Here is a 53,590-nt window from a genome sequence, read left to right as displayed (position 1 = left end):
TCGACGATATTCTAACCTTGGTCGAGCGCCTGCGCGCGACACCTGCGGAGAGTGCCGCCACCGCTTTGGCCAACATTCCTGCGGCCCTTGCCCCTATCGCGCCCAAGGCGCAGGGCGTTCCCGCCGCCCCCGGCGAACAGCCGATGACCGATGACACGATCTTTTGCCTGTGCTGTGGCAAAGGGTTCAAGATGCTCAAACGTCACCTTGGTGCCGAGCATGGGCTGACCGAAGCGGAATACCGTGTGATGTTCAATCTGGCCGCCGACACGCCGCTGGTCGCGCCGAGCTACTCCAAGCGCAAAGCCGAATACGCCAAGCGCGCCGGTCTGGGCAAATATAGCCGGGACAAGTCAGACAATAACGCAGAGCTTTCCTGATCTGGCCTTCGGCTCGATCTCGAGCAGTCGGGAGGCCCTGTGATGGCTGACAAAAAGAACGCAATGATCATCATCAAGCGCTACGACGCGGAGGGCGGCCACGCCCACCACGGCGGCGGTTGGAAGGTGGCCTACGCGGACTTCATGACCGCGATGATGGCGTTTTTCTTGTTGCTGTGGATCCTTGCGGCTTCGGACGAAGAAAAGCTGCGTGGTTTGGCGAATTACTTTACCCCGACAGTATCCGACGGGGGGTCATCCTCGGATGCGGCGGCGGACCTGCGCCCGCTGATGGCCGCAGGGGTCATGACCGGCGCGGTCGACAATACCGGCAATGTGCAAAAGCCGACCTTTGGCCGCGACAACCCGATGATGGTCTTTGACAGCCGCCTGCGCGACAAGCCGGCAGAGGTGGTCGTAGAATACGCCGAGGCACCCGAGCCTGCCGCAGCCGCAGATCCCGCCACGCTGGCCGCAATCGAAGAGGCAGAGCACCGCAAGTCCGAGATTGATCGCATGGCCGAAGACATCGCCGAGCGGATCACCTCGGATGAGGAACTGAGCGGTCTGGCTCGCAATGTTCGGCTGGAGAAGTCGAGCGGCGCGTTGACGGTGCAGGTGCTGGATCAAGACGAACGCTCGCTCTTTACCCGCGGCAGTGCCGAAGTGTCCCCAAAGACCCGCGAATTGCTCTTGGCCATCGGTGATGTGATCGCCGAACAGAACCAGCCGGTTGAGATCGTGGGCCATACTGACGCCGCTGCCTTTGGTGCAAACAACGGCTACACGAATTGGGAACTGTCGGCAGATCGCGCCAACGCCACGCGCCGCACATTGATGGCCGCCGGCATCGCCAGCGCACGGTTCATGCGCGTCTCAGGCGTGGCAGACACCCAGCCGATCAACACAATCGACCCCTTGGCCCCGGAAAATCGTCGCATCTCAATTCGCTTGGTGTACCAGGCCGAGTAGGCCTTGTTTTACTGGCGATATAGGCGGTTTTGCGCCGATCATCTGCGATTTCAAAAGTGCGACATCCCTGCCGCTGATTCCCAAAAATAATGTCCTGCCCTGTAAAATTGTTGACGGTCAAGGTCTTGCGATCTAGACCTAATGCAATAAACGAGCACCCGGGCACCTAAAAAACTTAAAAAATAGCCTGGATAAACCATGGACAGAATGTCCTGAACGAGGCGGAAATGCAGGTAAACTCACTTATCGGTGGCATCTGGAAGGGTGCCTGCCACATGGATTCATCGGCCGACGGCCGCCATTTCAACATGCTGATCCGGGCGCTGATTCCGGTTCAAGCTTCGGTCTTCGAGATGCAGGATTGGGCCGGTCATCCGGTGGCAATGCCAGATTGCATCGAACCAATCCCGGGCGTCTGCCTTGGCGATATTCTGGCCGAAGAACTCGACGCCGACGTGCCCTATGGCTCGCTCGTCGTTATTCGCAAAAGCGACAATTTCACAAACATCTCCCAAGCTGCCGGTGCGCTGGTGGGCGAAGTCCTGATCGGGATCATCGGGCGCGGTCTGTTCCCGATGATGGATGAGGACAGCGTTCTGCACGCTCTGGGTCAGGCTTACTATCATGCCGCTGAGGCGGATGAGCTGCTCAAACTGGGTCTTGAGCCTGCGGCCTTCCGCATGGGGCTGAGCGCGGTTCTGGGGCAGTACTGGGGCCGTCCGGTGGATAGCCAGTCGGTCTTTGCTGCTGAACAGGGCGACGGTGCACAGCTTTCGCTTCGGGCGCTCACAGGGACAGAAACGCCTGTGACCCTCAATCAATGGACTCTGCGGCTGAAAGCCCTCGTCGAGGGCCGCAGTGCGCGCCGCGCCCATGAAGACCAGCGTGGGAACGTGCGGATCTCTTGATCCAAAAGAGCCTTCGGAATCCCAAGGTGGAGGACGTCAGATGATCGCTCAACTTCAAACCGCCCCTGCGGCATCCAGTGCCGCAGGTCTAGGGCAGCCGCCCCAGAAAGGGGCTGCGAAAGGCTTTGCCGCTCTCATGCTGGGCATGGCGAGGCAGGAGGCAGCACCCCAGCCGCAGGTCAAAGACCCTAAAATCGCAACGGCGGAGACCAATGGGGCCGCCGATGCGCTGCCCGAGGGGATCGACCTTGAAACGGCAGAAGGGCTGATGGCTCTGATGGATCACACGATTGCCGGGTTGGAGGAGGTCAACGGTCAGGTCACTCCGAAGGCAGCGCTTACCGCCTTTGCCGATGCCTTGGGAGAGGATGTGCCTGACCAAGTCGGGACGTTGGAGGCCGTGGCCCGATTGGAAGACCCCACCTTAGAAGCCGCGCTTGAAGAAAAACTCGCCGGTGCCCTGCGCATTCCGACGCCAAGCAGCCAACTCAGCATTGCATCGGCAGTGGTTCCAGTTGTGGGGCGTTTGACGGTAGGGGCAGGACAGGCGCAACAGGGGCCGACCCCCCTGATGGCCGAAGGTGCAGCACCGGTTCTTCGGTTCGATGGGACCGCACCACAAACGACACCCCCCCCGAGCAATTTGGACGACACACCGATGATGCGGCTTAATACCGCAGCACGTGCCGATATCAGCGCTACCGCTGACGCCCCCGTGGACGCGAGTGCCGAGGTCGCAGGCCCTCGCATCACGGCTGCAGAGCCCCGCATTGCTGTTGAAGCTCCCCGCAACATGGTTGCAGAGCCCCGCATCGCTGCTGCAGACCCCCGCATCTCCGCCGCCGACCCGTTCAGCGCCGCCGTCGATGCCGCCAAGGCAGTCCAGCCCGGCGTGAACGCCCCGGCAGCCGAAGTCGCGCTACGCGAGGTGGCCACGCTGACCGCACCGCAGGCTCCTCAGTCCGAGGGGCTTCGTCTCAGCCCGCCGCAGCCGACACCCGCGCCTGCGCCGAATCCCGCCGCCGCGCCGGAAGAGCAGTTGCGCCAGCACGTTAGCCAGCAGATCCGTAGCCTCGACACAGTCGACAACAAGCTGCGCTTCTCGCTTTCGCCCTACGGCATGGGAGAGATTGAGATTGAGGTGATGCGGAGCGAGAATGGCCGCATGCAGATCGCCATGACCACCGAAAGCGCGTCGGTGCTGAACATGCTGCGCCAAGACCGTGATCAACTGCTGGACGCGCTGCAATCGCGCGGCATCAGCGCCGATAACGCCGACCTCGACTTCCAGACCTTTGGCGACCGAGGGCGCAATGGCGGGCAGCAGGATGGCCCAGAGTTTGAAACAAATTTGTCGCAGGCCGATGATCCGCAGGGCAGCGATGCTCTTCCTTTGGCCCAGACACCCAGCCCGAGTTTGTTAGCCGGGCAGTTGGATATCCTCACCTGAAAGGCGAGATCATGATCGACGCGACCACAGCAAGCACCCTGAGCACCGCCAGCACCTCGGCGGCGGCGACGTCGTCGGCTGAGCTTCAAGAGAGCTACAACAGCTTCCTCACCCTGCTCACGGCGCAAATTTCGAACCAAGACCCACTGAACCCAGTGGATTCCACGCAGTTCGTCTCGCAATTGGCGCAGTTGACCCAAGTGGAGCAAAGTATCGCGACCAACGCGAGCCTTGAGCAGATCAGCACCATGCTCTCGACCGTTGGGGCGATGTCAGACCTGCAATTGATCGGGCGTGATGTCTTGGTCCCCTCGACCCAAGTGCGGATGACCGAGGATGACTTCCCGCTGAGCTATCAACTCAACGCCGGGGCGGAGGATGTGACGATCCGCATCTATTCCGAAGACGGAACGCTGGTCCGCGAGATGCCCGGCCCTTCGACCGCCGAAGGAGAGGTGATCGACGTGGAGTGGAACCGCCTTGATTCAGTGGGCCTGCCAGTGCCGCCCGATACCTTCCGGGTTGAGATCACGGCAACGGATGCAAGTGGTAACAACGTGGGGGTGACCCCACTGACCCGCGCCGAGGTGACGCGGGTGAATTTCACTGCACTGGGGCCGGAGTTGGAGCTTGATAACGGGGAATCCGTGCTGTCCAACGTGGTGCGCTCGGTCCTTTAAACCGCTGCGCGGCCCGGGGTCAGAGCCGGGCCACATCCTGCTTGTAGAGTGAGACGAACATCACATCATCGACGCCATTGTGCTCCTTGCTGATCAGATCGCGCAGAAGCTGCGACAGCGCTTCGCTGTCGATGGACACGCCGCGCAACACGGCGCTTTCGGCGGCAAGGTTCATCGCTTGCAGAAGTGAATCGCGCATACGTGTCGCATCTTCTACGCGGCGGTAGCGTTCAGCCAGTTCCAGCGATCCCATCTTGAGCGCGAAATCCGCAACCACGTAAGACACGCTGTTGGTCTTTTGCACCGGAATCGTCATCTGCCCGAGACGCACCACCGTGCGGTCTTTGGCCAGTTCATAGCTGTCCATCGGCTCTTGGTTTTCGCCTTTGGCCGATTTTTCGCCGTCTTGGCCATGTGCGTCAGTTTCAGGCGCGTGGGCTGCGTCCTTTAGCGTCTCCTCCGCCCCGTGGGCGGCTTTCTCATCAACTTCCGTTCCCGCCGCTTCGGCCGGGGTAGGGGCAAGGGCCAGACCGGCGCCATAGCCTGCGCCCAAGCAAAGCAAGGGGAGCGCTACGAATGCGATTGCTGCCTTTTTCATGTTCGACCTTTCCTGAGTTGCCCTCAGGTTTAAAGGTCGATTGCGACGGCAATGGTCTCAGATTGTGACCAAGTCAGGAATTAGTAGGGCAGGATCACATCCATCGCGTCTTCGCCATAGCTGCGCTCTTGGGCGCGTGAAAGCGTGCCGCGACCGCCATAGGCGATGCGGGCCTCGGCGATCTTGTCATAAGAGATGGTGTTATCATCCCGGATGTCGGCAGGGCGCACGATCCCGGCCATGCGCAGCTCACGCAACTCCTGATTAACCAGTATTTCTTGACGTCCCGCGACGACGAGCGTGCCGTTGGGAAGCTTGTCGATGACCAGCGCGGCGACCTTCAACTCGATCCTCTCGTTGCGCGTGATGGCACCAGAACCGCTTGCCTCAGAGGCCGAGCCGACCTCGACAATATCGCCGCTTGGCAAATCGGAGGCGCTGATTCCGGGCAGAATTGCGGCAATTTTCGCGCCATAGCCAAAGAATGTCGGGAATCCGACCGAGCTTGCCCCTTCGCGCTCCCGGTCCGTCGAATTGCGCAGTTGCGCCCGGTCGTCGATGGAGATCACGACGGTGACGATATCGCCGATGTCATCGGCACGTTGATCTGAAAACAGCGGTTGGCTACGGGCTGAAAAGAGCGAGGCCTTGGCGCTGCCACGGCGCGGCGGCTCCATCGCCACGGCGGGCATCGGCACCTGCACGCGGGCCACTTCGGGGATGGTTTGGCCATCCACCACGATCGGCGAGGGCTGCGGATCACGGTCGAAGTGATCTGCGGTATCACAGGCGGTCAGGGCAAAGGCCGCGCCGAACATCAAAAAAGTGGGGCGCGCGAAAGCGGTGGTCATCGAATGATCTCCACGGTCCCTTCGCCGGTGGCGATGCCGGTGACCGTTTTGTTGCTGACAAGGTTAACGATACGGATTTCCTGTCCCTCATGCGCGTCATCAAGCGCGCGCCCCGGAGAGGAAAGGGCCAGAAGCCCGTCGCTGAAATAGATCTCCACCCGCTCGCCCCGGTTGATAACCAGTGGCTGGATGATGGATTGGGTTTGGATCGGGCGGCCCGGCGTCAAGACGCGGCGCACCTGCTTGCCAATGACCTCTTCCAAGTCGGTCATCACGTAGGCACCAATCCGGCCCACCGGCAGGCGCATGACGGTCAGGTCGTCTTCCATGATGATGTCATCCGGCAGCAGGCGGCTGACAGGCACGGGGACGGGCATGGTAACAAGGGCATAGCCCGCGATCCGCTGCACTTCGCCCGTCTCCAGCACGGCATTGGCCAGAAACTTGCCGCTGCGCGGGTCCATCCAGAACTCGGCGAGGGTGAGTACCTCGTCGGCGGGGGCGTCCTTGACCGTGATCTCGAATTCGCCATCCTGCGGCAGGCTGTCGGCGTAATCTGCGCGTGCGCGTTCTTCGACCAGCACGCCGACAGGGGCCGACAGGGCAGGGCCCGTCAGCGCCATCAGGCCAAGGAAGAGAGCGGCGAGCCGTTGCATTAGCGGATTTGGTTCGCAGCCGAGAGCATCTGGTCTGCGGTCTCAATGGATTTGGAGTTCATCTCATAAGCGCGCTGCGCCGAGATCAGATCGGTGATCTGCTGGATGACATTCACATTAGAGGCTTCCAGATAGCCTTGCCGGATCATCCCCGCACCCGGATCGCCGGGGTTCACCACCTGCGCTTCGCCGGAGGCTTCGGTCGCCAGCAAGAAGTTGTTGCCCACGGGGCGCATGCCCGGCTCGTTGACGAATGTGGTCAGGCTGAACTGGCCGAGCTCCACCGGAATGGGGTCATTTTCAACATAGGCCATGACGACGCCCTGTTCGTTGATCTCAACCGCTGTGGTGTTTTCCGGCACGACGAGCCCCGGCTCAACCCGGTAACCCTGCATGGTCACGATCTCACCTTCAGGGGACAGTTGGAACGACCCGTCGCGGGTGAATGCTTGGTTGCCATCGGGTAGCGTAACCGAGAAATAACCGCGTCCGTCGATGGCGACATTCAACTGGTTCTCGGTGGCCACCATGCCGCCTTGAGTGTTCAGCCGTACGGTGCCAGCGGTCTGCACGCCCATGCCGATGTCGATTCCCACGGGCCGGGTCGAGCCCGCCTCAGAGGTCAGCGCGCCTTCGCGTTGCATGGATTGATAGATCAGATCCTGAAAGGCGGCGCGGCTGGCCTTGAACCCGGTGGTGTTCGCGTTGGCGATGTTGTTCGAGATCACATCGACATTGGTCTGCTGCGCCATCATGCCGGTCGCGGCGATGCTAAGTGCCTTCATTGTCTCGTTCCTTCCGTTTCACGGATGTCGGGGTCAGACCGCCTGCGCGATCCGTTTGAGCGAGTCGCGGCGCAGGTCGTCCGCATTGCCCATCATTGTATTTGTCCGCTCATAGGCGCGCTGCACGTCGATCAGCCGGGTCATCTCGCGCACCGGATTGACGTTGCTCAGCTCAAGCGTGCCTTGGCGCACCTGCACGGTCTCAGCCACGCCCGGTTTGGCCATACCTTCAGGGGCGACCAACATGCCGCCGCCGAGGCGCTTATAGGCCTGAATTTCAGGGATATCGAAGACGCCGATGCGACCCAGCGGGCCGGTCGCGCTGCCTGAGATGGTGCCGTCTTCGGAAATGTTGATGTCACCCAATCCTTCCGTCGGCAGTTGGATCGGCGCACCGCCCGCGTCGAGAACCTTGGCCCCCGACAGCAGTGTCAGATTGCCCTGTGTGTCGATGGTAAAGCTACCATCGCGGCCATAGGCCTGCTGCCCTTCGGCGGTTTGATAGCTGAACCACCCCTCACCATGCAGGGCCACGTCCAGCGGGTTGCCGGTCTGTGACAGCGCGCCGGGACGGGTGTCGATGTAAGAGCCGGTGTCGCTGACGAAAGCTGCCTGATCGTCGCCCAGTGCTGTGTTGTCCTGCAACAGCGCCTCAAACACAACGTGCTCGCCCTTGTAGCCCGCGGTGCTGGCGTTGGCGATATTGTTGGCGGTGATGTCGAGCTGTCGCTGCAAAGAAGTCGCCAGCGACATGCTGATATGGCTGGTTTCCGTCATGGCGGGCCTCAGTTTTGGCAAGGATGGCGTGACTTTATTGAAGATCAGTGTGAAATAAAGAATGGATCTTTACAAGAATAAAGTGCAACTATCCATAGAATGAAGCATCTGCACAACATTGTTCTTGGTCTTTCTTTGATCTGGGCCGCGCCGGTGGCGGGGGAGGAAGGTTCTGTCTTTGCGCCTCTGTCCTTGGTAGAACATGGACAAGTGGATTTCCTTGCCGCCCGTGAAACGCTGATGATGCAGCTTCTGGCGGCGGCCGATCCGGAGGGCCCCACGCGGGCAGCGGTGCTGCTGGACCTTTCGGAACTGCACCTTGCATGGATGATGCGCCCCGAGGCGGCAGGCTTTCTGGCGGCGCTCGATAACGAAACCCTCACCGATGACGCCGCGCGGCGTCACCGAACATTGACCCTTGCGCTGGCCTTGCTGGAGGATGACGCGGGCGAGAGTGGTGATCTAGGGCAGGCGGTGTCGTGGTCCGTGGGATGGGCAGAGGGGCAGGCTCTCCGGGCGGCGGCTTTTGCCCGACTGGGGGCTGCAGATGAGGCGGCCCGGTTGATGCCGCGAACCGTTGAGGGCCTCGGCGCGCTATCGCCCGCCATCCAAGCCGCCGTTCTGCCAGACCTGCTTGAGGCTGCCTTGGCGGCGGAGGAGTGGGACGTGGCGCAGGCTCTGGCCGCGCAGTTTCCCAAACATGCTGAGCTGCGAGACGGCCCGGCCTATCGCTTCCTGCTCGCCCGCGCGTCAGAGGTTTCCGGCGATTTTTTAATGGCCTTTGAAGGGTATGTCCAAGCCGCACAGGGCCGCGACGCCTTTGCGCAGCGCGCGCGGCTGGCTTTGGTGCGGATGGGGCGTGAGACTGATACTTTGCCATCGGAGGATGCTTTGTCGCTGCTCAAAGCCGCGCGTTGGAGCTGGGGCGGGGATGCTTTGGCACGCGAGGGTGTGACACTGTTGGCGGACATCGCGGCAGAGCAGGGCGAAACGGATACCGCCTTATGGGCCTTACATAATCTGAAACGCGATGCCTCTGAGGAAGAGGTTGAAGCGCTGCTTACACGCGCTCGGGGCATCTATGGCGCATTCTACGCAGCAGGGGCGGCGGGTGAGATTGACCTTGGGTCTTTTCTTGAAGGGCATGCCCGCATCAGCGCCCGCTGGCGCTTCGATCCTGGCTTTGTCAGCCACGCCATGGCCGTTCCGCAGCGCCTGCTGGACACGGGTATGACAGCCCTTGCCGCGCGGGAATTTCGCGCTCTGCGTGAGATGGCTGAGACCTTGGAAGGGGTCGGGGCGAATGCCCCGGACGCGGCGCTTCTGGCTGATCTGCGACGCGGCGAGGCGCGCGCGCTCTTGGCGGGCGGTCAGGCGGATGCAGCCGTGGATTTGCTAAGCGGCTTTGCCGACGATCAGGGGGCCGAGGCCGAAGCGCTTTTGGTCGAGGCTTTGGCGCGGGCCGGGCGCTCGGATGAATTGGCCGCCCTGCGCCTGCGCGCCCAGGACATGGACCTGCGCCGCAGTCGGGCCGTGGCCCTTTATGAGACCGGAAAATGGGGCTCGGCCCGGCTGGCGTTCCTTGAGATGTGGGAGACGCACCCCCAGCAGTTCGCCTTTGCCGACGCCACACGCCTGACCCTCGCCGCCTATCAGGTGGGAGATAGTGAGACCGTTGCGCAGGCCGCGACGGCCTTCCCGTCGCTCGCCGAATTGCCCGGCTGGGCCGAGATCGCCACCGGGCTCGGCGCGCGCCCCGCCGAAGAGGGGCCGCTGGGATCAGACGTGATGCGGCTGAGTATGGAGAGCGCAGACCGTATCCTTGATGCCGTGACAAAAGTGACGGATGTCAAGGAAAGTCAGTGACATAAATATCAAATGCAAATTTTATTCTTGCGTTAAGCATGAAGAATCGGCTTTCTCATGTATAAGTCAAGAATAACAAGAACGAGCAGGATCACGTCATGAGCATTACAAGCGCCCTTCAAATCGGGGTCAGCGGGTTGCAGGCCAACTCCTCCCGCGTCCAGAACATCTCTAGCAACATCGCCAACGCCAATACGGTTGGCTATCGGCGGACCTTTGCGGAGTTTGTGACCCAGAATACCGGGTCGACCCAAGCGGGTGTGTTGACGGATGTACGGGCCGATATCTCGGCCAACGGCAATATCATGGGGACGGGCCGTTCCACTGATCTGGCAGTGCAGGGCGACGGCTTTTTCGTGGTGTCACGCAACCCTAACGACCCCGTCGAGTCGAATTACTACATGACCCGTGCTGGTTCCTTTACCCCGGATCAGGACGGCAACCTACGCAACTCTGCGGGCTATTTCCTGTCGGGCTTCCCCACCGATGCAACCGGGGCAACCGGGAGCGTCAGCAGCACCAGCTTTACTGACCTCAGCACCGTCAATGTGGCGAGCTATCAGGTGCAGGGCACGCCCAGCACGCGCGTCGGCGTGTCGGGCAATGTACCCGCGCAGGAGACCGGCCCCGGCACCACCGGCACAGCTTTTGCATCGACATTGCGCTACGTCAACCAACTGGGCGGCAGCGACGCGCTGAACCTGTCTTGGACCCCGGGGGCGACTGCCAATGAATGGACGGTCAGCATCACCGATGAGGCGGGCATCAACTATGGCGATGCGACGGTGAACTTTACCGACAGCGGCGTGAACGCAGGTAGCCCCGGCAGCTACACCCCCGGCACCCTGCCGATTGATCCCGCGACTGGCGTTGTGACCCTTTCGATCGCCAATGGCGGCACGCCGCAAATGCTCGAGATCGACTTTGGCGCGCCCGGCACCTTTGCGGGGATGACCCAGTTTTCCGGAGATTACACCCCCCCCGCTTTCGCCGATGACGGCACTGAGACCGGCAGCCTTGAACGGGCCGAGATGAGCGACAGCGGCATCCTCTACGGTGTCTTTGACAACGGTCAGCGCCGCGCGCTCTTCCAAGTGCCGCTTGCCAATGTTGCCAACCCCGATCAGATGCGCTCGATCGATGGGAACGCCTATATCGCCACCCGCGATTCCGGTGCGGTCAGCCTCGGCAATCCGATGTTGAACGGTCTGGGCAGCATTAACAGCGGCGCGCTCGAAGGTTCCAATGTGGATATCGCACAGGAGCTTACCGACCTGATCCAGACGCAGCGGGCCTATTCCTCAAGCGCCAAGATCATCACCACCAGTGACGAGATGCTGAGTGAAACGCTAAGTATCAAACGCTAATCCGGTATATGAATGAGCATCTCCTCTGCCTTTAACATTGCCCGCAGCGGTCTGAGCACGACGGAAGGTCGTGCCAGCCTTGTTGCGGGCAACATTGCCAACGCGCAGACCGAAGGCTACGCCCGCCGCGAAGCCGCGCAGGTAACGACCAGCGGGAAGGGCGGGGCGGTCGAGTTGCGTATCGCGCGACAGGTAGATGAGCGTCTTGCGGGCATGTCGCGCAACGCCTCGGCAGAACTGGGCCAAGCTTCGGTGACCGGAGAGATCCTCAGAAGCTATCTGATCACTCTGGGTGAGCCCGGCGATGAGGTTTCCCCCGCCGCCCGTCTGGCCGAGTTTCAGGCTGGCCTTGATCTCTTGGCTAACAACCCCTCCGATCCCGCCGCACAGAATGACCTGCTGTCGCGGACTGAGACCTTGGTAGGCAGCATCAATCAGGCCGCCATCGGGCTTGAGGCCAGCCGCGTGCAGGCCGGGGACAGTTTCACCACGAGCGTCGCCGAGGTGAACGCCGCGCTGGCCGATATTGCCGAGCTGAACGAACGCCTGCGCACTGCCGGCTCCGACGCGACCGGCACCGGCGGGCTGATGGATGAGATGAACCGCCGCCTTGATGCTTTGGGCTCGCAGATGGATTTCCAAAGCCGCTGGGAATCGGACGGATCGCTGACCCTGCACACCACTGGTGGCACCGAGTTGGTGCATGGCGATACCGCTGTGCGGCTGACTGCCAATCGTGAAACCGGCACGCTGATGGCTGGAAATGTCGACATCACACCGGGCCGCGTCACCGCACGCGGGTCTGACAGCGGACGTCTTGCCGGACTAAGTGGGTTGATCGCCAATGATCTGCCGCAGATGAAGCTGCAGCTGGACGAACTGGCGCGCGGGCTGGTGCAAAGTTTTGAGATCGCTGACGCCTCGGTCGGGGCAGGGCAACCGGGGCTTTTCACCGATGCGGGTGGCGCATTTGATGCGGCACAGTTGGACGGGCTGGCCGGGCGGCTTTCTATCAACAACAGTGTGCAGCCCGATAAGGGCGGCGCGCTTTGGCGTTTGCGCGACGGGGCCGGGGCCACCACCCCCGGAGAGCCGGGCGATACGACGCAGTTGAACGCTTTCGTGGATATTCTGGAAACGGGTTTCACCTTTGACGCGGCCACCGGCCTCAGCAGCAACGCACGTCTAGGCGACTTCGCGGCTGACATGGTCGGCCAGCAGAACACCCTGCGCGTCGGCGCAGATGCCCGGGCCGAGACCGCCCGCGTACGTCTTATCACATTTGAGGACAACCGCAGCAGTTTGGAGGGTGTCAACGTCGACACCGAGTTGCAAAAGCTTCTGGAGATCGAACAGGCTTATGGTGCCAACTCGCAAGTGCTGAGCAGCCTGAGCGATATGCTCGATACCCTGTTGGCCAGCGTGTGAGGATAACATGACTGAGATTTCCCGCACCGTTTCCACCGCCCTGCAAAGCCTGCGCCAGCGCGAGCAGACCAGCCGCCTCGCTGCCGAGATTTCGGACGTGTCCAAAGAGGTCACAACCGGGCTCAAGGCCAACCCTTATGACGATCTGGGCCATCGCTCTGCCGATGCCATTGCCATCCGGATGCAGATCACCCGCAATGACGGTTTCCTAACCTCCAACGCACTGCTGGATCGGCGCTTCCTCGCGGTGGAAACCTCGCTTGGCGCGATGCGCGATGTGGGGCAGAACGTGCTTGAGCAGGCCTTCACCTCGGATAACGCCGGAGGGCTCTCGGCGAGCTATCTGTCGCAGGCGGCCCGCTCGGCGCTGGACCGGGTTCTGGAGCGTGCGGCTGTCAGCGACAGTTCGGGCTTTCTCATGTCGGGCACGCGCAGCGATACGAACCCTTTGCAAGCTTGGGACGAGATCAACCCTAGAACTGGGCAAACCCCGGCAGCGGCGGTTGATCAGATGATCGGCGGAACGCCGACAAATTTGGCGGATGTGCAGCGCGCGATCGCTGATCTCAAAGCAGGTTTTAGTGACACCTCCGCCAATCCTAACCATAATTTTGAGACTACTTTCTACAACGGTGCGCCCACGGGCAATCCGCCGCTGACTTCGCGCACGTCTGAGACCCAGACCCTAACCCAAAGCGCGCAGGCCAATGATCCTGCGATCCGCGATCTGATGCGCGGGCTGGCTATGCTAAGCGCGTTTAACCCCAGTGATATCCCTGATGAGGCCGCTCGCGATGCTTGGCTGACCGAAGCCCGAAGCGCCATCGGCGCGGGGCTCGAAGGGCTGACTGATCTCGAAACCCAGACCGGCCTGAAGCGTGGGCAACTGGCTGATACGATCTCGGCCCAAGAAAGCCGGGCGCTCTTTCTCGACGGAGAGGTCATGAACCTAGAAGGCGTTGATCAATACGACGCGGCCACTCGGTTAACCCAATTGCAGAACCAACTCGATTCCAGCTTTGCCGTCACCGCCCGCCTCTCGCGTCTGTCTTTCTTGAACTACCTTTAACCGGAACCGCCCCCCATGAACGCCTTGTTTAAACTCCTGCTGATCGGCCTCACCTTCGCGCTTGCCGCGCCGGCGGCTGCACAGGTGCGGATCAAGGATATCGTTACCGTCGAAGGCGTGCGGTCGAACCAATTGGTCGGCTACGGTCTGGTCGTGGGGCTGAACGGCACGGGCGACAGCCTGCGCAATGCGCCTTTCACCGAACGCGCCATCGAAGGCATGCTAGAGCGGCTCGGCATCGGCAACCTGACCGAAGACCAGATGCGCACGGCCAACACCGCCGCCGTCATGGTCACCGCGTCCCTGCCGCCTTTCGCGCGGATGGGCAGCACCATTGACGTGGTCGTGTCCTCCCTGGGCGATGCCTCGTCCCTGCGCGGCGGCACCTTGATCGTGACCCCCCTGACCGCCGCCGATGGCGAGATCTACGCCGTCGCTCAAGGTCCGATTGCCGTCGCCGGTTTCGCGGCGCAAGGGCTGAACGCCTCCATCGTCGAAGGCGTGCCGACAGGCGCACGGATCGACAACGGTGCCATCGTCGAGCGTGAGGTCGACTTTGATTTCAGCGAGATGACCAGCATCAAACTGGCCCTGCGCAACGCCGATTTCGTCACCGCGCAGCGGGTCGAAGCGGCAATTAACCAAGCCATGGGCCCGGTCGCCACCGCCATCGATTCGCGCACCATCACCGTATCCGCCTATGGCAAGGGATCATTGATGGAGACCATGGCCCTGATCGAGCCGCTGCAAGTTCAGCCGGATCAGGTCGCCAAAGTGGTGATCGACGCACGCTCCGGCACCATCGTCATCGGCGCGAATGTCCGTATCGACCGCGTCGCGGTCAGCCAAGGCGGTCTGACGGTCACGGTCCGCGATGATTTCAACGTTAGCCAACCTGAATCACTGTCGATCGGCGGGACCACCGTGGTGGTGCCGAACTCCTCGGTCGGCGTCGAAAAGAAAGACGCGAAATTCGCCGTCATCGACGGGTCGGTCAGTCTGCAACGTCTGGTCGATGGGCTAAACGCCATCGGCGTTGGCGCAACCGAGACGATTTCCATCCTTCAAGCCATCAAGGCGGCGGGCGCTTTGCACGCTGACCTTGAGATTATTTAAGGGGCAGGTCATGGAATTTCCGTCTTTCCCAATCCCCGCGCCAACCCCGTCGGCCAAAGCTGCACCAACGCAGGCCGATGCAGTTACAGCCGAATCGGCGAAAGAGTTTGAGGCGATGTTCCTCGGCCAGATGGTCGATGAAATGCTCTCGACCGTGGACATCGGCAGCTTCGGTGGTGGCCATGCCGAGGAGACTTGGCGCAGCTTTCTGTCCAACGCGATCGGCGAAAGCATCGCCGAGCAGAACAGCACCGGAATTGCCCGCAGCATTGAAACCGCGATGCAGCGCTATCAAACGGGGGCCAACCGATGAGCGATCCGCGCAAAGCACTCGCCGCCGTGGATGCATTGGGCAATCTGCTGCGCCGCGAAATCGCCGCGGTCGAGGGGGGGGCGTTCAATCAATTGGTCGAGTTTGCCAGCGAAAAAGCCCGACTCACCGCCGTGTTGGAAGAGCAACTCAGCCACGACCCCGAAGCGGTCAGCAAAGATAAATTGCGCGATCTAAAAGTTCTGATTGCGCGCGATCATCACCACCTGCAATTGGCCCGCCAAGCCACGGCAGAGATGATCAATGAAGTTTCCGGAATCCGGGAAAAGCACAGCATTGCAGGTATTTACGGCCGAAGCGGTGCTAAACGTGACAACCGCGCAACACTGATGACAACGGTGGACAAAAGTTTCTGAATTGCCTCAATGTTGCCAGTTTTTCACGTAAAAACGTAATCAAGCGGGTTCGCCCCGCAGTTGTCAGAAAGACGACATAACGAACTAGAATAGTCTGGAATAAGAACATGTCTTCGATCAACACAAACGCCTCCGCAATGAACGCTCTCGCAACTTTGCGGAACGTCAATTCGAACCTTGGTACAACCCAAGACCGTATCTCGACTGGCCTTAAAGTTTCTTCCGGTAAGGACAATGCGGCATACTTTGCGATTTCCGAAACCCTGAAGGGCGACAGCGGCATGACCAAAGCCGTGAATGAGAGCCTGACGCTGACCAAGAACTCTGTCGCGACTGCGCGCCTTGGCGCTGAGCAGTTCTCCGAGCTTGCTTCGGAATTCCGTGACAAGGTTGCATTCGCCCAAGAAAACAAGGGGGGTCTGACCGAAATCGAAGCCGACCTGACCCGTCTTGTGGCCGATATGACAGCGATCATTTCGCAGTCGACATTTAACGGCGACGACTTGGTCAACGCAGAGGGCACAGCAACGGACGGGTCCGCGGCGGCCCCATCAACGATCGATGCTGCAACTGGTGTGATCACGGACGGCACCAGCGGCGCGAAAGCCCCGCGTCAAGTCGTAAGCGGCATCAGCCGTGATTCTGATGGCGCTTTGAGCACGACTAAGATCAGCGTCTCCCCGGTTGACCTGAACGGTCAGCGCGAGCAATTTGCCCTGATTGCGTCAGGTTTTGCGACGAACGCGGGCAACGCCACCACCGGTGAAGCTTTCCTTGCGCAAGTGCTGACGGAGGCCGATGAAGCCAAAACTGCTTCCGTTAGTGCCGCTACAACTCTGGGTCAGGCCGAAAAGTCGATCGAGCGTCAGCAGGAATTCCTGACTAAGCTCTCCGATAACCTCGACACCGGTGTTGGCGCGATGGTTGACGCCAATATGGAAGAAGAAGCCGCCCGTCTTCAGGCGCTTCAGGTTCAGCAGCAGCTGGCATCGCAGTCCCTGTCGATCGCCAACCAGGCACCGCAGAACATCCTGAGCCTGTTCCGTTAAGGATTAGGGTTTTCGGGGCCAGAGCCTAGCGCTTTGGCCCCGGTCCAACCGCCTCAGAATTTGCGGTTGGCAGGCAGCAATATATAAAAACAAGGAAGAATTCCTATGGGGCTGGCAGCATACAAACGAACCATTCGCGACAGCGAAACCCCGCGGCAGATCGAGCGCCGCATCCTAAGCCGCGTCACACATGACCTTGCCGAGAAGGGCCAAGGCTTTGATGCGACTGAGAGCAAGAGCGAGCGGTTGAACATCCTCGCCTCCGGTCTGCGCGACGCAATTTACGAAAATCAACGGTTCTGGTCAGCCCTGCGCCATGACCTGTCTGAGCCGGAAAACAAGATGCCCGACGGGCTGAAAGCTTCGCTCATTTCCATCGCACTTTGGGTGGACCGTCACAGTACCGCGCTGATGGCTGGCGAGGGGCGTCTGGCCGGTCTGGTTGAGATCAACGGCAATATCGCCGCCGGTCTGGCCGGGCAGGCCGCACCTCAGATGAAGGAGGTGTGAGATGCTGAAACTCACCCTTCGCCCCCGTGAACGCGTTGTCGTGAATGGCTGTGTCATCCGCAACGGTGACCGCCGCCAAGCGCTGACGGTCGAAAACCGCGCCGACATCGTGCGCGAATCCGATCTGTTGAAGCCGGATGCGGAATCCACGCCCGTCTCCAAGGTCTATTTCTTGGTGCAAACGGCGCTGATCCGTCCCGATACCCGCGATCAAATCTTGCCAATGATTCAGCAGGGCCTGGCCGATCTTGCCTGCTGCTTTGGCGCTGAGATGCGCAGCCGGATCATGGAAGCGGCAAACTTCGTCTCCATGGCCGACTTCTACAAAGCTATGAGCGAATTGCGCGCGGTTTTGAAATACGAAACCGAGTTGATGCAGCTGCGCCCCATCGCCCCGGCGCCAAGCCATGAGGCTGCGCACGCATGATCTCGCTGGGCGGCATGAGCACACAGGTGGCGGTCAAGCTGTTTGACGCAACGCGTGACAAACAGCTCGACCTCGTCGCCAACGATGCTTTGAACGCCCGGCAGATTGAAGCCTTTAAAGAACGGATCGGCGATATCAAATCCGCCAAGGAGTTTGTCGCCGATACCGAAGTCTATACATTCGTCATGCGCGCCTTTGATCTCGAAGATCAAATTTTTGGCAAGGCGATGATCCGTAAGGTGCTTGAAAGCAATTCCGATGAGCCTTCGGCCCTCGTGAACCGCCTTAGCAATCCTAAAATCAAAGAGATGTACGACACTTTGGGCTTTGCTCCCGGTGGCGGGCGGAGCTTCAACTTCAACAGAACCGGCTGGCAGGATGAGGTTATTGACCGTTTCAAAGAACGGATCGTGCTCAACTCTGCCGGTGAAGATAACGAGGGTGCCCGCATCGCTCTGGAGTTCAAGTCAAAGGCCGGAGAAATTAACAGCTGGCTCGACGTCTTAAAAGACGCCGATCTGGGCAAATTCATGCGCCGCGCACTTGGCCTCCCGAACGAGGCGATCAAGGTCGATCTTGACCGCCAGATTGCGCTTTTCGAGCAGAAATTCGACATCGAAAAGCTGAAAGACCCTGCTGAGGTCGACAAGCTCGTCTCCCGTTTCTCAGCTATTTACGACGCTGTCGAAGGGGTTTCATCCGCGTCCAGCACGGTTCTTTCCCTGATGCAGGGGGCCGTCTCTATCGGGCAGGGCAGCAGCTTTACCGCCATCACCATCAATATCCCCACGATCACCGGCGGCTACAGCGCCTCCAGCATTTACCGCTGATCCACCCTATTCGATGAATTCGTCGTCATCGGCTGCCGAGGGCAGTTCGATCACGCCTTCATCGGCGAGGCTCTTGGCATATTCCACCATCGCGGCCTGAGCGGCGCGCACATCGCGGCCCCGGACCGGGCCGGTGGCGGCCATTTCATCCATTAGCATCTGGCGCGAGCGTTGCGGTAGGCATTCCATCAGGTGATCGCGCTGCTCTTTCTTGGCCCCGCGCATTGCCATCGGCAGGGTCGCCCCATCCAGCCCGCGCATGACCTGCGCCAAGTCTTGCATGGGCAGTTTGAACAGATCGTCAAAGACGAACATGCGCTGTTTGATGGCTTGGAATGCATCCGGAATACGCGCGTCCAGCGCGCCGGAGAGTTCCTCAAAGGCCTGCACATCCAACTGGTTGAACAGATCCGCCATGCGCTGATGTGTCTCGACCGAGTTGGTGTGCATCGTGTTCGAAAGGATGTCCTGCTTCAGCGTCTCTTCGATCTGCTGCATCATATGCAGCGGCACGGCCTCCATGGCGATCATGCGTTCGGCGATGTCCTGCATCCGCTCCGGTCCCAGCAAGGGCAGCACTTTGGCCGCCACACTGGTCTCAACGTTGTTAAGGATCGCCGCTGCGGTCTGATCATGCTCGCCCTTGAGATAATTGGCGATCACCGTCTCATCCAGCGCACCAAAGCCGCGCCACATTGCGTTTTCGCGCTCGCTGTTCTTGAGCCCTTCCAGAATGCTGGTGACCTGCTCCTCGGGCATGAATTTACGCAGCATGGACTCTGCCGTTGAGATCGAGCCTACGACCGAACCGGTACCGCTGACGACCTTTTGGGTGAACTCGCGGAGCACATGTTCCACGACCTCCGACGGGATTGGGCCTAGGCGGGTCATGGCGCTGGTGATGCGCTCAATCTCGGCGGTGCCGAGTTTTTGCATAAGTTCCGAACCGGTCTGCTCTCCCAGGCACAGGAAGGTGATGGCGGCCTTGGTGGGACCGTTCAGATCCTCCACCGATATGGGCTTTCTGCGGGTTTTGGAAAGGGCATTGGTCGACATGGATAAATCCTTTCAGTGCAGGTCAGCCACCGGCAAGCGGCACATAGCTTTCGATCAGCGATCCGGCCAGCATGTACCAACCGTCGATCAGCACAAAGAAGATAACCTTGAACGGGAGGGAGATCAGGACAGGCGGCAGCATCATCATGCCCGCGCTCATCAAGACCGAGGCGATGATGAGGTCAATGGCGACAAAGGGCAGGTAGATCAGAAAGCCGATGGTAAAGGCACGGCGCAGTTCCGAGATCATGAAGGCAGGGACAAGATGGCGAAAGGTGGCTTCCTCAGCCGTTTCAGGCATGGGGGTCTCTTCGGCCTCTTCGTTTGCCGGGGCGATGCGCAAAAACAGCGCGTAGTCTTCGGGGCGGGTGTTGACGTACATAAAACTCTTGAACGGGGCTGCGATACGCTCCAGCGCCTGCTCTTCGGCAATGGCGTTCTCTAAAAGCGGTTGCACCCCGGCCTCATAGGCGTCCTCGAACACGGGCTGCATGACGAAGAAGGTCATGAACAGCGCCAGCGAGGTCAGCACGATATTGGGCGGGGTCTGGTTCAGGCCAAGGGCCGAGCGCAGCATCGACAGAACGATCACAAAGCGGGTGAAGCTGGTCATCACCACCAACAGCCCCGGCGCGATGCTGAGCACGGTGACCAGCGCGATGAATTGAACGATCCGGCCAGAGAGATTGGCGTTTTCATCACTGCCGGGGGCGGTATCCCCGATCACATCCGAAAGCGTGCTTAGAAAGCCCCCGTCTTGGGCCATAGCCATGCCGCTGCTGGCCAGAAGTACCAGCAGGGCAAGGCCCAGACGGCCCGGCGCATTGGGGCGCGGGGAGGGGAGGTCAGTCAGGGACATAATCCTTGACGATCTGGGTGAGCGAAACGCCCAGCCGGTCTTCGCCGACCTTCACAAGGTCACCGCGCGCGACCAGACGGTCAGAGACCATCAGGTCGACGGGCGCGCCGATTTTGCGGTTCAGTTCCACGATAGACCCGCGGGTCAGTTCCAGCAGTCGCGAGATCGGCATCCGGGCTTGGCCCAGTACAATCTGCACATCGAGACCGACGTTCAGCATCGCGTTGATCCCAGCCCCTCCGGCCTCAGGGCGAGGGGCGAGGGCGTTGCGCGAATCCTCGGTGTCAAGTTGCGGAAAGACCCCCGCGTCAGCGCTGCCCGCGCTGGCGGTATTGCCGAAGGCGTCAGCGCGCGGCTGGTCCTGCTGGCTGGTGCCGGGCGCGGCGTCGGGCGCTTTGCCCTCTGCGGCGTCGACGTCGTCTTTGGGCGATTGCAGGTCAGGCTTATCCATTTCCGTCCTTCTCCTTTTGTGCTTTCAGCGCCCGCTCATGTGTGTCGCGCAACTCGGCGAGCAGGCGGTCGCATATCTTTTTAAAGCCGTAGTCGAGACTCCCGTGGTCCCATTCCATCCGGGCATCACCATCGGGCAGGTCGGGATCGGCGCGCACGTCCAGCACGCTGTCGCATTTGTAATAGATCGCGCGTTGGCGCAGTTCGGGGCCGATCTGCTCCAGTGTAGCAGGCGATAGGCGCACTTTGATGTGGCTCGATCCGATGGCCATCTTGAGCGATTGGATTACCGTCTTTTTCACCCGCGCGGTGGATAGGCGTTCGATCACTTCGGGGAGGACGATCTCGCAGGTTTGCAGGGTAAATCCTACGATCTGCGCCACCAACGCCTCCTGATGGGCCTGCATGGCCTGCGAGAGCCGCGCCAGTTCCTGCGCCAGTTTCTCGGCCATGACGGCATGTTCGGCCTGCATGGTCTGGTGCATCTCGGCCCGGCCTGCGTCGGCCCCGGCCAGATAGCCTTCAATATGGCCTTGTTTGTGGGCCTTCTTGACCTTCGCCTCGATCTCTTCGGGCGTGGGCAGCGAAGGATCCTGCGGCTTGCTTTTGCCGTCTTCGTCGAAATTCTGAAGCTTCAGGGTGGTGATCACAGATCATCCCCTTCTGCCAGCCATTCGCCCAGTACGCGCAGGGCGTCATCGGCATTGTCCTCGGCCAGTTCGGCCACGGCGCGCAATTGACTGTGGTGGACCGCGCCTTCGACAGAGGCCAGTTGCACCATGTCGCGGGGCATCTCATCCATCGGGCCAAGGACCGCGCCGCTCTGGGCACCTACCGGGGTGGGCAGGCGGTTCTGCGGGGTCTCTTTCTGGGTGCCGCCGGTCAGCGCTTTGGGGGCGGTATCCTCCTCAGGGCCACCCAGCAGGGCTGCATCTGCGCCAGCGCCAGCCAGCGCGGGCTGGGGCAGGGTGGCGTCCAGCACCATGCGCAGGGGACGGGCACCAAGGACCATAATGATCGCCACCAACGCCAGGGCAAAGAGCGAGCGCAGGATGGTCATAGCGTTATCTGCCAGCACCGCGCCCAAGCCACGGCCCGTGGGGCTGCTGAACTCGGAGTCGAAATCAAGGAACTGAAGGCTGTCGACCTGCACCTGATCGCCACGGGCTTGGTCAAAGCCGATAGCGGTACTGACCAATTGGCTCAGGCGCTGCATTTCTTCTTCGCTGCGCTCGATATACCCTTCGGAGCCATCGGGCAGGGTGCCATAGCTGCCGTTCACCAGAACGGCGACCGAGATACGCTCGATATCGCCCGGCTCGCGCACCATCTCGCTTTGAACCGAGCCGATCTCATAGTTGATGATCTCGTCATTCTCAGAACGGGTGGATTGGCCCGCGCCGCCGCCAGCATCGTCGCGCAGCTCGTCGGGGATGTTGTTGGCCACATCCACCGTGGCCGCCGCCGGATCGGTTTCATTGGAGTTGCGCACGCGGGTTTCGATGGATCGGGCGACCTGCTGGCTGGGGTCAAAAGTGCGGGAAACGCGGACTTCTCGCTCGGTGGTCAGATCGACGCTGACGCGCACGCGGGCATTGCCGGGCCCGACGCGGGCGTTGAGAATGGATTCAACTTTCTGCGCCAGTTGCTCTTCGATCATGCTGCGCTGACCTTGGAGAGAGAAGTCAGAGCTGCCACCCTCATCCTTGGCCAAGATCGTCTCACCCGAGGCCGACAGGACGGTCACATTCTGCGCTTCCAAATCCGCCACGGCAGAGGCCACCAGCGCTTGGATCGCCTGCGCCTGTCGACGTGTCATGCTGGCATTGGCCTGCGATCGCACGATGACCGAGCCGCTGGCCTCGGCGCGGCTGCGCGAAAAGGCGGCGCGTTCGGGCAGCACCAGATGCACCCGTGCGGCCTTGATGCCGCTGATGGTTTGGATCGACCGGGCCAACTCGCCTTCGAGCGCGCGCAGCCGGTTCACCTTTTGCATGAAGGAGTTCATCCCCATGCCGGACATATTGTCGAAAATCTCCCAACCCGGCACGCCTTCGCCGGGCAGCCCCGCATCGGCCAGCGCCATACGGGCGCGGGCAATGTCGTTTTCCGCAACCGAGATCGTATCGCCGTTGCGTGACAGGTCGACCGTCAGACCTGCTTGCTCCAACGTCTGCATCATCTGCGACGCGGTGCCGGGGCTAAGCTGGCTGTAAACCGGAACATAGGTGGGGGCGAGGATGGTCCGCGCGCCGATAAAAATAGCCGCGGTGATCGCCAAGCCGATGCCGCCCAGAAGTGCCAGCCGCTTTGGACCTAAATCCTTAAGGTTTTCAACGATCTGATTCACGGGCCCTCACTCGGTTGGATAGGCCGAGCATTCCCCGCTCGGTCGTCACTATGCAAGCATATATCGATTTATACTTGTGAGAACTGATAAATAAACAGGTTTCTGTTGCAATAAAGCTTGTTTAGCGATGTATTTGTTCTTGCATATGGCGCATTGCGCGGGATCCGACTAAGAGTGAAAGAATGAAAAAGCTTCTTGCTATCCTTGCTGTCGTCTTGCTCTGCCTTCTTGCTGGCGTAGGTGGGGTGACGCTCGCCATTGGCCCTTCTGATCTGTTGAAAATGGCCGGGCTGGGCGGGGATGAGACCGAAGAAAAGATCGCCGACAGCGCCCATGCCGAAGAAGCGGCTGACGACGGGCACGGCGGCAAGCCCAAGACCGAAGTGAAGATGCCGGTCATGCCGTTCCCTGAGATCATCGTCAACGTCACCGACACCGGGCCGCAAGGCGGGCAGACCAGCCGGTTTCTCAAACTTAATATGCTGATGGTCTATGATGAGACCGTCGAAGGCGCTGACCGTCTGATCGCGCGTGAGATCTACCTGCGCGACAGTTTCCAAGATTTCCTGCGGCAGTTGCATGTCAGCGATCTGACTGGCAGCTATGGGCTGGCGATGCTGAAGACCGAACTGCTGCGTCGGGCGCGGGCGGTGGGCCACACCGACGCACCGCATGAAATCCTGATTGCCGATATGGTGGTGCAATGACGACAGCGGCCTCCCCCGATGCGATGAACCTCGAAGAGACGATGATCCGTCAGGCGCGGGAAAGCTTCCAGCGCCTGCCCACGCTTGAGATCATCATCGACCGCCTGTTGCTGGCACTGGTGCCTGACCTCAAATCCTACTGCACCGTCGCACCGGAGATCGAACTCACCTCACTGGAATATATGCCCTATGAGGACGCGATGGAGAAAATCCAACCGTCCTCGCTCATCGCCATTGCCAATGCGGAAGGCTGGGGCAGCCAGATTGCCTGCGTGGTTGAGCCGGACCTGTTGTTTTCGGTGTTGGAGATCATGCTCGGCGGGCGTCGTGCCACGAGCCAAGAATGGAAGCCGCGCGGGTTGACCGCGATTGAGCAGAAACTGGGCCGCAGGCTGGCGGAGCTCTCTCTCAAAGGTTTGGCGCATTGCTTGCATGATGTCAGCCCGGTGAAATTCGACATCCAATCGCTGGAATCCAATCCCCGGTCAGTCATGCTGGCCGCCCCGCGCACCGCGACGGTGTTGGTGCGGATGCATCTGCAATTCGAAGACCGCAGTGGACATATGGCCTTGGTGCTGCCCTATGGCACGCTGGACGAGGTCAGCGCGCAGCTGGCGCAGCCCTTCCTTGGCGGCCGTTCGCCCACCGACAGCAACGCGCGCAAGGATATGAACAGCCAGATTTCCAGCACCACGGTGACCATCACCGGGGTGCTTCAAGAGGTGACGATCCCGCTGCGCGAAGTGCTGGAATGGAAGCCCGGTCAGGTGATTGATCTGGGCATGACGGTCGATACCCCCGTGGTTGGCATGGTGAACGCGCAACCGATGTTTCAAGCCGCCTTTGGCCAGCGCAGCAACGGTGCCTTGGCGCTGCGCGTGATCCAATCCCTGCTCCCTAAGGAAAATCAGGAGGACAGCGACGATGATGCCGGCCTTGATTGATATCCTCATCATCGTGCTGCTGGTTGGCACGCTGGTCTATGCTTTTATCCTTGATCGCCGGGTCCGCGCCTTGATGGCGACCCTGAAAGAGATGGAGCCGATGGTTGGCGCCTTTTCCACTGCCGTCGATCAATCGGCCCGGTCGGTCGAAGACCTGCGCGACCTCAGCACCAAGGTTCAACGTGCCGAGCCGCCTGTGCAGCGTGACACCCCACAGCCCCGCCAAGCCGCGGCTGAGCCTGCCCCGGCAGGCCAAAGCCCGGCACAGATGCGTGCCGCGCGCCTGAAGGGGCGTTCCCAAGTGCGCGGGCAGGCGGCAGTTCAGGGCAAATCCGAATTGGTCCGCACCTTTTTCGACATCACCAAGGAGCGTAAGGAATGAGCCGTATCTCCCTGCCGAAGATCGCGCTGTTTGGCCTTGGCGTCGCTGGCGTGCTCAAGCTCACGGTTGAGTTCATGCCAATGATGGCCATCGCCGAGACGCCCGGCGACACCCCTCCGGTTCCGATTGAGCTGGCCGCCGCACCCGCGCCGCCCAGCTATGACGCCAGCGCCCCGGGCGAAAGCGGCATGTGCGAGCCGAGCCATCTGATCGCCGAGGCCATCGCCGAAGAGCGTGCGCTGTTGAAAGACCAACGCGATACGATTGCCGACCGTGAAGCCAAGCTCGCACTCGCCGAACAGAGCCTCAAGGCCGAGCAGACCCGGCTGGCCAGTCTGCGCGACGAGATCGGCGCGCAGCTTAAGGTGATCGAAGAGGCCAACAATCAGGACATGACCAAACTGGTTGAGCTTTACCGCAACATGAAGCCACAGGTGGCGGCGGGCATCATGGATGAAATCGACGTGGAAACCGCCGTGCAGGTGATCGGTGCCATGCCTGAACGCGATGCCGCGCAGATCATGGGCTCGTTCAGCCTTGTCCGCGCACGTTTGATCACCAAAATCCTGCTGGAACGCTCCAAACTCCCCGCCGACCGCAACCTCGAAGGGCTGCGCCTACGTTAAGCGGGCAGGGGTTAATCCTCGCGGATCGACGACCCTGCAGGCGGTTTGCGACGGACGTTCCGGCGCAGATCCATGACAAAGCCGATGATCTCGGCCACCGCCTGCCAATGTTCCATTGGGATACGGTCATCCACTTCCACCGCTGCATGTAGCGCACGGGCCAGCGGGCGGTTTTCGATCATCGGGATGTCGTGTTCCTTGGCCAGCTCGCGGATGCGATGCGCCATCACATCGGCGCCCTTGGCCACGCAGACCGGCACATCATCCACGCCCTGTTCATATTTCAGCGCCACGGCGTAATGGGTCGGGTTGGTCAGGACCACGCTGGCGCCCGGGATCGCCTGCGCGATGCGCTGGCGTGCGCGTGCGCGGCGCAATTCGGCCCGGCGGCCCTTGATCTGCGGATCGCCCTCGCTGTCCTTATGCTCGTCGCGGATTTCCTTGAGGCTCATCATCTGCTTCTTCTTCCACTGCGCGCGTTTCCAAATGATGTCGGCGATAGCAATGGGGATGAGGAAGGTGGTTGTCACAAGGAAAATCCAGCGCACCTTTTGCAAAGTGGCATCAAGTAAAGTCTCAGGCACAAAGGCCTGCGTCTGACCCAGAGACTGCGCAATATCCCGCACAGCCCAGACGGTGATAAAGCCGATCACCAGCACCTTGGCCGTGTTCTTGGCGAATTCGACAAAGGCTTCGGCTGAGAAGAGCCGTTTGAACCCCGACAGCGGGTTCAGTTTGGAAATCTTCGGCTTGATCCGCTCGGCTGCGACCACGGTCTCACCTTGGATCAATACGCCGAAGAGGGCCGCCAGCACCATGATCCCCACCACCGGCATCATCGCCAGGCCGAGCGTAAAGCCCAGCGATTTCAGCACCTGTCCCGCCTCGACCACCCCGGTGCCGCCGGTGCCGATGGCGGTGACACCCGCCTCCAGCAGCGGGCCCTGCAGCGCCTCGACAATGCCGCCAATCGAACTGGGTAGCACGAAGATCAGGATCAGCAGCAAGGCAAAAACCAGCATCGCCGTGCCGGTCTCACGCGATTGGGGCACGTCGCCTTTCTTGCGCGCGTCGCGGAGCTTTTTCTCCGTCGGCTCTTCGGTCTTACTGCTCTTGTCCTCTTCCGACATGGCCTAGAACCCGTAGGTGGTGAGCCATTCCGCGAATGGCTCCAAAAACCCCCGCATCATGGTCGGAACCGCCAGCACCATCAAGGCCAACCCGGCGGCGATCAGCAAGGGCTGGGCGATAAAGAAGACCTGAAGGCTCGCCATCATACGGTTCGCCAGACCCATGCCGACGTTGAGCACCAGCCCCGCCACATAGAAGGGCGCGGCGATCGACAGGCCGAGGTAGAGGCTGACCTGCGTGGCGCGGGCAAACTGATCGGTCAGATCGGCCAGCATGAAAGTGCCGGGGATAAAAACCTGATAGGACATCAGCAACGACTCGATGATCAGGTGGTGCAGGTCGGTGACAAAGATCAGCGCCGTCGCCCCGATCAGCAGCATCGCGGCCATGCTTGTTGCCCCCTCAAAGGCCCCAATGTTCGGTGCCAAGGCATTGGCCAGCCCCGACATCAGGGCCATCTGATAGCCCGCGAATTGCAGCGCCGAGAGCAGCGTGCGCGCCACCAGCCCGATCCACAGTCCCACGGTGATTTCCGAGCCAAAGATCAACAACAGAGCACCGGGGCGATCTTCGGCCACCGGGCCAAGGCCCGTAACCGGATAAAGCGCAGCACTCAGGATCAGACCAAAGAACAACCGATGCCGCGTTGGGACAGAGGTCTCAGCAAAGCCCGGCATGAACAAAAGCGCGCTCCCGATGCGGGCAAAGACGACGAAGTATCCCATCAGCGCGTCGGTCAGGAGGGCGGACAGGTCCATCCCTAGCCCCCGATGGTGGCGACGGTCCGCAGTGACACCTTGCGGTGGATTTCGGCGTTGGAAATGACCGGCGTCATCGGGCTGACCCGCTCTAACATGGAGCGCACATAGGACCGCGCCTCGGGGTTCACCATCAGCGCGGGCCAGCTGTCTTCAGAGGCGAAGCGCTGGATCTGCTGGCGGGCCTGCAAGACGAACTCCTGCACCCGTTTAGGCGACATGACGAATGTCCGATCATCGCCGACCATTTTGACCGCGTCGATGAACTCGGCCTCCCATGAGGGCGACAGGGTGATAACCGGCACGAAGCCCTGCCCATCGGACAGCCCTTGGCAAATCTGGCTCGACAGACGGCGGCGCACGTTTTCCAGCACCAGCGCGGGTTTGGAGGTTTGGCGCGTGGCTTCGGCCATCGCCTCGACGATCAGCGGCAGGTTGCGGATCGAGACGCGCTCAAGCAGCAGTTCCTGCAAGACCTGCTGCACCAGAATGGCGGGGGAGGGGACGGGCAGATCGTTGACCAGTTTTTGGTAATTCCGGTCCAGCCCCTCAATCGCCTCTTTCGCCGAGCCGTAGGTGAGCAGTTCGGACATGTTTTCTTTCACCACTTCGGTCAGATGCGTGGTGATGACACTTTCGGGGTCCACCACCGTATAGCCCTGGGCCTCGGCCTGATCGGCGACCTTGCTGTCGACCCAAAGCGCATCGAGCCCGAACGTCGGCTCGCGCGTGGCCTCACCCGGCAGTTGCAGCGGCGCGCCTTCGGGGTTGATCACCATCATCTGATTGGCGCGGATGTCGCCCTTGGCCACATCAACGCCGTGGATCTGGAAGGAGTAGCTGTTGATCGGCAGGCTTACATCGTCCTTGATCCGCACCGAGGGCATGGGGAAACCGAACTCTTCGGCGAAATGTTTGCGCAGGGATTTGATCTTGCTCGGCAACACCGCGTCGGGACGGTTGGCCAGCGCCACCAGCCCTTCACCCAGCACCAGCCGCAACTCGTCGAGGTGCATGGGGTTGCTGTCGACCTCCGGCATGTCCTGCTTTTTCTGGGCCTCTGCATCAGCCTGTGCCTTGGCCTCTGCCGCCTCCGCCGCGCCGCGTTGGATCACCACGCCCAAGCCCACCATGGCAGCGGCCAGCAAGGCAAAGACCAGCAGCGGAAAGCCCGGCAGAAGGCCGATACCGAACAACAGCATCGCTGCCATATAGAGCGCCTTGGGGAAGTTCGACAGCTGGTCAAAGACCGCCTCGTTTGCCGCGCCACGCGTGCCGCCCTTGGTCACGATCAGACCCGCAGCCAGCGACACCACCAGCGCCGGGATCTGGCTGACCAGCCCGTCCCCGATGGTCAGCGAGGTGAAGACGTTAAAGGCATCGCCCACGCCCATGCCGCGCTGCACGACACCGATCAGAATGCCACCGATGACGTTGATCAGCGTGATAATCAGCCCCGCTACCGCATCGCCGCGCACAAATTTCGAAGCACCGTCCATCGCCCCGAAAAACGCGCTTTCGTCTTCCAGTTCCTTGCGGCGGCGACGGGCCTCGTCTTCGTCGATCAGCCCTGCGCCCATATCGGCATCGATCGCCATCTGCTTGCCCGGCATCGCATCCAGCGAGAAGCGGGCGGCGACTTCGGCGATACGGGTCGACCCCTTTGTAATCACGACGAAGTTGATGATGACGAGGATGGCAAAGATCACCACACCGATGACGAAATTGCCCGCCACGATGAACTTGGAGAAGCCCTGGATCACATCGCCCGCGGCGTGCAGACCGGCATGGCCTTCGCTGAGGATCAGCCGGGTTGAGGCCACGTTAAGCGACAGGCGCAACATGGTGGTGACCAGCAGCAGCGTCGGGAAAGAGTTGAACTGCAAGGGTGAAGGGATCCAGAGCGCCACCATAAAGATCAGCACAGAGAGCGACAGTGACAGCGCCAACCCGAAGTCCAGCAAGATCGGCGGCAGCGGCAGGAACAGGACCGCCAGTACTAGCGACATGCCAACGGCAAAGCTGACGTCTTTATTTGCGCCAAACATGCGCCATTGCGGCATTATGGAGTTCGGTTTCGTGCTCATCCCGCATCCTCCGCGTGGACGGTGGTGAACTGTGGCAGGACGGGCTGCATCTCATGGGCTGAATAAAGCGACCGGCGCGCGTTCTCGGCCCCGCCGATCTGCGCGCCCCATGTGGCCTTGGCCGCCATCCGGTCATAGCTGCCCGACGTGCTGCGCGTGGCCTTGCGCGGACGCGTGGCGACGGGGCTGGCACTGGCCAGCGCCTGAAACTCCGGCAGTCGCGCATTGGCGGCAGAGATGTTCTTTTGCAGACGGTCGAGGTAGGTGTCGCGGAACTCAGGCTCAAAGGAGTGATACGACCCGGCGGCCTGCATCCAACTGCCCGTGCGGCGGTGCAGCCGTTTGAGGAAACGCGCGGCGTAATCGACGTTTACGCGCGGATCGAACCCTTGGGCGGGACTGTCAAACGCATCCGGGTGCCAGCGCATGTTGATCTGCATACAGCCCACGTCAATGGAGCGGATGCCACTCGCCTGCCGCTCGGCGATCCAATCCAGCGCGGCATTGCGGCTGTCAAACAGCCGCCCTTCCCCCGCCGCGTTGACCGCATAGGGCCAGACCGTGAAATGTCCGTTGCGCCGGGTGCCTGCCTCTTGCAGGCCGATGGCCAGCAGCAGGTTGTCGGGGATGCCGTGCCGTGTTTGTGCCGCCAGAATTTCACGGATGCAGACGCCTTCGGGCCCGCCCTTGGCGGCCAGCGTCCGGGCTGTCTTGGTCACGGCGTTTTTCTGCGATGGCTCATAGAACGACCCCCAGCCTTGGGCGAGGGCAGGGGTGGCAAGCACCGCCCCCAGCAGCGCCGCACGGGCCATATGCCAAAGCGCTCTCACAGCCCACCGTTCTGCACGAGGTCAAAGACCGTATCTGACAGGTTCTTCAGCGTGGCATACATGAACGGCGTCGCGGCCAGCAGGGTGACAAAGATCATCACGATCTTGGGCACGAAGGTCAGCGTCATTTCCTGAATTTGCGTCAATGCTTGGAAAAACGCGATCACCAGACCAATCGCCAGCGCCACCCCCAGCACCGGACCCGAAGCCAAAAGCACGGCCCAGACGGTTGCAGAGATGATGTCATAGGTCTGGGTTTCGGTCATGGCCTAGATCGGCATCCGCAGAATTTCCTGATAGGCTTCGACAAAGCGGTCGCGCACCGACACGGCCACTTTCACAGTGCTCTCCATCGCCAGCATCGCTTCGACTACCTGTTGTGTATCCGCCTCACCGCGCAGCCCGGCCTGGGCCACGGCCTCGCCACCGCGCACGGTTTCCAACGCGCTTTCGGAGGCCTGTTGCACCATATTGGTGAAACTATTGGCGCTGGCACCGGCTTCCTCGGCGATGCCTTCGCCCTTTTGCCCCGTCAGCGATTGCGAGGTGCGGTAGGCACCCCGGACGGCGGCGGTTGAGATCAAAGAAGCAGGATCGCTCATATCAGGTCAGCCTCACTTCAGCAGGTCGAGCATCTGGCTGCGCATCCGGCGGCCGGATTCGAACATGTTCATGTTTGCCTCATAGTTCCGTGACGCCTCGCGCATGTTGGCCATCTCAATGATGGGATCGACATTGGGCCGTTTGACATAGCCGGTCTCATCCGCTGCTGGATGCGCCGGGTCATAGTCGCGCCGGAAGGGCGATTGATCGCGACCAATGCGGTCAACCTCAACCAATGACCCGCCGCCGTTCCGGTCAAGCAGTTCGGAAAAGCTGATGGTCTTGCGCCGAAAAGGGTCGGCGCCGGGTGTGGTGCCCGTTGAATCGGCATTGGCCACGTTTTCCGAGATCACCCGCAAACGCGCGGTCTGCGCGGTCATCCCGCTGGCGGCGATTTTGGCGATAGACTGAAGCGGATCCATGCGTTTTCCTTACCTGTTCCCGGTGACGGCCATGGTCAGCAAGTCATAGCTTTTGCGGTAAAGCTGCGCTGCCAACCTGTAATGGTCGCCGATCTCGGCGGCCTTCACGGCCTGTTCTTCGAGGTTCACGGTATTGCCATCCAGCGTGGTGCCAATGGCGCTGCGATCCGTTACCTCGCGCACGCCGGGCGTACCGTGGGCGACACCGGTGAAATGTTTGTCATGGGTCGTCACCAGCCCGTTATCGCGCGACAGCTCTCCGCTCAGCATCGATTCAAAGGACGATACATCCCGCGCCTTGAAGTTCGGTGTCGACGCATTGGCGACGTTTTCAGACACGACCTTTTGCCGGGCCGAAAGCCACTGCATCCGGTCCGAAGCGAGTCCAAGAATAGAAAGATTAGACAAGTTCATTTTTTTGCCTATAGCTTGTTTAATCCTTGTATAGTAAATATTAGCCTACTCTCCTAGAGGAAATTTATCCATGCAGACACTCTTTTCCGAGCTGACCAGCTTTGCCCGCGAGGCGGGCGAGGCCGAGATCACCGGCGAAGTGCGCGCGATCACCGGCATTACCCTGACCGCCGTGGGGCTGGAGCGGGTCTTGGGCATCGGCGAGCGCTGCATCGTGCATGGCTCTGACGGGCCGGTCCATGCGGAGGTCGTGGGCCTTGGCACCCATGGCACCGAATTGCTCCCCTTCGGCTCGTGGCGCGGGGTGGCGGCGGGCGACCGGGTGGAGGTCGCGGTTGGCCGCGATGTGATCCGCCCGGACGAAAGCTGGAAGGGCCGTGTCATCAGCGCCTCTGCTGCACCACTTGATGGAAAGGGGCATCTGCCCGAGGGCAACCAACCCCGCCCGCTGCGCGCCGCGCCGCCGGGAGCCTTTGACCGCAAACGCATCGGCCCGAAACTGGCGACCCATGTACGCGCGCTGGATGTCTTCACTCCGCTTTGCCAAGGTCAGCGCTTGGGCATTTTCGCAGGCTCCGGCGTTGGTAAATCAACGCTGATGGCCATGCTGGCACGCTATACGGAGTGTGACGTGGTGGTTATGGCGCTGGTTGGTGAACGGGGCCGTGAGGTGCAGGATTTTATCTCAACCGACCTCGGCCCCGAGGGGATGGAAAAGGCCGTGCTGGTCGTGGCCACCGGGGATGAGCCGCCGCTCACCCGCCGCCAAGCCGCTTGGACCGCTATGGCCGTGGCCGAGCATTTCCGCGATCAGGGCCAGCACGTGTTGCTCTTGATGGACAGCGTCACCCGTTTTGCCATGGCGCAGCGCGAAATCGGCCTCGCCTCGCGCGAACCACCCACCGCCAAGGGCTACCCGCCGACGGTGTTTTCAGAGCTTCCGCAGATGCTCGAACGGGCCGGGCCGGGGCCGGTGGGCAAGGGCGATATCACCGCGATCTTCACCGTTTTGGTGGATGGTGATGATATGAATGACCCCATCGCCGACGCCGTGCGCGGCATCACCGACGGGCATATCGTGTTGGATCGCAAGATTGCCGAAAAGGGCCGTTATCCAGCGATTGACCTGCTGGCGAGCGTTTCGCGAACGTTGCCGGATTGTCACAGTGATGTGGAGTATACGCTGCTTACCGCCGCTCATAAGGCGCTTGCGGCCCATGCCGATATGGAGGAATTGATCCGCATTGGCGCTTACCGCAGCGGCAGCAACCCTGAATTGGACCGCGCCATTGCCTTTGCCGGGCCGTGCGAGACGTTCCTCAGCCAGCGCAAGGCCGAGCACACCCCGCCGCAATCCTCGTTCGCCGAGGTGGCAGGGATGCTCGACCGGGCCGGGATCAGCCCCGGCTAGGCCCGTCTATTGCAGGCGGCGCAGCAGCTCGACCGAAGGCTCTCCCGTCGCAGGCAGGCCCACGCTGGCTTGATAAGCGCTGATCGCCTTGCGGCTGTTTGGCCCGATCACCCCGTCGGTGCCGTCGGTATCGAACCCCCGCGCCGTCAGCCGCTGTTGCAGCGCCATCCGATCGTCTTTGGTCAGCCCGTTGGCGTCGGGTGGGAAGCTGCCGCGCAGCGGCCCGCCCCCGGCGATGCGGTCGGCCAGATGGCCCACGCCGATGGCATAGCTGTCGGAGTTGTTGTAGCGTTTCAGCGCCCGGAAATTGCTGGTCACCACAAACTGCGGCCCACCTGCCTGCGGCTGGATCACGGACCCGGCGCTGGCGGGCATGCTGCCCACTTCGCCGCCCCATTTCACGCCGCGCGTCCAGCCGTTGCGCGACAGATAGGCGGCGGTCGAGGCCAGCGCATCGCTGGGGTCTTCCGACCAGATGTCGCGCCGCCCGTCGCCGGTGAAATCCACCGCAAAGGCTTGATAGGAGGTGGGAATAAACTGCGTATGCCCCATGGCCCCGGCCCAAGACCCGGTCATGCGATCGGCAGTGATATCGCCATTTTGCAGAATTTTCAGGGCCGCGATCAACTGTTTCTCAAAAAACGCCCCGCGCCGCCCGTCAAAGGCCAGCGTCGAAGTGGCCGAGACGACAGGCACATTGCCGCGCCGTTCGCCAAAGAAGCTCTCCAGCCCCCAAACCGCCGCGACGATCTCTGCCGCGACGCCGTAGCGGTTCTCAATCGCGCTCAGCGTGCTGCGGTGCCGCGCGAAGGCCGCGCGCCCCTTTGATACACGTTCATCCGAAGCAGCGATGGCGAGGTAATCTTCCAAGCTGCGGCTGAATTCCGTCTGGTTGCGGTCCCGTTTCACGACGCCGGGCAGATAGCCCGCGCCGCGGAACCCTTGGGCTAAGGTGCTGGCCGAGATCCCCTGCGCCGAGGCACGGCCCTTAAACGCCGCGACCCAAGCGTCATAGCCTGCATTGGGCACCGGGCGCAGATCGTCCGGCACCCCAGCCGCCGCTGCGGGGCCAAGTGCGCCGCCCCCCGTAGAGCAAGCCGAGGTCAGCCCCAGAGCGGCGAGGCCAAATGCGAATGTTCTGCGTGAATGTCTCATAAATCCTGCCTGTCGCTGCACTGTTGCGTTTTGCGCAGCATATCGCAGGCAGGTCGCCCGACAAGGCGGGATCGCCACGATGGCAAGCCTTCGCCGAGGAAAACTTGGCCCTTGGGCTTATTGGCCGGGCTGGAACAGGGGCACAGTCGACATCGACATCTTGGCCGACCCGTCCTGCACCTGCTGGCTGTGGCTGATGTAGATCAGCGTATTGTTCTCTTTGTCAAAAATCCGCTTTACCCGCAGCGTTTTGAAGATGATTGAGCGCCGTTCGCTAAAGACATTCTCGCCCTCATCGTCCATTTCGATATCACCCACTTCAATCGGGCCGGTCTGACGGCAAGAGATGGAGGAGTTCGACGGGTCTTCAAACCAGTTGCCCTTTTGCAGCCGATCGATCAGCCCGCGCTCGAAATAGGCCAGATGGCAGGTCACGCCCTTGACCTTAGGGTCGGCCACGGCTTCGATGATAATGTCATTGCCCAGCCAGTCCACGTCGACATTCCCCACCTGTTCGGCAGGGGCGGCAGTGGCAAAAAGGCAGGCGGAAAGGGCGGCGGCGCGCGCAAATATCTTGTTCATGGCAGGCCAACGCGCGACGGGCAGGGCGGTTCCCGCGCGCGGACAAATACCCTCGAATTCCTCAGTGCCGCTCGGCCAAGGCGCAAACGGCTTCATGCTGGCTGAGGAATACCTCGCCCGTCAGATCATCCAAGAAGTGGCTGCGCTTGAGGCGGTCCATGACCGGGCCTTTGACCTCACTCAGGTGGAGCCGTATATCGGCATCCCGCAGCCGCGTGTTGATCGCCTCCAGCGACTCCAGCGCTGAAAGGTCGATCTCATTCACCGCTGGGAACATCAGCACGACGTCCGTCAGCTCGGGCTTGTCCGCGGCATAGCGCGCTAGTTGATCCTCTAGGAAGCGGGCGTTTGGAAAATAGAGGCTCTCGTCCACCCGCAGGGACAGCACATGCGGCTGGGTCTCAACCTCATGGCGCAGCACGTTGCGGAAATGCTCTGTCCCGGGCACGCGGCCCACCACGGCCATATGCGGGCGCGAGGTTTTATAAAGATGCACAAGGATCGAAGTGATGACCCCCGCGCTCACGCCCGCTTCGACGCCGAAAATCAGCGTCAGCAGGATCGTCACGCTCACGGCTGCAAAATCGGCATGGCTGAAGGCCCAAGCACGTTTGAGGATTGAGAAATCAACAAGACTGAGCACCGCAACGATGATAGTGGCGGCGAGCGTGGCTTTGGGAAGGAAGTAGATCAGCGGCGTGAGAAACAGCGCCGCGAGCGCCAGCCCTACGGCGGTGAAGGCCCCCGCGGCGGGCGTCTCGGCCCCTGCATCAAAGTTCACGACAGAGCGAGAGAAGCCCCCCGTCACCGGAAAGCCCCCGGTGAAGGCCGCGCCAAGGTTCGCACTGCCCAGCCCAATCAGCTCCTGATCGGGGTCAATGCGCTGGCGCTTTTTGGCAGCTAGGGTCTGGGCCACGCTGATGCTTTCGACGAAACCGATGATAGAAATCAGCAGCGCGGGGATGAACAACTGTGACAGCAGATCGGGCGAGAAGGAAGGCAGCGTGAGCGGCGGCAGGCTTTGCGGCACCTCGCCCACGATGGCCACGCCCCGGCTGCCCAGATCAAAGGCCCAGACCGCCAGCGTGGTGCCGACGATCGCCAACACCGGGCCTGTCTTGGCCCCGATATCGGCCATGCGCGGCCCCAGTCCCACATGCAAGAGCAAGGGCTTCAACCCGCCCCGGACCCAGAACAAGAACGCCGTCGCGGTCACACCCAGCAAGAGGGTGATCAGGTTCACCTCGCCCAAATGCGCCCAAAGGCTGGCGAGGATGTCCACCAGCGTATGCCCCCCGCCTTCGATCCCCAGGATATGGCGCAACTGGCTAGCGGCAATCAGGATGCCCGATGCCGTAATGAAGCCTGCAATCACCGGGTGCGACAGAAAATTCGCCAGAAACCCCAGCCGGAACAGCCCAAGCGCCAGCAGCATCGCGCCCGACAGAAACGCCAGCGTCAGCCCCGCTGTGACATAGCCCGCCGTACCGCTCTGCGCGATGTTGCCCACCGCCGCCGCCGTCATCAGCGACACCACCGCCACCGGCCCCACCGCCAGCGCCCGACTGGTGCCAAAAATCGCATAAAGCGCAATCGGCGCGATGGAGGCATAGATACCGGCCTCGGGCGGCATCCCCGCAAGCAGCGCATAGGCCAGCGATTGCGGGATCAGCATGATGGTGACGATCACCGCCGCCACCATATCCCCGGTGAACTGGTCACGATCATAGCGCCGCCCCCAGTCAAGGATCGGCAAATAGTGCGCGAGAGGCGGGAGTCTCATGTCAGGCAATCCGTCAAGAGGAAGGGGGAGCCCCGAAGGGCCCCCCGGTCTGGCTTAGTCGAAACGGTTCACCGGCAGTTTCAGGTAGTAGTTGCCGTCATCTTCGGCCTCAGGCAGGCGCCCGCCGCGCAGGTTGATTTGCAAGGCCGCTAGGATCCGATTGGGCAGCGACAGGGTCGCGTCCCGCTTCTGGCGGCGCTCGATATAGTCCTCGCGCTTGGTGCCATCTTTGACATGGATATTCTTGGCCTTATGCTCATCCACCGTGGCCTCCCACGTCGGCTCTTTGCGGTCATCGGTGCCATAGTCATGGCCGATATAAAGCCGCGTGTCGCCGGGCAGGGCGAGGATGTCTTGGATCGAGTCCCAAAGCTCCGCCGTTTTGCCCCCCGGAAAATCCGACCGTGAGGTGCCCGCATCGGGTTGCATCAATGTGTCATGCACAAAGGCCGCATCGCCACAGACGTAGGTGATCGACCCAAGTGTGTGACCGGGCGACAGCATTACCTTGGCGTCCAACTCACCAATCTTAAACGTCTCGCCTTCTTCGAACAGATGGTCAAAGTCGCGGTCGGGGTCAAAGGCATTCGGCAGGTTGTAGAGGTCCGCCCAAATCTTGGCGATCTCAGGCACCAGCGCACCAATGGCATTGGGCGCACCGGTCCGTTCTTTCAGATGGGCGGAGGCCATGACGTGATCCGCATGGGGATGCGTATCAAGCACCCATTCCACGCTCAGGCCATGCTCTTTCACAAGGTCCAAGACCTGATCCATGCTCTCGGTCGTGAACTTGTAGTTCTTCGGGTCAAAGTTCCAGACCACATCGATCAGCGCGGCCTTTTTGGTCGCCGGATCGGCGCAGATGTATTGGATCGAGCCTGTGTCGGGTTCATAAACGCCCCAGACATCGGGGCTGCCCGCACCGGTTGAAGGCGAATGGCGCACGACGGGTGTATTCAGAGGGTCGCTCATCAGGCAGGTCCTTCCTTAGTTTTAGTCATCAAATCAGGGGTGTGGCGGGCGATCCACATGCCGCCCAGCATGAAGGGCACAAAGATCAACGTGCCACTGGCCGCCAAGGGCAGGGCGGTCAACGCCGGGCCGGGGCAAAAGCCGCCCAAGCCCCAGCCCACGCCAAAGATCGCAGCGCCGGTCAGCAGTTTCGGCTCAAGATCATTGCGGGTGGGGACGCGGAATGTGCTGTCGAAATAGGGGGTCTGACGGCTGCGGAACAGCAATGCAAAGCCCGGTGCGGTCACGGCGATGGCACCGCCCATGACAAAGGCGAGGCTGGGATCCCACGTGCCAAAGACGTCGAGAAAGTTCAGCACCTTGGCGGGGTCTGCCATGCCAGAGACGATAAGGCCGATGCCAAAGACAAGGCCGGAGAGTAAGGCGAATACCTGTTTCATATCACGCTCCCAACACATGCCGCATGACGAATACGGTCACGAAAGCCGTCGCCATAAAGGTCACCGTCGCCACGATCGACCGCGCCGAGCCACGGCTGATCCCACAGACCCCATGGCCCGAGGTGCAGCCATTGCCATAGGTCGCGCCAAAGCCGACCAACAGCCCGGCCAGAGCCATCAAAAGCGGGTTCGAAGGCACCCATTGTTGCGGCCAGCCGCCCGAGACAATCAACCAAAGCGGTGCTGCCAGCAAAAGCCCCAGCACGAAAAAGAACGAAACGCCCCGCGCTTCGCCGTCACTGCTGCGCGCAAATAGCCGTGAGGTCAGCCCGCTGATGCCCGCGATACGGCCGTTCGTTGCCATCAGCAGTACCGCCGAGGCTCCGATCAGCGCGCCGCCGCCCAGCGACAGCCAAGGTGTGAATTCAGTTTCCATGTCTTAACTCCTTGCGCGCCGACATTGGCGGCTGGCTTGTATCACATTACCTTTCAGTATATATTACCAATCTATAATATTCAATGATGCTAATATGAAAAACGCGGACGACTTTCTGGACGGTGATATCGCGGGTGCGGCAGCCCTAATGACGATGCTTGCGTCTGAAGCGCGGTTGCAAATCCTGTGCCGCCTGCTGGACGGGGAGCGTTCCGTGGGCGATTTGGCGCGGGCCTGCGGCCTGTCGCAATCCACGATGTCGCAGCAACTTAAGAAGTTAAAAGAGGCCGGGCTGGTCGACAGCCGACGCGCTGGGCAAACGATCTTTTACCGGGTGAAAGGGCAGGAGGCCGTGGCGGTTCTGGAAACGCTGCACGGCCTCTACTGCGCGCAAAAATAAACGCCCGGCAAAACCGGACGCCTCTTTCATGCTTTGCGATCCGCGTAGGATTTGACCAACTGGCCGATCTTCTCTTCGGTCAGGTCGATGCCGCGGGCTTTGCCCTCTTGCAGGGCCGTGTCACCGTCCCATCCCTTGTCTGCCGCAAGGGCCATCAGCGTCATCGCCCCGGCCCGTTTGCCCGAGGCGCAGTGCAGGAACACCGGCTGCGGCAGGTCATCCAATGACTTGCGGAATTCGTCCACCGTATCGGGGCCAAGCGTATCGGGCGTGACCGGATGGTGCAGGTAGTTCAGCCCCAGCTTCTCGGCCACCAGCCGCTCTTCATCGGGGGAAAGGCCGCCTTTCTCATCCGAAGCACGGAAGTTCACCACCGTTTTCATCCCGGCCGAGGCCGCCTGTTCCAGCGCTTTGGCGTCCGGCATGAACAGGGCCACGTTATGCGTGGGATCGATGGTCGCGATCTTCTGGCTGTTGTCGGTCATTCTAGCCTCCTTCTCTGCGCAAGCGATATTGCTGCGCGCGATGGTTTCAGCAGCCCAACACCAATTCGCCGCAACTGTTCCCTGCGCAGAAGGCGGGCAGCGAGGGATTGTCTTATCCGAGTATTAAAGTCAGGATTGTCACCGCTGACCGATTTTGCTAGGCAGCACAAAGAAATTCCGCTTGGCGTGACAGCTGCTTTGACGATTCTGCCCCCCGTGGCAGGCGCCCCAGCAGCGCGCCGTGATCAAAGATAAACCCATCGGGAGCCACCCCATGCCGCATTCTCGTTCCGCGTTCCTCGCGGTCCTGTGCCTGACCATCGCCCAAGGCACCGCCGCCGAGACGCCTGTCACCACACCTGCTCTCAAGGTCGAGCTGAACGCCGCCGACACCACGGATGCCAATTGCAAACTGACCTTCCTCATCACCAACGAACTTTCAGCGCCTTTGGACAAGGCGGTCTATGAAACCGTGCTGTTCGACCGCGAAGGCACCGTGAACCGGCTGACGCTTTTCGACTTTGGTCAACTGCCCGTAGGCCGCCCGCGCGTGCGCCAATTCGTGGTGCCGCAGACCACCTGCGAAAACCTTGGCCGTATCCTCTTTAACGGTGCGCAAAGCTGCGAAGGGGCGGGGATCGCGGCGGGCACCTGCGAAAACGCGCTGGCCCCGGCAACCCGGACCGAGATCGAGGTGCTGGGCTGATGGATCAACTGAGCGAACTGCTGACCCCTCTCCGGGGCATTGCCGAAACCGGTGGCCCGGTGGTCGTGATCCTGATGGCCGTGGCCGTGCTGACCCTTGCGGTCGCCCTCTATAAAACATGGCAGTTCCGCGCCGCCGCCGTGGGCCGCCACCGGGCGCTGTCCGAAGCGGTCAATGCTTGGGAGCGTGGCGATGCCACCGCTGCCCGCTCTGCGCTGGGCCGGTCGAAAAGCTACCTCGCCCCGGTGATCGAATTGGCCATGTCTGCGCCCGACGCGGGCGCTTCGCGCTTGCAGGCCGAGGCCGAGTTGCGCTTTGCCAAGTTGGAGCGCGGTTTCCGCCTACTGGATTCCGTGGCGCAGCTTGCCCCGCTCTTGGGTCTTTTCGGCACGGTTTTGGGCATGATCGAAGCCTTCCGCGCCTTGCAAGACGCAGGGTCGCAGGTGGATCCCTCGATCCTCGCGGGTGGCATCTGGGTGGCGCTTCTGACCACTGCGGTGGGGCTGGTCGTCGCCATGCCGACCGCGCTGGTGCTCAGCTGGCTGGAACAGCGGATGGAGACCGAGCGCGTCATCGCCGACAAGGCGATCCTTACCGTGTTGCACCCCGGGCAACACACTGCCCCCGCCGCAACCCCTTTCACTACCACCGCGCCCCGGCCAGCCCATGGCTAGGCCACGCCGGCGGCGCAACCGCCTCTCCATGACCTCCCTGATCGACGTGATCTTTCTGCTGTTGTTGTTCTTCATGCTAACCTCGACCTTCTCAAAATTTGCCGAGATCGAATTGGCCGCAGCGACATCCGGGGCAGGGGGCGAGACGGGGGCGAAACCTTTTTTCCTGCAACTGACCACCGAGGGGCTGCGCCTTAACGGTGACGCACTGGCGCTCGATGCGCTAACCGCCAGCCCGCTTGCCGAGGCTGAGAAGGGCACCCCGCTTCTGGTCTCGCTCGGGGCCGAGGTCGAGGCGCAGGCGCTGGCCGATCTGCTCATCGCGCTGCGCGCCCTGCCGGGGCTCAGCGTCTCGGTTCTGGAGGGCTGACCATGCGACCCATTGCCAAGGCCAAGCCACAACGCGAACCGACCATCGCATTGATCAACATCGTCTTTCTGATGCTGGTCTTCTTCATGGTCGCGGGCACCCCGTCGCAGCCGCTGGATTCCGACCTCAACCTCGTGGAAACCCGCGAACTTGAGGGCCGCGCCCCGCCCAATGCGCTGGTGGTTCACGCCGATGGCCGCATGACCTACGCAGGCCAAGACCGCGCCAGCGTGGCCGACTTCATCGACGCGCTGCCCGAAGAAGAGCGCGATACCGTGCGGCTGCTGCCCGACCGCGCGCTGCCTGCCCGCCGCCTTGTGGAACTGACCCGCGAACTGCGCGGGGCCGGGGCAGAGCGCGTCATGCTTGTCACCGAAAGGGCGCTGCAATGATCCCCCGGTCCGGTCTTGTCAAAACACTCTCCATCGGTGTCGCAGCCAGCCTCGTCGTGGGCGTGTCGCAATTGGCGCAAATTGACGACAGCGCCAAGATCGCGGGCGGCGGAGCGCCCGCCGCGGCCCAGCTTGGCACCCGGTTTGAGGATATGGCCGTCGGCACGCTAGAGGCCGAACCGGTGGAGGAGATCATGCCGACCCCCGAGCCCGAGCCGCTGGAGACCGCAGAGGCGCTGCCGCCGACCCCCGCTCCGGAGCCCACGCTCACCCCCACGCCTTCGCCCGTCGCAGAGCCGGTGCAGGCGGTGGAGGCCGAACCCATGCCCGTGGCCCCGCCCGCCGCTTCGCCGACAGAGACGCCGATTTTGCCCGCCCTGACCCCGGTCGAAACCTCGCCCGAGACGACTGAGGCCACGCCGACCATCACAGCCGCGGTCCCGGTGCCGCCGGTCGAAACCCTTACCGCCGAGGCAGAGGAGGACGCGCCCCGCCTGTCGCAACGCCCGCAGCGCCGCGACCCCGAACGCGCCGCCGAAGCTGCCAAGAAAGCCAAGCCCAAGCCACAGCCGAAACCCAAGCCCAAGCAGACCACGCGCGGCAATGCGAAGCGCGACAACACCAAGGGCGCGCAGACCGCCGCCCGTGCGGGCAACGCCGCGCAGTCCGGCACCCGTCAGCGGGCCGCAGCACCTGCGGGTAATGCGGCGGCTAGCAACTATCCCGGCCAAGTGATGAGCCGCATCGCCCGCGTTGGCAAACCGCGCGTCCGCTCACGCGGGACCGCCGTGATCGCCTTTTCCATTGGCGGGGGCGGGCAGTTGGCTGGCGTCCGGGTGGCGCGCAGTTCGGGGTCGGCAGCGTTGGATCAAGCGGCGCTTGGCATCATCCAACAGGCCGCACCCTTCCCGCGCCCGCCCGCCGGGGCGCAGCGCAATTTCTCGATCCAGATCAAAGGCCGGTGACCGGGCGCGGGGGCGAAGGGCTCAGCCCTCCGCGATCACCTGATCCACCGCCGTGCCGAGCATTTCGACGGTCATCTCGATCTCCTCGGGCGGCGAGGTAAAGGCCGGGGCCAGCAACACATGATCTCCCGCAGTACCATCAGCACAGCCCTGCGAGGGGTAGCAGATCATCCCCGCCTCCATCGCCGCGCGTTGGATTTTGCCCGCAAGGTGGCGGCTGACCTCAAAGGGCGACTTGCTGTCGCGATTGGCCACCAGTTCGATAGACCAGAACAGCCCGCGCCCGCGAATGTCACCGACATGGGCGTGTTGGCCAAAACGCTGGCGCAACGCCGTTTCCAACTGTGCCCCACGCGCCCGCACGGCCCCCAGCAGATCACGGCTCTCGACCTCTTGCAAAACCGCCAGCGCGCCCGCCGTGGCGACGGCGTGCGACATATAAGTATGCCCGTTCCACAGATTGCCGCTGCCCGCCATGATCGCGTCGATCACGCTTTCGCGGGCCATCACCGCCGCGATGGGCTGGTAGCCCGCGCCGAGGCCTTTGGCCATGGTGGTGATGTCGGCACAGATACCTTCCTGCTCCAACGCAAAAAGGCTTCCCGTCCGGCCCATTCCGCACATCACCTCGTCGGCGATGAGCAGAACCCCGTGGCGGTCACAAATCTCGCGCACATGTTTGAAATACCCCGCAGGCGCGGGTTGTGAGCCGAGCGATGCGCCCACCACAGGCTCCGCCACGAAGGCGGCAACCGTCTCCGGCCCCAACTCAACGATCCGTGTCTCCAACTGATCCGCCAAACGCTGCGCAAACGCCGCCTCGCTTTCGCCCTCGTGCTGCAGACGGTAGGCATAGGCCGCGTCGATATGTTCCACATCCATCAGCATCGGCGCGAAGGGCGCACGGCGCCCGGCATGGCCGCCCACCGCCAGCGCGCCAAGCGTGTTGCCGTGATAGCTGGGCTTGCGCGCGATGATCTTCGCGCGGGCCGTGTCGCCGCGCTCCAAATGATACTGCCGCGCCAGCTTCAGCGCGGCCTCCATCGCTTCCGAGCCACTTCCCAGATACATGACCCGACCTTCGCCCGTGCCCTCCGGCGCATGCGCGATCAAATAATCGGCCAGAGCCTCCGCAGGGGCGTTGGTAAAGAGGCCAGTGTGCGCAAAAGCGAGCTTTTCCATTTGTTCCGCAACAGCGGCGCGCACAGCCGCGTTGTCATGCCCAAGGCTCGACACCGCTGCGCCGCCACAGGCGTCGAGATAGCGCTTCCCCTTGTCATCAATAAGAAAATTTCCCTCCCCGCGCACGATCACAGGTTGCGTGGCGCGCAGGTTACGGTGCAATACATGGCTCATCGTAGAATCCGATCCTAGGGGTCGACCCTATTTACCGCTTCGCCCGCTGACTGCCAGTTTAATTAGCATATCGTGGGTTTTCGGAAAAGCTTGGGCTGACCTAGGGTCAGGAGAAGCTTGACAGGTAAAATATTTTATCAAACGGTAAAATGCATAACCAACGGGGGACAGAACATGACACAACGCAATCTCACACGCCGCTTCCTATTGGGCACGGCGGCCATGCTGGCCGGGGTCAGCCTTTTGCCACAGGGCGCACTGGCTGCCGAGCCGCTGAAAGTCGCTGGCGTCTATACCGTGCCTGTCGAACAGCAATGGGTCAGCCGCATCCACAAAGCGGCCGAAGCCGCGCAGGAGCGCGGCGACATCGAATATACCTTCACCGAAAATGTCTCCAACACCGACTACGCCCGGGTGCTGCGCGAATATGCCGAGTCCGGGAACCAGCTGATCGTCGGCGAAGTCTTTGGTGCCGAGGCCGAAGCGCGCGAGGTCGCCGCCGACTACCCCGAGGTCGCCTTCCTGATGGGCTCCAGCTTCAAGCAAGACGAGGCGCTGCCCAATTTCGCCGTCTTTGACAACTACATCCAAGACGCCGCGTACCTCTCGGGCATCATCGCAGGTGCCATGACCGAAAGTGGCAACATCGGCATGGTCGGCGGCTTCCCGATCCCTGAGGTGAACCGCCTGATGCATGCCTTCATGGCCGGCGCGCGCGAGATGAACCCCGAGATCAAGTTCCAGGTCAGCTTCATCGGCTCTTGGTTCGATCCGCCCAAAGCCAAGGAAACCGCCTTCGCCATGGTCGAGCAGGGGGCCGACGTCCTCTATGCCGAGCGTTTCGGCGTGTCGGACGCGGCGCAGGAGAAGGGCGTTCTGGCGATCGGCAACGTCATCGACACCCAAGCCGAATATCCCGAGACCGTCGTCGCCTCCGCCCTGTGGCACTTCGAGCCAACCCTCGATGCCGCAATCGCCGCGGTCAAAGCAGGCGCGTTCAAGGCCGACGACTATGGCCGCTATTCCTTCATGTCCGAGGGCGGCTCCTCGCTCGCCCCTCTGGGCACCTTCGAAGGCAAGGTCCCGCAGGCGGCGATGGACATGATGAAAGAGCGCGAGCAGGCGATCAAGGACGGCTCTTTCACCGTCGATATCAACGACGAAGAGCCGAAGTCTTCCTAAATGACCGATCAAAACCCCGAGGCGCAAGTTGTCCTGCGCCTCGACAACATTACCAAGCGATTTGGCAAACTCACCGCCAATGACGCGATCAGCTTTGATCTGCGGCAGGGCGAAGTCATTGCCCTGCTGGGCGAAAACGGCGCGGGCAAGACTACGCTGATGAATATCCTGTTTGGCCATTACACGCCGGACGAAGGTCATGTCGAAGTCTTTGGCGAGCGCCTGCCAGCCGGAAACCCGCGTGCCGCACTGGCCGCGGGCGTGGGTATGGTGCACCAGCATTTCACGCTGGCCGACAACATGACCGTGTTGGAAAACATCGTGCTCGGCACCCGCTCGCTTTGGCGCCCCGGCTTTGGCCGCGCCCAGGCGCGGCAGAAGATCGTGGCGCTGATGGCGGACTACGGTCTGCGCGTGGACCCCGAGGCGCAGGTCGGCAGCCTCAGCGTGGGCGAGCGGCAGCGCGTCGAGATCCTGAAAGCCCTCTACCGCGAGGCGCGTATCCTGATCTTGGATGAGCCGACCGCCGTCCTGACCCCGCAGGAGACCGAGGACCTCTTTGCCACCATGCGCAAAGCCGTGGCGCTTGGCCTCTCGGTCATCTTCATCTCGCACAAACTGCACGAGGTCATGGCGATCTCCTCCCGCGTCGTCGTGCTGCGCCACGGCAAGCTGGTGGCCGAAGCCAAGACAGCCGAGACTGACCGCGCCGCCATGGCGCAGATGATGGTCGGCTCCGAGATCGCCGCCCCCGTGGTGCGCCGCGCTGATCCCGGTGCCGCGCTGGTGACGCTCGAAGGCGTCTCGACGCCCGACGTCGGCAGCGCTCCGGGGCTGAAGAATGTCGATCTCGAGTTGCGCGCGGGCCAGATCACCGGCCTCGCCGGGGTCTCCGGCAACGGCCAGACGGCGCTTGCGGACCTGATCGGCGGTCTCATCCGCCCCGCCTCCGGCACGTTTCACGTGAAAGGTGCGACCCCGCGTGGCTGGTCGCCCCATGCCGCCATCGGGGCGGGCATCGCCCGCATCCCCGAGGACCGCCACAAGACCGGCACCATCGCGGATTTCGACCTCACCGAGAACGCGGTGCTCGAGCTCTATTCCCGCCCCGGTTTCTCCCGCCACGGCTGGATGAACTGGCGCGCCGCCCGTGATTTCGCCGCCAAGATCATCCAAGGCTACGACGTCCGCTGCCCCGGCCCCGAAACCCGCATCCGGCTGCTCTCAGGCGGCAACATGCAAAAGCTGATCCTTGGTCGCGTGCTGGAAACCGCGCCCTCGGTGGTGCTGGCCAACCAGCCGGTGCGGGGCCTTGACATCGGGGCGCTGACCTACGTGCACGAACAACTTCTCGCCGCCCGCGACCGGGGCGCGGCCGTGCTGCTGATCTCTGAAGACCTCGACGAGGTCACGGCGCTGTCGGACGTGATCCACGTGATCTCCGAAGGCCGCCTTTCGCCCGGGTTCGCCCGCGGTGCGCTCACCCCCGCCGAGCTTGGCGTCTGGATGGCCGGTGACGGTTTTGAGGAGGCCCCCCATGCGGCTTGAACCCATCGCCAACCCCACATGGACCCGTTCTCTGGGCCTGCCCGCACTGGCGCTCTTCGCCACGGTGGTCGCGGCCTCGCTGCTGGCCATGGTCGCAGGCGCGCAGCCGTTTTCGGTGCTTGGACTGATTGTCAAAGGGGCCTTTGGCTCCAAATTCGCCACCTTGGAAACGCTGAACCGCGCCACGCCGCTGATCTTCACCGGCCTCGCCGTCGCCGTCGCCTTCCGCGCTAAACTGTGGAACATCGGTGCCGAGGCGCAGCTTTACATGGGCGCGGTGGTGACGGTGGTCTTGGGCACTGGTGCGCTGGCGTGGCCTAGCTTCGCGCTGCTGCCGACCATTGCCGTCGCCGCCATGCTCGCCGGGGCCGTGGTGCTGTTGGTGCCGACCTTCCTCAAGACCCGCTTTGGCGTCGACGAAGTTGTCACCACGCTGCTCTTGAACTTCGTCGTCCTGCTCTGGGTCTCCATGCTGCTCGAAGGCGCGTTAAAAGACCCGATGGGCCTCGGCTGGCCCAAATCCGCACGGCTGATCGCCGAGGCGCGCTTGCCCCGCATCGCCGACGGGCTGCGCCTGCACTGGGGCTTTGGCCTCGCGCTAATCTCGGCCATCGTCGTCTGGGTCATCCAACGCCGCACCACGCTGGGCTACGAGATGCGCGCCGTGGGCCTCAACCCCGCAGCGGCACGCTTCGCGGGCATCCCGGTGAACCGTGTGCTGATCAAAACCGCACTTCTCTCGGGCGGCCTCGCGGCCCTCGCGGGCTTTTCCGAAGTCGCGGGGCTGAAAGGCAGCCTCACCTTGGATATCTCGCCCGGCTTTGGCTACACCGGCATTATTGTCGCTATGTTGGCGCTGCTGAACCCGCTTGGCGTGGTCGTCGCCGCGCTCTTCGTGGCGGGCATCTTTGTCGGCGCCGACAGCATGAGCCGCGCCGCGGGCGTGCCGACCTATCTGGCCGACATCATGCTGGCGCTGGCGCTTCTGGCGATGGTGCTGGCGATCATGCTCACGAAATTTCGGGTGAGGCGCGACTGATGGACATTTTCGACATCCTCCTTCAGGCGAGCTTTTGGACCGCCGCGATCCGCATCGCCTCGCCGCTGATTTTTGCCGCCTTGGGCGAGTTGATCTGCGAACGGGCCGGGGTGCTGAACCTCGGCATCGAGGGGATCATGGTCGTCGGTGCCTTTGCCGGTTGGCTCACCGTCTACCTCGGCGGCGGGCTGTGGTTCGGCGTCGCGGTGGCGATGTTCTCGGGCATGGCCTTCGGGCTGGTACACGGCGTGCTGACGGTGCCCTTCGGCCTCAGCCAGCATGTCGTCGGCCTTGGCATCACGCTGCTGGCAACATCGCTGACTTACTACTGCTACCGTCTGGCGCTGCCTGAGGTCACCTCCCCGCCCAAGATCGAGGCCTTCCAGCCATTGGAAATCCCGCTTCTGTCGGAGATTCCGGTGATCGGCCCCGCGCTCTTCAACCAGACCCCGCTGACCTATCTGGCTTTTGTGCTGGTGCTGCTGGTGACGCTGGTGCTTTACCGCACGCCCATGGGGTTGGCCCTGCGCGCGGCGGGCGAGAACCCGGCGGCGGTCGAGGCGCAGGGGCTCAGCGTCTCGGCCATCCGCATCGGCGCGGTGATGGTCGGCAGCGGGTTCATGGCCGTGGGCGGGGCGTTCCTGACGATGAGCGCCTTCAATTCGTTTTTCTTCGAGATGGTCAATGGGCGCGGCTGGATTTGCATCGCGCTGGTGGTCTTCGGCTCGTGGAAACCGGGCAAAACGCTTCTGGGCGCGGTGCTCTTCGCCGCCTTCGACGCTTTGCAAATCCGCGTGCAGCAGACGCCGTTGGGTGCCGATATCCCCTACCAGATCTTCCTGATGGCCCCCTACATCCTGTCGATCCTCGCGCTTGTGATTATGTCGCGCCGGGCGCAGGTGCCAGCGGCCCTGATGGTGCCCTTCAACAAAGGGGAGCGCTGAACGCAGCGACCTTTTGCAACCCTTCCCTCCGACCGCAGGCCGCACCGCCCTCCGCAATAAGGACCAACCCATGTTCGACCTCATCATCAAAGGCGGCACGCTCCCCGATGGCCGCACCACCGACATCGGCATCAAGGGCGACCGCATCGCCGCCATCGAGGACCTCTCCACCGCTGAAACCCGCGAGACCATCGACGCCAGCGGCGACCTCGTCAGCCCACCCTTCGTCGACCCGCATTTCCACATGGATGCCACCCTCAGCTACGGCACCCCGCGCATCAATGCCTCCGGCACGCTGCTCGAAGGCATCGGCCTCTGGGGTAAGTTGAAAGAGGTCATGACCCAAGACGAGGTCAAAGCCCGCGCACTGGAATACTGCGACTGGGCCGCCTCGTTGGGCCTCCTGGCGATCCGCAGCCATGTCGACACCTGCGACGACCGGCTTCTGGGCGTCGAAGCCCTGCTCGACGTGCGCGAAACCGTCAAAGACTACATCGACCTGCAACTCGTCGCCTTCCCCCAAGACGGCCTCTACCGCGACCCCACGGCGCATGAGAACACTCTCCGCGCCCTCGACATGGGCGTCGACGTCGTCGGCGGCATCCCGCATTTCGAACGCACCATGGCCGACGGCGCGCGTTCGGTCACCGCCCTCTGCGAGCTCGCCGCCGAGCGCGGCCTCATGGTCGACCTGCACTGCGACGAGACCGACGACCCCCATTCGCGCCACATCGAGACGCTGGCCTATGAGACCCAACGCCTCGGGCTGCAGGGCAGGGTGGCCGGCTCACATCTGACCTCGATGCACTCGATGGATAACTACTATGTCTCGAAACTGCTGCCGCTGATGGCCGAAGCCCAGGTCGCCGCGATCCCCAATCCGCTGATCAACATCACCCTGCAAGGCCGCCATGATACCTACCCAAAACGCCGCGGCTTGACCCGGGTGAAAGAGATGCAGGCCATGGGCATCGACGTCGGCTGGGGGCAGGACTGCGTGATGGACCCGTGGTATTCCATGGGCACGGGCGACATGCTCGACGTCGCCTTCATGGGGCTGCATGTGGCGCAGATGACCTCGCCGGAGGAAATGCGCCGCTGCTTTGACATGGTGACGAATGTGAACGCGCGGATTTTGGGCTTGCAGGATTACGGCCTCAAGGTCGGCGCGACCGCCTCGCTGGTGGTGCTTGACGCGGGCAACCCGATTGAGGCGCTGCGCCTGCGGCCTGACCGGCTTTGCGTGGTGGCCAAGGGCCGCGTCATCTCACAACAGGCGCGCAACGACGCGCGGCTGAACCTGCCCGGGCGGCCCGACAGCGTGCGCCGTCGCCATAGCGCACATTCATAAACCTAGCGTTTACCGACACCTAGGACGGCGCCCCCCCAGCGGGCGCCGTTTTCGTTTCTATGCCCGATTGAACTCCTCCGCACCTGCTGTTATGTTAGCGCTAACTGTGCCAATCTGCCCGAAACTGGGCCACCGGAGGATTCACCATGACCACAAAAATCGCCATCAACGGCTTCGGCCGCATTGGCCGCTGCGTGTTGCGCGCGCTAATCGAGAACGGCTTTGACGGGATCGAAGTCGTTGCCATCAACGACCTGACCGATGCCGAGAACCTGCTGCACCTCCTGAAATACGACTCCGTCCATGGCCGCCTGACCGCGGATGCCGAGTTGAAAGACGGCAATCTGCATGTGGCGGGTCAGACCATTCGCATGACGGCAGAGCGTGATCCGGCGAAACTGCCGTGGGGTGATGTCGATGTCGCCTATGAGTGCACCGGGTTCTTCACCACGCGCGATGCGGCAGCGAAACATCTGGAAAACGGCAGCAAGCGGGTACTGATCTCGGCCCCGGGCAAGGGCGTGGATCGCACCGTGGTTTACGGGGTGAACCATCAGGAACTGACTGCCGAAGACGTCATCGTCTCCAACGCCTCTTGTACCACCAACTGTCTCGCCCCGGTGGCCAAAGTGCTCGACGACACCTTCGGGATCGAGACCGGCTATATGACCACGATCCATGCCTATACCGGCGACCAGCCGACCCATGACAGCCCGCACCGCGACCCTTACCGTGGCCGCGCCGCCGCCCTGTCGATGGTGCCCACATCAACCGGTGCTGCAGCTGCAATTTCCGAAGTGATCCCGCATCTCAAAGGGGTTCTTGAAGGCTCTGCCGTGCGGGTGCCGACGGCCAATGTCTCGCTCGTGGACCTGTCCATCATGCCTAAGAAACCCGCCACGGTGGAGGCGGTGAACGCGGCGATGCAAGAGGCGGCCAATGGCGCGCTCAAGGGCGTCTTGGCCTATGAGCCCGCGCCGCTGGTGTCGGCTGATTTTAACCACGATCCGCATTCCTCGACCCTTGCGCCCGAGCAGACGCGGGTGACCGATGGCGGCATGATCCGTGTGGTCAGCTGGTATGACAATGAATGGGGTTTCTCAAACCGCATGAACGACACCGCGCGTGCCATTGCCGCGTTGATCTAAGCTTTAGCTGGCGCGGGGGGCAGCCCTCGCGCCCATGCTCTACAGCGACGCCGCCGCGCGGCTCGCTTGGTCATATTGCCCCGACATCGCCCGAAGCTGAGCCGCGATCTTGCGCAGTTCCTCGCCGGAGATATCGGTGCGCGGCAACCCGTCGAGAAAGCACGCCTGACGGATCGCGCGATAGGCTTCGCAAAGCTCGGCCCCGGCGGGGGAGGTGCGATAGAACACCTCCTTACCGCGTTTTTCGGCACTTAGCAGTTCCGCTTTCACCAGTTTGCGCAGCGCATAGTTCACCGTATGCGTGTCTTCGATGTTCAGCAGGAAACAGATATCCGTCAGCCGCTTCTCCCGGCCCCGGTGATTGGCGTTGTGCAGCACGAGAATTTCCAGCGGTGTCAGGTCTCCATTGCCCGCCGCTGCCATGCAGCGCGACATCCAGCGTGTGAAGGCGTTATAGGCGATGATCATCCCGTATTCGAGCTCGGACGCTTCCCAGCCATCGCCCTCGGCCAAATGCCGCGAAGAGACGATCCGGCGCGACGGGGTGGGGGGTACTTCTTCCGACATGCGGTGCCTCCGGCTGTTTTATCCGGATAACGTTACCAAGACGCTGGCGATTTACAAGCGTTCTGGGCGCCGCCGTCCGTCTGGGCGGATGAAGATCAAATTGCAACAGGTTGCACTGCCACATTCATGCCATCTTCCGCGAGGGCAGCGGCTTTGTTAGGCTGGCGTTAATAAAAATACGTGAGGTAGGCAGAGCAATAATGAAAACGGGCTTTCGAGGCACGTTTGTCATCAGCTGGTCGCAAACAGAGATCGACGGTCTGGAGGCCGCGCCGGTGCAGTCGCTCGAACTGGGCTCTGCCTGGGCGTGGCGCGGGGATACTCTCCGCGTGGATGGGCCGAATGATGTATTGCGGCTGGATATGGCGGACGGGGCAGAGCAGCTGCGCAAACGCGCGGCTCGCATGGTGCAACGCCTGATCGGCGCAGCGCTGGAAGAGGGGGGCGTTATGCCGCCCAAAGCTCTGTGTAACGACCATACCGCCCCACCGCTCGGCAACAGTTTCATGGTCACCAATGGCGCGCGGATCTACACAGTCACGTTGATTGACGCAGGCCAAAGTCGCACGCCGCTGTTGATGTTTGTCGATGAATTGCCGCCGCGTGATTGCGAACTGTGGGTGATGCACAGCACCATAAAACCGCAGCGTGATAGGCTCTTGGAGGCCGAGAGTCGCGTTGTCATCTGCTTTACCCCCGGCACCCGCATTCGCACGCCCATGGGCAGCGCCCTCATCGAAGAGCTGCGCGAGGGTGATCTGATCCAGACCAAGGACAATGGCGCGCAGCCGCTGGAGTGGATCGGCAGCCGCCGGATGAGCGGCGCGCGGCTGCATGCCATGCCGCATCTGCGGCCCGTGCGGTTCCGCCCGGGTGCCTTGGGAATTGCGCAGCCCGATGCCCCGCTGCTGGTCTCGCCCGACCACCGGATCGTGCTGCAAGGCCGGCAGGCCCGTGATCTGTTCAACTGTGACGAGGTGCTGGTCGCGGCCAAAGACCTGATCAACGGGCACAGCGTGGCCAGCGATATGTCCCTGCGCGAGGTGACCTATATCCATGTGCTGCTGGCCGAGCATCAGGTGATGTGGGCCAACGGGGTCGAGACCGAGAGCTTTCATCCCGCCGCAGCCCCGCTCACCAGTCTTGGCGCGCAGGACCGGGCGCGTCTGCTTGCGGCGCATCCGCAGCTGGCGGCTGATCCGCACAGCTACGGTGGCTTCGCACGTCGCAATCTCAGCACGTCTGAGGCGGCGATCCTGCGGCATGTGGCGTAAGGGCCGGGCGCTGACGCCCGACCTACGTGAGGGCTTTAGCTTTCGGCGTCTTCTTTAATCAGCGCTGCGATAATCGCCCGCGCGCTCTCAGAGTCCCATTCCGCATCGCCCTGCAACCGGGCAATCTCACGCCCTTCACGGTCTAGCAATACGCTGATCGGCAGGCCGAACACGCCCATCTGGCTGGCGAGCTTTTGCTTCGGGTCTTGGTGGCGCGGCAGGCTGTCGACGCCCGCTTCCTCGAAGAAACGTTTGATCCCTTCCTCTGAATTACGCCCCGTAGCGATGGTCAGCACCTGAAAATCATCGCCGCCAAATTCTTTTTGCAGCGCGTTCAACTGCGGCATTTCCTTGCGGCAGGGTGCGCACCATGTGGCCCAGAAGT

General features: G+C 62.1%; 62 protein-coding genes (2 of these 62 cut by a window edge). 34 read left to right on the top strand and 28 right to left on the bottom strand.

Annotation, left to right across the window (positions count from 1 at the left end):
• The 5 genes from K3759_RS12860 to K3759_RS12840 form a co-directional block, all read left to right on the top strand.
• A protein-coding gene (locus K3759_RS12860) for a MucR family transcriptional regulator (RefSeq protein WP_259982346.1) crosses the window boundary here: on the top strand, positions 1–380 show its 3' portion. 88 nt of this gene lie to the left of the window's left edge; 380 of the gene's 468 nt are visible here — the last part of the coding sequence; its start codon lies beyond the left edge, outside the window; it ends in the stop codon at positions 378–380.
• Positions 381–422: 42 nt separating this feature from the next.
• Positions 423–1,352 (top strand): flagellar motor protein MotB, encoded by a 930-nt coding sequence (locus K3759_RS12855; protein ID WP_259982344.1) that lies wholly within the window; start codon positions 423–425, stop codon positions 1,350–1,352.
• 275 nt (positions 1,353–1,627) lie between these two features.
• Positions 1,628–2,260, top strand: coding sequence for a hypothetical protein (locus K3759_RS12850; protein WP_259982341.1), 633 nt, complete (start codon positions 1,628–1,630; stop codon positions 2,258–2,260).
• Between the two features lie 40 nt (positions 2,261–2,300).
• A complete protein-coding gene (locus tag K3759_RS12845; RefSeq protein ID WP_259982339.1) occupies positions 2,301–3,710 on the top strand; it encodes a flagellar hook-length control protein FliK in 1,410 nt (469 codons plus the stop codon).
• Positions 3,711–3,721: 11 nt separating this feature from the next.
• Positions 3,722–4,390 carry a flagellar hook assembly protein FlgD gene (locus K3759_RS12840; RefSeq protein WP_259982338.1) on the top strand — a complete coding sequence of 223 codons (669 nt, stop codon included), beginning with the start codon at positions 3,722–3,724 and terminating at the stop codon, positions 4,388–4,390.
• Between the two features lie 19 nt (positions 4,391–4,409).
• On the opposite strand, the gene K3759_RS12835 is transcribed toward K3759_RS12840, so the two are convergent.
• From K3759_RS12835 to flgF, 5 genes are all read right to left on the bottom strand, one after another.
• Positions 4,410–4,988, bottom strand: coding sequence for a hypothetical protein (locus tag K3759_RS12835; RefSeq protein ID WP_259982337.1), 579 nt, complete (start codon positions 4,986–4,988; stop codon positions 4,410–4,412).
• An 80-nt stretch (positions 4,989–5,068) separates the two neighbouring features.
• Positions 5,069–5,839, bottom strand: a complete 771-nt coding sequence (locus K3759_RS12830; RefSeq protein ID WP_259982335.1) for a flagellar basal body L-ring protein FlgH — start codon at positions 5,837–5,839, stop codon at positions 5,069–5,071.
• Positions 5,836–6,495: a flagellar basal body P-ring formation chaperone FlgA gene (flgA, locus tag K3759_RS12825; RefSeq protein ID WP_259982333.1), complete on the bottom strand. Its 660-nt coding sequence runs from the start codon at positions 6,493–6,495 to the stop codon at positions 5,836–5,838. The genes K3759_RS12830 and flgA overlap by 4 nt, the downstream gene beginning before the upstream one ends.
• Positions 6,495–7,280 carry a flagellar basal-body rod protein FlgG gene (flgG, locus tag K3759_RS12820; protein ID WP_259982332.1) on the bottom strand — a complete coding sequence of 262 codons (786 nt, stop codon included), beginning with the start codon at positions 7,278–7,280 and terminating at the stop codon, positions 6,495–6,497. Before flgG ends, flgA begins: the two co-directional genes overlap by 1 nt.
• A gap of 33 nt (positions 7,281–7,313) precedes the next feature.
• A complete protein-coding gene (flgF, locus tag K3759_RS12815) occupies positions 7,314–8,057 on the bottom strand; it encodes a flagellar basal-body rod protein FlgF (protein WP_259982330.1) in 744 nt (247 codons plus the stop codon).
• A 99-nt stretch (positions 8,058–8,156) separates the two neighbouring features.
• Here flgF and K3759_RS12810 point away from each other — a divergent pair, with 99 nt between their 5' ends.
• The 11 genes from K3759_RS12810 (at position 8,157) to K3759_RS12760 (ending at position 18,406) form a co-directional block, all read left to right on the top strand.
• The gene (locus K3759_RS12810; RefSeq protein ID WP_259982328.1) at positions 8,157–9,923 is read left to right on the top strand and encodes a hypothetical protein; all 1,767 of its coding nucleotides are present in this window, start codon (positions 8,157–8,159) and stop codon (positions 9,921–9,923) included.
• Between the two features lie 98 nt (positions 9,924–10,021).
• A complete protein-coding gene (locus tag K3759_RS12805) occupies positions 10,022–11,290 on the top strand; it encodes a flagellar hook protein FlgE (protein ID WP_259982326.1) in 1,269 nt (422 codons plus the stop codon).
• Positions 11,291–11,302: 12 nt separating this feature from the next.
• Positions 11,303–12,718, top strand: a complete 1,416-nt coding sequence (flgK, locus tag K3759_RS12800; RefSeq protein WP_259982324.1) for a flagellar hook-associated protein FlgK — start codon at positions 11,303–11,305, stop codon at positions 12,716–12,718.
• Positions 12,719–12,725: 7 nt separating this feature from the next.
• Positions 12,726–13,787 carry a flagellin gene (locus K3759_RS12795; protein WP_259982323.1) on the top strand — a complete coding sequence of 354 codons (1,062 nt, stop codon included), beginning with the start codon at positions 12,726–12,728 and terminating at the stop codon, positions 13,785–13,787.
• 15 nt (positions 13,788–13,802) lie between these two features.
• Entirely contained in the window at positions 13,803–14,903 is a 1,101-nt protein-coding gene (locus K3759_RS12790) for a flagellar basal body P-ring protein FlgI (protein WP_259982321.1), read from the top strand.
• A 10-nt stretch (positions 14,904–14,913) separates the two neighbouring features.
• Positions 14,914–15,216 carry a rod-binding protein gene (locus K3759_RS12785; RefSeq protein ID WP_259982320.1) on the top strand — a complete coding sequence of 101 codons (303 nt, stop codon included), beginning with the start codon at positions 14,914–14,916 and terminating at the stop codon, positions 15,214–15,216.
• Positions 15,213–15,590, top strand: a complete 378-nt coding sequence (locus tag K3759_RS12780) for a hypothetical protein (RefSeq protein ID WP_259982318.1) — start codon at positions 15,213–15,215, stop codon at positions 15,588–15,590. The genes K3759_RS12785 and K3759_RS12780 overlap by 4 nt, the downstream gene beginning before the upstream one ends.
• Positions 15,591–15,697: 107 nt before the next feature.
• On the top strand, positions 15,698–16,639 hold the full coding sequence (locus tag K3759_RS12775) for a flagellin (RefSeq protein WP_259982317.1): 942 nt from the start codon (positions 15,698–15,700) through the stop codon (positions 16,637–16,639).
• Between the two features lie 105 nt (positions 16,640–16,744).
• Complete coding sequence (gene flaF / locus K3759_RS12770) at positions 16,745–17,149, top strand: flagellar biosynthesis regulator FlaF (protein ID WP_259982316.1); 405 nt, start codon at positions 16,745–16,747, stop codon at positions 17,147–17,149.
• 1 nt (position 17,150) lies between these two features.
• Positions 17,151–17,576 (top strand): flagellar biosynthesis repressor FlbT, encoded by a 426-nt coding sequence (locus tag K3759_RS12765; protein ID WP_259982314.1) that lies wholly within the window; start codon positions 17,151–17,153, stop codon positions 17,574–17,576.
• Entirely contained in the window at positions 17,573–18,406 is an 834-nt protein-coding gene (locus K3759_RS12760; RefSeq protein ID WP_259982312.1) for a DUF1217 domain-containing protein, read from the top strand. Before K3759_RS12765 ends, K3759_RS12760 begins: the two co-directional genes overlap by 4 nt.
• Before the next feature lie 6 nt (positions 18,407–18,412).
• Here the strand turns inward: K3759_RS12760 and K3759_RS12755 are convergent, their stop codons facing one another.
• Genes K3759_RS12755 through fliF form a run of 5 tightly spaced genes read right to left on the bottom strand, consistent with a single transcriptional unit; the run spans position 18,413 to position 23,121 of the window.
• A complete protein-coding gene (locus K3759_RS12755; protein WP_259982310.1) occupies positions 18,413–19,462 on the bottom strand; it encodes a flagellar motor switch protein FliG in 1,050 nt (349 codons plus the stop codon).
• 22 nt (positions 19,463–19,484) lie between these two features.
• Positions 19,485–20,321, bottom strand: coding sequence for a flagellar type III secretion system pore protein FliP (gene fliP, locus K3759_RS12750; protein WP_259982308.1), 837 nt, complete (start codon positions 20,319–20,321; stop codon positions 19,485–19,487).
• Positions 20,308–20,772, bottom strand: coding sequence for a FliM/FliN family flagellar motor switch protein (locus K3759_RS12745; protein WP_243261233.1), 465 nt, complete (start codon positions 20,770–20,772; stop codon positions 20,308–20,310). The genes fliP and K3759_RS12745 overlap by 14 nt, the downstream gene beginning before the upstream one ends.
• Complete coding sequence (locus K3759_RS12740) at positions 20,765–21,421, bottom strand: FliH/SctL family protein (RefSeq protein WP_259982307.1); 657 nt, start codon at positions 21,419–21,421, stop codon at positions 20,765–20,767. Before K3759_RS12740 ends, K3759_RS12745 begins: the two co-directional genes overlap by 8 nt.
• Positions 21,418–23,121, bottom strand: coding sequence for a flagellar basal-body MS-ring/collar protein FliF (gene fliF, locus K3759_RS12735; RefSeq protein WP_259982305.1), 1,704 nt, complete (start codon positions 23,119–23,121; stop codon positions 21,418–21,420). Before fliF ends, K3759_RS12740 begins: the two co-directional genes overlap by 4 nt.
• Positions 23,122–23,303: 182 nt before the next feature.
• Here fliF and K3759_RS12730 point away from each other — a divergent pair, with 182 nt between their 5' ends.
• Genes K3759_RS12730 through K3759_RS12715 form a run of 4 tightly spaced genes read left to right on the top strand, consistent with a single transcriptional unit; the run spans position 23,304 to position 25,780 of the window.
• Positions 23,304–23,828 (top strand): flagellar basal body-associated FliL family protein, encoded by a 525-nt coding sequence (locus tag K3759_RS12730; protein WP_259982303.1) that lies wholly within the window; start codon positions 23,304–23,306, stop codon positions 23,826–23,828.
• The gene (locus K3759_RS12725; RefSeq protein ID WP_259982302.1) at positions 23,825–24,772 is read left to right on the top strand and encodes a flagellar motor switch protein FliM; all 948 of its coding nucleotides are present in this window, start codon (positions 23,825–23,827) and stop codon (positions 24,770–24,772) included. The genes K3759_RS12730 and K3759_RS12725 overlap by 4 nt, the downstream gene beginning before the upstream one ends.
• Positions 24,753–25,154, top strand: coding sequence for a flagellar motor switch protein (locus tag K3759_RS12720; protein WP_259982300.1), 402 nt, complete (start codon positions 24,753–24,755; stop codon positions 25,152–25,154). Before K3759_RS12725 ends, K3759_RS12720 begins: the two co-directional genes overlap by 20 nt.
• Positions 25,151–25,780 carry a MotE family protein gene (locus K3759_RS12715; protein ID WP_259982298.1) on the top strand — a complete coding sequence of 210 codons (630 nt, stop codon included), beginning with the start codon at positions 25,151–25,153 and terminating at the stop codon, positions 25,778–25,780. Before K3759_RS12720 ends, K3759_RS12715 begins: the two co-directional genes overlap by 4 nt.
• 11 nt (positions 25,781–25,791) lie before the next feature.
• Here K3759_RS12715 and flhB read toward each other — a convergent pair whose 3' ends face one another.
• The 8 genes from flhB to flgB are packed head-to-tail and all read right to left on the bottom strand — an operon-like array spanning position 25,792 to position 32,025.
• Positions 25,792–26,910, bottom strand: coding sequence for a flagellar biosynthesis protein FlhB (gene flhB / locus K3759_RS12710; protein WP_259982296.1), 1,119 nt, complete (start codon positions 26,908–26,910; stop codon positions 25,792–25,794).
• 3 nt (positions 26,911–26,913) lie between these two features.
• Entirely contained in the window at positions 26,914–27,669 is a 756-nt protein-coding gene (locus tag K3759_RS12705; RefSeq protein ID WP_243261226.1) for a flagellar biosynthetic protein FliR, read from the bottom strand.
• Between the two features lie 2 nt (positions 27,670–27,671).
• Entirely contained in the window at positions 27,672–29,756 is a 2,085-nt protein-coding gene (gene flhA / locus K3759_RS12700; RefSeq protein ID WP_259982293.1) for a flagellar biosynthesis protein FlhA, read from the bottom strand.
• Positions 29,753–30,586, bottom strand: a complete 834-nt coding sequence (locus K3759_RS12695; protein ID WP_259982292.1) for a lytic transglycosylase domain-containing protein — start codon at positions 30,584–30,586, stop codon at positions 29,753–29,755. Before K3759_RS12695 ends, flhA begins: the two co-directional genes overlap by 4 nt.
• Positions 30,583–30,852, bottom strand: a complete 270-nt coding sequence (gene fliQ, locus K3759_RS12690; protein ID WP_067630399.1) for a flagellar biosynthesis protein FliQ — start codon at positions 30,850–30,852, stop codon at positions 30,583–30,585. Before fliQ ends, K3759_RS12695 begins: the two co-directional genes overlap by 4 nt.
• 3 nt (positions 30,853–30,855) lie before the next feature.
• The gene (locus tag K3759_RS12685; protein ID WP_243261223.1) at positions 30,856–31,188 is read right to left on the bottom strand and encodes a flagellar hook-basal body complex protein FliE; all 333 of its coding nucleotides are present in this window, start codon (positions 31,186–31,188) and stop codon (positions 30,856–30,858) included.
• A gap of 12 nt (positions 31,189–31,200) precedes the next feature.
• The gene (gene flgC, locus K3759_RS12680; RefSeq protein ID WP_259982290.1) at positions 31,201–31,611 is read right to left on the bottom strand and encodes a flagellar basal body rod protein FlgC; all 411 of its coding nucleotides are present in this window, start codon (positions 31,609–31,611) and stop codon (positions 31,201–31,203) included.
• Between the two features lie 9 nt (positions 31,612–31,620).
• Positions 31,621–32,025 (bottom strand): flagellar basal body rod protein FlgB, encoded by a 405-nt coding sequence (flgB, locus tag K3759_RS12675; RefSeq protein ID WP_259982289.1) that lies wholly within the window; start codon positions 32,023–32,025, stop codon positions 31,621–31,623.
• Positions 32,026–32,095: 70 nt separating this feature from the next.
• Here flgB and K3759_RS12670 point away from each other — a divergent pair, with 70 nt between their 5' ends.
• Positions 32,096–33,436, top strand: coding sequence for a FliI/YscN family ATPase (locus K3759_RS12670; RefSeq protein ID WP_259982288.1), 1,341 nt, complete (start codon positions 32,096–32,098; stop codon positions 33,434–33,436).
• 6 nt (positions 33,437–33,442) lie between these two features.
• On the opposite strand, the gene K3759_RS12665 is transcribed toward K3759_RS12670, so the two are convergent.
• The 6 genes from K3759_RS12665 to K3759_RS12640 all read right to left on the bottom strand — a co-directional run bounded on the left by K3759_RS12665 (position 33,443) and on the right by K3759_RS12640 (position 38,804).
• A complete protein-coding gene (locus tag K3759_RS12665; protein WP_259982287.1) occupies positions 33,443–34,591 on the bottom strand; it encodes a lytic murein transglycosylase in 1,149 nt (382 codons plus the stop codon).
• A gap of 117 nt (positions 34,592–34,708) precedes the next feature.
• Entirely contained in the window at positions 34,709–35,173 is a 465-nt protein-coding gene (locus tag K3759_RS12660) for a CreA family protein (protein ID WP_259982285.1), read from the bottom strand.
• Between the two features lie 61 nt (positions 35,174–35,234).
• Positions 35,235–36,956 carry a SulP family inorganic anion transporter gene (locus K3759_RS12655; RefSeq protein ID WP_259982284.1) on the bottom strand — a complete coding sequence of 574 codons (1,722 nt, stop codon included), beginning with the start codon at positions 36,954–36,956 and terminating at the stop codon, positions 35,235–35,237.
• 54 nt (positions 36,957–37,010) lie between these two features.
• Positions 37,011–37,928: an MBL fold metallo-hydrolase gene (locus tag K3759_RS12650; RefSeq protein ID WP_259982282.1), complete on the bottom strand. Its 918-nt coding sequence runs from the start codon at positions 37,926–37,928 to the stop codon at positions 37,011–37,013.
• On the bottom strand, positions 37,928–38,368 hold the full coding sequence (locus K3759_RS12645) for a YeeE/YedE family protein (RefSeq protein WP_259982281.1): 441 nt from the start codon (positions 38,366–38,368) through the stop codon (positions 37,928–37,930). The genes K3759_RS12650 and K3759_RS12645 overlap by 1 nt, the downstream gene beginning before the upstream one ends.
• Position 38,369: 1 nt before the next feature.
• Positions 38,370–38,804, bottom strand: coding sequence for a YeeE/YedE family protein (locus K3759_RS12640; protein WP_067628499.1), 435 nt, complete (start codon positions 38,802–38,804; stop codon positions 38,370–38,372).
• A gap of 94 nt (positions 38,805–38,898) precedes the next feature.
• Between K3759_RS12640 and K3759_RS12635 the strand changes: the two genes are divergently transcribed.
• Positions 38,899–39,204 (top strand): helix-turn-helix transcriptional regulator, encoded by a 306-nt coding sequence (locus K3759_RS12635; protein ID WP_259982279.1) that lies wholly within the window; start codon positions 38,899–38,901, stop codon positions 39,202–39,204.
• Positions 39,205–39,230: 26 nt separating this feature from the next.
• Here K3759_RS12635 and K3759_RS12630 read toward each other — a convergent pair whose 3' ends face one another.
• The gene (locus K3759_RS12630; protein ID WP_259982278.1) at positions 39,231–39,689 is read right to left on the bottom strand and encodes a beta-lactamase hydrolase domain-containing protein; all 459 of its coding nucleotides are present in this window, start codon (positions 39,687–39,689) and stop codon (positions 39,231–39,233) included.
• 274 nt (positions 39,690–39,963) lie between these two features.
• Here K3759_RS12630 and K3759_RS12625 point away from each other — a divergent pair, with 274 nt between their 5' ends.
• The 5 genes from K3759_RS12625 to K3759_RS12605 are packed head-to-tail and all read left to right on the top strand — an operon-like array spanning position 39,964 to position 42,796.
• Positions 39,964–40,395: a hypothetical protein gene (locus tag K3759_RS12625; protein WP_259982277.1), complete on the top strand. Its 432-nt coding sequence runs from the start codon at positions 39,964–39,966 to the stop codon at positions 40,393–40,395.
• On the top strand, positions 40,395–41,069 hold the full coding sequence (locus tag K3759_RS12620) for a MotA/TolQ/ExbB proton channel family protein (protein ID WP_259982275.1): 675 nt from the start codon (positions 40,395–40,397) through the stop codon (positions 41,067–41,069). Before K3759_RS12625 ends, K3759_RS12620 begins: the two co-directional genes overlap by 1 nt.
• 28 nt (positions 41,070–41,097) lie before the next feature.
• Positions 41,098–41,439 (top strand): biopolymer transporter ExbD, encoded by a 342-nt coding sequence (locus K3759_RS12615; protein WP_259985641.1) that lies wholly within the window; start codon positions 41,098–41,100, stop codon positions 41,437–41,439.
• A gap of 2 nt (positions 41,440–41,441) precedes the next feature.
• The gene (locus K3759_RS12610; RefSeq protein WP_259982273.1) at positions 41,442–41,831 is read left to right on the top strand and encodes a biopolymer transporter ExbD; all 390 of its coding nucleotides are present in this window, start codon (positions 41,442–41,444) and stop codon (positions 41,829–41,831) included.
• Positions 41,828–42,796, top strand: coding sequence for an energy transducer TonB (locus tag K3759_RS12605; RefSeq protein ID WP_259982272.1), 969 nt, complete (start codon positions 41,828–41,830; stop codon positions 42,794–42,796). The genes K3759_RS12610 and K3759_RS12605 overlap by 4 nt, the downstream gene beginning before the upstream one ends.
• A gap of 21 nt (positions 42,797–42,817) precedes the next feature.
• On the opposite strand, the gene K3759_RS12600 is transcribed toward K3759_RS12605, so the two are convergent.
• Positions 42,818–44,152 (bottom strand): aspartate aminotransferase family protein, encoded by a 1,335-nt coding sequence (locus tag K3759_RS12600; protein WP_259982271.1) that lies wholly within the window; start codon positions 44,150–44,152, stop codon positions 42,818–42,820.
• A gap of 174 nt (positions 44,153–44,326) precedes the next feature.
• Between K3759_RS12600 and K3759_RS12595 the strand changes: the two genes are divergently transcribed.
• The 6 genes from K3759_RS12595 (at position 44,327) to gap (ending at position 51,364) form a co-directional block, all read left to right on the top strand.
• Entirely contained in the window at positions 44,327–45,334 is a 1,008-nt protein-coding gene (locus K3759_RS12595) for a BMP family protein (RefSeq protein ID WP_259982269.1), read from the top strand.
• Entirely contained in the window at positions 45,335–46,882 is a 1,548-nt protein-coding gene (locus K3759_RS12590) for an ABC transporter ATP-binding protein (protein WP_259982268.1), read from the top strand.
• Positions 46,872–47,921, top strand: a complete 1,050-nt coding sequence (locus K3759_RS12585; protein ID WP_259982267.1) for an ABC transporter permease — start codon at positions 46,872–46,874, stop codon at positions 47,919–47,921. The genes K3759_RS12590 and K3759_RS12585 overlap by 11 nt, the downstream gene beginning before the upstream one ends.
• A complete protein-coding gene (locus K3759_RS12580; RefSeq protein WP_259982265.1) occupies positions 47,921–48,865 on the top strand; it encodes an ABC transporter permease in 945 nt (314 codons plus the stop codon). The genes K3759_RS12585 and K3759_RS12580 overlap by 1 nt, the downstream gene beginning before the upstream one ends.
• Positions 48,866–48,935: 70 nt before the next feature.
• On the top strand, positions 48,936–50,216 hold the full coding sequence (locus K3759_RS12575) for an amidohydrolase family protein (protein WP_259982263.1): 1,281 nt from the start codon (positions 48,936–48,938) through the stop codon (positions 50,214–50,216).
• Between the two features lie 146 nt (positions 50,217–50,362).
• A complete protein-coding gene (gene gap, locus K3759_RS12570; RefSeq protein WP_259982261.1) occupies positions 50,363–51,364 on the top strand; it encodes a type I glyceraldehyde-3-phosphate dehydrogenase in 1,002 nt (333 codons plus the stop codon).
• Positions 51,365–51,403: 39 nt separating this feature from the next.
• Here the strand turns inward: gap and K3759_RS12565 are convergent, their stop codons facing one another.
• A complete protein-coding gene (locus K3759_RS12565; RefSeq protein WP_067262160.1) occupies positions 51,404–51,931 on the bottom strand; it encodes a winged helix DNA-binding protein in 528 nt (175 codons plus the stop codon).
• A 200-nt stretch (positions 51,932–52,131) separates the two neighbouring features.
• On the opposite strand from K3759_RS12565, the gene K3759_RS12560 reads away from it, so the two are divergent.
• Positions 52,132–53,205 (top strand): Hint domain-containing protein, encoded by a 1,074-nt coding sequence (locus tag K3759_RS12560; protein WP_259982259.1) that lies wholly within the window; start codon positions 52,132–52,134, stop codon positions 53,203–53,205.
• Positions 53,206–53,240: 35 nt separating this feature from the next.
• On the opposite strand, the gene K3759_RS12555 is transcribed toward K3759_RS12560, so the two are convergent.
• Positions 53,241–53,590: the 3' portion of a TlpA family protein disulfide reductase gene (locus K3759_RS12555; protein WP_259982257.1), read on the bottom strand. The gene runs 220 nt beyond the window's last position; 350 of the gene's 570 nt are visible here — the last part of the coding sequence; the start codon falls outside the window, past its right edge; it ends in the stop codon at positions 53,241–53,243.

This window comes from Sulfitobacter sp. W027 (genome assembly GCF_025143985.1).
Classification (GTDB): Bacteria; Pseudomonadota; Alphaproteobacteria; order Rhodobacterales; family Rhodobacteraceae; genus Sulfitobacter.
Note: the sequence above shows the minus strand (reverse complement) of the source record. Positions and strands in the feature narration are given on the sequence as shown.

What these genes read in the sequence shown, in the direction of transcription:
- K3759_RS12855 (WP_259982344.1), top strand. Translation starts at nt 423, where the DNA reads ATGGCTGACAAAAAGAACGCAATGATCATCATCAAGCGCTACGACGCG.
- K3759_RS12850 (WP_259982341.1), top strand. Translation starts at nt 1,628, where the DNA reads ATGGATTCATCGGCCGACGGCCGCCATTTCAACATGCTGATCCGGGCG.
- K3759_RS12845 (WP_259982339.1), top strand. Translation starts at nt 2,301, where the DNA reads ATGATCGCTCAACTTCAAACCGCCCCTGCGGCATCCAGTGCCGCAGGT.
- K3759_RS12840 (WP_259982338.1), top strand. Translation starts at nt 3,722, where the DNA reads ATGATCGACGCGACCACAGCAAGCACCCTGAGCACCGCCAGCACCTCG.
- K3759_RS12835 (WP_259982337.1), bottom strand. Translation starts at nt 4,988, where the DNA reads ATGAAAAAGGCAGCAATCGCATTCGTAGCGCTCCCCTTGCTTTGCTTG.
- K3759_RS12830 (WP_259982335.1), bottom strand. Translation starts at nt 5,839, where the DNA reads ATGACCACCGCTTTCGCGCGCCCCACTTTTTTGATGTTCGGCGCGGCC.
- flgA (WP_259982333.1), bottom strand. Translation starts at nt 6,495, where the DNA reads ATGCAACGGCTCGCCGCTCTCTTCCTTGGCCTGATGGCGCTGACGGGC.
- flgG (WP_259982332.1), bottom strand. Translation starts at nt 7,280, where the DNA reads ATGAAGGCACTTAGCATCGCCGCGACCGGCATGATGGCGCAGCAGACC.
- flgF (WP_259982330.1), bottom strand. Translation starts at nt 8,057, where the DNA reads ATGACGGAAACCAGCCATATCAGCATGTCGCTGGCGACTTCTTTGCAG.
- K3759_RS12810 (WP_259982328.1), top strand. Translation starts at nt 8,157, where the DNA reads ATGAAGCATCTGCACAACATTGTTCTTGGTCTTTCTTTGATCTGGGCC.
- K3759_RS12805 (WP_259982326.1), top strand. Translation starts at nt 10,022, where the DNA reads ATGAGCATTACAAGCGCCCTTCAAATCGGGGTCAGCGGGTTGCAGGCC.
- flgK (WP_259982324.1), top strand. Translation starts at nt 11,303, where the DNA reads ATGAGCATCTCCTCTGCCTTTAACATTGCCCGCAGCGGTCTGAGCACG.
- K3759_RS12795 (WP_259982323.1), top strand. Translation starts at nt 12,726, where the DNA reads ATGACTGAGATTTCCCGCACCGTTTCCACCGCCCTGCAAAGCCTGCGC.
- K3759_RS12790 (WP_259982321.1), top strand. Translation starts at nt 13,803, where the DNA reads ATGAACGCCTTGTTTAAACTCCTGCTGATCGGCCTCACCTTCGCGCTT.
- K3759_RS12785 (WP_259982320.1), top strand. Translation starts at nt 14,914, where the DNA reads ATGGAATTTCCGTCTTTCCCAATCCCCGCGCCAACCCCGTCGGCCAAA.
- K3759_RS12780 (WP_259982318.1), top strand. Translation starts at nt 15,213, where the DNA reads ATGAGCGATCCGCGCAAAGCACTCGCCGCCGTGGATGCATTGGGCAAT.
- K3759_RS12775 (WP_259982317.1), top strand. Translation starts at nt 15,698, where the DNA reads ATGTCTTCGATCAACACAAACGCCTCCGCAATGAACGCTCTCGCAACT.
- flaF (WP_259982316.1), top strand. Translation starts at nt 16,745, where the DNA reads ATGGGGCTGGCAGCATACAAACGAACCATTCGCGACAGCGAAACCCCG.
- K3759_RS12765 (WP_259982314.1), top strand. Translation starts at nt 17,151, where the DNA reads ATGCTGAAACTCACCCTTCGCCCCCGTGAACGCGTTGTCGTGAATGGC.
- K3759_RS12760 (WP_259982312.1), top strand. Translation starts at nt 17,573, where the DNA reads ATGATCTCGCTGGGCGGCATGAGCACACAGGTGGCGGTCAAGCTGTTT.
- K3759_RS12755 (WP_259982310.1), bottom strand. Translation starts at nt 19,462, where the DNA reads ATGTCGACCAATGCCCTTTCCAAAACCCGCAGAAAGCCCATATCGGTG.
- fliP (WP_259982308.1), bottom strand. Translation starts at nt 20,321, where the DNA reads ATGTCCCTGACTGACCTCCCCTCCCCGCGCCCCAATGCGCCGGGCCGT.
- K3759_RS12745 (WP_243261233.1), bottom strand. Translation starts at nt 20,772, where the DNA reads ATGGATAAGCCTGACCTGCAATCGCCCAAAGACGACGTCGACGCCGCA.
- K3759_RS12730 (WP_259982303.1), top strand. Translation starts at nt 23,304, where the DNA reads ATGAAAAAGCTTCTTGCTATCCTTGCTGTCGTCTTGCTCTGCCTTCTT.
- K3759_RS12725 (WP_259982302.1), top strand. Translation starts at nt 23,825, where the DNA reads ATGACGACAGCGGCCTCCCCCGATGCGATGAACCTCGAAGAGACGATG.
- K3759_RS12720 (WP_259982300.1), top strand. Translation starts at nt 24,753, where the DNA reads ATGATGCCGGCCTTGATTGATATCCTCATCATCGTGCTGCTGGTTGGC.
- K3759_RS12715 (WP_259982298.1), top strand. Translation starts at nt 25,151, where the DNA reads ATGAGCCGTATCTCCCTGCCGAAGATCGCGCTGTTTGGCCTTGGCGTC.
- flhB (WP_259982296.1), bottom strand. Translation starts at nt 26,910, where the DNA reads ATGTCGGAAGAGGACAAGAGCAGTAAGACCGAAGAGCCGACGGAGAAA.
- K3759_RS12705 (WP_243261226.1), bottom strand. Translation starts at nt 27,669, where the DNA reads ATGGACCTGTCCGCCCTCCTGACCGACGCGCTGATGGGATACTTCGTC.
- flhA (WP_259982293.1), bottom strand. Translation starts at nt 29,756, where the DNA reads ATGAGCACGAAACCGAACTCCATAATGCCGCAATGGCGCATGTTTGGC.
- fliQ (WP_067630399.1), bottom strand. Translation starts at nt 30,852, where the DNA reads ATGACCGAAACCCAGACCTATGACATCATCTCTGCAACCGTCTGGGCC.
- K3759_RS12685 (WP_243261223.1), bottom strand. Translation starts at nt 31,188, where the DNA reads ATGAGCGATCCTGCTTCTTTGATCTCAACCGCCGCCGTCCGGGGTGCC.
- flgC (WP_259982290.1), bottom strand. Translation starts at nt 31,611, where the DNA reads ATGGATCCGCTTCAGTCTATCGCCAAAATCGCCGCCAGCGGGATGACC.
- flgB (WP_259982289.1), bottom strand. Translation starts at nt 32,025, where the DNA reads ATGAACTTGTCTAATCTTTCTATTCTTGGACTCGCTTCGGACCGGATG.
- K3759_RS12670 (WP_259982288.1), top strand. Translation starts at nt 32,096, where the DNA reads ATGCAGACACTCTTTTCCGAGCTGACCAGCTTTGCCCGCGAGGCGGGC.
- K3759_RS12665 (WP_259982287.1), bottom strand. Translation starts at nt 34,591, where the DNA reads ATGAGACATTCACGCAGAACATTCGCATTTGGCCTCGCCGCTCTGGGG.
- K3759_RS12660 (WP_259982285.1), bottom strand. Translation starts at nt 35,173, where the DNA reads ATGAACAAGATATTTGCGCGCGCCGCCGCCCTTTCCGCCTGCCTTTTT.
- K3759_RS12655 (WP_259982284.1), bottom strand. Translation starts at nt 36,956, where the DNA reads ATGAGACTCCCGCCTCTCGCGCACTATTTGCCGATCCTTGACTGGGGG.
- K3759_RS12650 (WP_259982282.1), bottom strand. Translation starts at nt 37,928, where the DNA reads ATGAGCGACCCTCTGAATACACCCGTCGTGCGCCATTCGCCTTCAACC.
- K3759_RS12645 (WP_259982281.1), bottom strand. Translation starts at nt 38,368, where the DNA reads ATGAAACAGGTATTCGCCTTACTCTCCGGCCTTGTCTTTGGCATCGGC.
- K3759_RS12640 (WP_067628499.1), bottom strand. Translation starts at nt 38,804, where the DNA reads ATGGAAACTGAATTCACACCTTGGCTGTCGCTGGGCGGCGGCGCGCTG.
- K3759_RS12635 (WP_259982279.1), top strand. Translation starts at nt 38,899, where the DNA reads ATGAAAAACGCGGACGACTTTCTGGACGGTGATATCGCGGGTGCGGCA.
- K3759_RS12630 (WP_259982278.1), bottom strand. Translation starts at nt 39,689, where the DNA reads ATGACCGACAACAGCCAGAAGATCGCGACCATCGATCCCACGCATAAC.
- K3759_RS12625 (WP_259982277.1), top strand. Translation starts at nt 39,964, where the DNA reads ATGCCGCATTCTCGTTCCGCGTTCCTCGCGGTCCTGTGCCTGACCATC.
- K3759_RS12620 (WP_259982275.1), top strand. Translation starts at nt 40,395, where the DNA reads ATGGATCAACTGAGCGAACTGCTGACCCCTCTCCGGGGCATTGCCGAA.
- K3759_RS12615 (WP_259985641.1), top strand. Translation starts at nt 41,098, where the DNA reads ATGACCTCCCTGATCGACGTGATCTTTCTGCTGTTGTTGTTCTTCATG.
- K3759_RS12610 (WP_259982273.1), top strand. Translation starts at nt 41,442, where the DNA reads ATGCGACCCATTGCCAAGGCCAAGCCACAACGCGAACCGACCATCGCA.
- K3759_RS12605 (WP_259982272.1), top strand. Translation starts at nt 41,828, where the DNA reads ATGATCCCCCGGTCCGGTCTTGTCAAAACACTCTCCATCGGTGTCGCA.
- K3759_RS12600 (WP_259982271.1), bottom strand. Translation starts at nt 44,152, where the DNA reads ATGAGCCATGTATTGCACCGTAACCTGCGCGCCACGCAACCTGTGATC.
- K3759_RS12595 (WP_259982269.1), top strand. Translation starts at nt 44,327, where the DNA reads ATGACACAACGCAATCTCACACGCCGCTTCCTATTGGGCACGGCGGCC.
- K3759_RS12590 (WP_259982268.1), top strand. Translation starts at nt 45,335, where the DNA reads ATGACCGATCAAAACCCCGAGGCGCAAGTTGTCCTGCGCCTCGACAAC.
- K3759_RS12585 (WP_259982267.1), top strand. Translation starts at nt 46,872, where the DNA reads ATGCGGCTTGAACCCATCGCCAACCCCACATGGACCCGTTCTCTGGGC.
- K3759_RS12580 (WP_259982265.1), top strand. Translation starts at nt 47,921, where the DNA reads ATGGACATTTTCGACATCCTCCTTCAGGCGAGCTTTTGGACCGCCGCG.
- K3759_RS12575 (WP_259982263.1), top strand. Translation starts at nt 48,936, where the DNA reads ATGTTCGACCTCATCATCAAAGGCGGCACGCTCCCCGATGGCCGCACC.
- gap (WP_259982261.1), top strand. Translation starts at nt 50,363, where the DNA reads ATGACCACAAAAATCGCCATCAACGGCTTCGGCCGCATTGGCCGCTGC.
- K3759_RS12565 (WP_067262160.1), bottom strand. Translation starts at nt 51,931, where the DNA reads ATGTCGGAAGAAGTACCCCCCACCCCGTCGCGCCGGATCGTCTCTTCG.
- K3759_RS12560 (WP_259982259.1), top strand. Translation starts at nt 52,132, where the DNA reads ATGAAAACGGGCTTTCGAGGCACGTTTGTCATCAGCTGGTCGCAAACA.